Annotated in this window: 38 protein-coding genes; 18 read left to right on the top strand and 20 right to left on the bottom strand. The window is 70.6% G+C overall.

Going from position 1 to position 41,500, the window contains the following annotated elements:
• Positions 1-482: 482 nt before the first annotated feature.
• The 3 genes from D9R14_RS21610 to rpsA all read left to right on the top strand — a co-directional run bounded on the left by D9R14_RS21610 (position 483) and on the right by rpsA (position 4,899).
• Positions 483-1,259 carry a hypothetical protein gene (locus tag D9R14_RS21610; protein WP_147453082.1) on the top strand — a complete coding sequence of 259 codons (777 nt, stop codon included), beginning with the start codon at positions 483-485 and terminating at the stop codon, positions 1,257-1,259.
• Positions 1,260-1,414: 155 nt separating this feature from the next.
• Positions 1,415-2,845: a M48 family metalloprotease gene (locus D9R14_RS21605; RefSeq protein WP_342634803.1), complete on the top strand. Its 1,431-nt coding sequence runs from the start codon at positions 1,415-1,417 to the stop codon at positions 2,843-2,845.
• A 350-nt stretch (positions 2,846-3,195) separates the two neighbouring features.
• Positions 3,196-4,899 carry a 30S ribosomal protein S1 gene (gene rpsA, locus D9R14_RS21600; protein WP_121625543.1) on the top strand — a complete coding sequence of 568 codons (1,704 nt, stop codon included), beginning with the start codon at positions 3,196-3,198 and terminating at the stop codon, positions 4,897-4,899.
• Positions 4,900-4,964: 65 nt separating this feature from the next.
• Here the strand turns inward: rpsA and D9R14_RS21595 are convergent, their stop codons facing one another.
• From D9R14_RS21595 to D9R14_RS21580, 5 genes are all read right to left on the bottom strand, one after another.
• Positions 4,965-5,480 (bottom strand): YcgN family cysteine cluster protein, encoded by a 516-nt coding sequence (locus D9R14_RS21595; protein ID WP_121625541.1) that lies wholly within the window; start codon positions 5,478-5,480, stop codon positions 4,965-4,967.
• Positions 5,481-5,526: 46 nt separating this feature from the next.
• Entirely contained in the window at positions 5,527-5,736 is a 210-nt protein-coding gene (locus D9R14_RS22980) for a hypothetical protein (protein WP_147453081.1), read from the bottom strand.
• Between the two features lie 255 nt (positions 5,737-5,991).
• Complete coding sequence (locus D9R14_RS21590) at positions 5,992-7,197, bottom strand: GGDEF domain-containing protein (RefSeq protein WP_121625539.1); 1,206 nt, start codon at positions 7,195-7,197, stop codon at positions 5,992-5,994.
• Between the two features lie 148 nt (positions 7,198-7,345).
• Positions 7,346-7,666 (bottom strand): hypothetical protein, encoded by a 321-nt coding sequence (locus tag D9R14_RS21585; protein WP_121625537.1) that lies wholly within the window; start codon positions 7,664-7,666, stop codon positions 7,346-7,348.
• A gap of 81 nt (positions 7,667-7,747) precedes the next feature.
• Entirely contained in the window at positions 7,748-8,146 is a 399-nt protein-coding gene (locus D9R14_RS21580; RefSeq protein WP_121625535.1) for a hypothetical protein, read from the bottom strand.
• 123 nt (positions 8,147-8,269) lie between these two features.
• Here D9R14_RS21580 and D9R14_RS21575 point away from each other — a divergent pair, with 123 nt between their 5' ends.
• The gene (locus D9R14_RS21575; protein ID WP_121625533.1) at positions 8,270-9,229 is read left to right on the top strand and encodes a diacylglycerol/lipid kinase family protein; all 960 of its coding nucleotides are present in this window, start codon (positions 8,270-8,272) and stop codon (positions 9,227-9,229) included.
• Between the two features lie 8 nt (positions 9,230-9,237).
• On the opposite strand, the gene D9R14_RS21570 is transcribed toward D9R14_RS21575, so the two are convergent.
• Positions 9,238-10,938, bottom strand: coding sequence for an NAD+ synthase (locus D9R14_RS21570; protein WP_121625531.1), 1,701 nt, complete (start codon positions 10,936-10,938; stop codon positions 9,238-9,240).
• A 225-nt stretch (positions 10,939-11,163) separates the two neighbouring features.
• Between D9R14_RS21570 and D9R14_RS21565 the strand changes: the two genes are divergently transcribed.
• A complete protein-coding gene (locus D9R14_RS21565) occupies positions 11,164-11,433 on the top strand; it encodes a hypothetical protein (RefSeq protein ID WP_121625529.1) in 270 nt (89 codons plus the stop codon).
• Positions 11,434-11,496: 63 nt separating this feature from the next.
• Here the strand turns inward: D9R14_RS21565 and hemW are convergent, their stop codons facing one another.
• From hemW to rph, 3 genes are all read right to left on the bottom strand, one after another.
• The gene (gene hemW / locus D9R14_RS21560; RefSeq protein ID WP_121625527.1) at positions 11,497-12,687 is read right to left on the bottom strand and encodes a radical SAM family heme chaperone HemW; all 1,191 of its coding nucleotides are present in this window, start codon (positions 12,685-12,687) and stop codon (positions 11,497-11,499) included.
• 214 nt (positions 12,688-12,901) lie between these two features.
• Complete coding sequence (rdgB, locus tag D9R14_RS21555; protein ID WP_121625525.1) at positions 12,902-13,534, bottom strand: RdgB/HAM1 family non-canonical purine NTP pyrophosphatase; 633 nt, start codon at positions 13,532-13,534, stop codon at positions 12,902-12,904.
• Positions 13,534-14,247: a ribonuclease PH gene (rph, locus tag D9R14_RS21550; RefSeq protein ID WP_121625523.1), complete on the bottom strand. Its 714-nt coding sequence runs from the start codon at positions 14,245-14,247 to the stop codon at positions 13,534-13,536. The genes rdgB and rph overlap by 1 nt, the downstream gene beginning before the upstream one ends.
• A 176-nt stretch (positions 14,248-14,423) precedes the next feature.
• Between rph and hrcA the strand changes: the two genes are divergently transcribed.
• Both hrcA and grpE read left to right on the top strand, forming a co-directional pair.
• Positions 14,424-15,524 (top strand): heat-inducible transcriptional repressor HrcA, encoded by a 1,101-nt coding sequence (gene hrcA / locus D9R14_RS21545; protein ID WP_245420929.1) that lies wholly within the window; start codon positions 14,424-14,426, stop codon positions 15,522-15,524.
• A 109-nt stretch (positions 15,525-15,633) separates the two neighbouring features.
• A complete protein-coding gene (grpE, locus tag D9R14_RS21540; protein WP_394011045.1) occupies positions 15,634-16,326 on the top strand; it encodes a nucleotide exchange factor GrpE in 693 nt (230 codons plus the stop codon).
• A gap of 86 nt (positions 16,327-16,412) precedes the next feature.
• On the opposite strand, the gene D9R14_RS21535 is transcribed toward grpE, so the two are convergent.
• Complete coding sequence (locus D9R14_RS21535; protein ID WP_121625516.1) at positions 16,413-16,835, bottom strand: response regulator; 423 nt, start codon at positions 16,833-16,835, stop codon at positions 16,413-16,415.
• A gap of 336 nt (positions 16,836-17,171) precedes the next feature.
• Positions 17,172-17,741, bottom strand: a complete 570-nt coding sequence (gene efp / locus D9R14_RS21530; RefSeq protein ID WP_210210899.1) for an elongation factor P — start codon at positions 17,739-17,741, stop codon at positions 17,172-17,174.
• Positions 17,742-17,873: 132 nt separating this feature from the next.
• On the opposite strand from efp, the gene epmA reads away from it, so the two are divergent.
• Positions 17,874-18,956: an EF-P lysine aminoacylase EpmA gene (gene epmA, locus D9R14_RS21525; RefSeq protein ID WP_121625512.1), complete on the top strand. Its 1,083-nt coding sequence runs from the start codon at positions 17,874-17,876 to the stop codon at positions 18,954-18,956.
• A 50-nt stretch (positions 18,957-19,006) separates the two neighbouring features.
• Here the strand turns inward: epmA and D9R14_RS21520 are convergent, their stop codons facing one another.
• The 5 genes from D9R14_RS21520 to rimM form a co-directional block, all read right to left on the bottom strand.
• Complete coding sequence (locus D9R14_RS21520; RefSeq protein WP_245420928.1) at positions 19,007-19,318, bottom strand: STAS domain-containing protein; 312 nt, start codon at positions 19,316-19,318, stop codon at positions 19,007-19,009.
• A gap of 60 nt (positions 19,319-19,378) precedes the next feature.
• Positions 19,379-21,028, bottom strand: a complete 1,650-nt coding sequence (locus D9R14_RS21515) for a Na/Pi symporter (protein ID WP_121625510.1) — start codon at positions 21,026-21,028, stop codon at positions 19,379-19,381.
• An 837-nt stretch (positions 21,029-21,865) separates the two neighbouring features.
• A complete protein-coding gene (gene rplS, locus D9R14_RS21510; RefSeq protein WP_121625508.1) occupies positions 21,866-22,276 on the bottom strand; it encodes a 50S ribosomal protein L19 in 411 nt (136 codons plus the stop codon).
• A 97-nt stretch (positions 22,277-22,373) separates the two neighbouring features.
• Positions 22,374-23,099, bottom strand: coding sequence for a tRNA (guanosine(37)-N1)-methyltransferase TrmD (trmD, locus tag D9R14_RS21505; protein WP_121625506.1), 726 nt, complete (start codon positions 23,097-23,099; stop codon positions 22,374-22,376).
• Between the two features lie 43 nt (positions 23,100-23,142).
• Positions 23,143-23,685 (bottom strand): ribosome maturation factor RimM, encoded by a 543-nt coding sequence (gene rimM / locus D9R14_RS21500; RefSeq protein WP_121625504.1) that lies wholly within the window; start codon positions 23,683-23,685, stop codon positions 23,143-23,145.
• A gap of 155 nt (positions 23,686-23,840) precedes the next feature.
• Between rimM and D9R14_RS21495 the strand changes: the two genes are divergently transcribed.
• Positions 23,841-25,292, top strand: a complete 1,452-nt coding sequence (locus D9R14_RS21495; protein ID WP_121625502.1) for an FAD-binding oxidoreductase — start codon at positions 23,841-23,843, stop codon at positions 25,290-25,292.
• A gap of 6 nt (positions 25,293-25,298) precedes the next feature.
• Here the strand turns inward: D9R14_RS21495 and D9R14_RS21490 are convergent, their stop codons facing one another.
• The 4 genes from D9R14_RS21490 to D9R14_RS21475 form a co-directional block, all read right to left on the bottom strand.
• Positions 25,299-26,567, bottom strand: a complete 1,269-nt coding sequence (locus tag D9R14_RS21490) for an MFS transporter (RefSeq protein ID WP_170168703.1) — start codon at positions 26,565-26,567, stop codon at positions 25,299-25,301.
• Positions 26,568-26,718: 151 nt separating this feature from the next.
• On the bottom strand, positions 26,719-28,770 hold the full coding sequence (locus D9R14_RS21485) for a SpoIIE family protein phosphatase (RefSeq protein WP_121625497.1): 2,052 nt from the start codon (positions 28,768-28,770) through the stop codon (positions 26,719-26,721).
• Positions 28,770-29,597, bottom strand: a complete 828-nt coding sequence (locus tag D9R14_RS21480) for a hypothetical protein (RefSeq protein ID WP_121625495.1) — start codon at positions 29,595-29,597, stop codon at positions 28,770-28,772. Before D9R14_RS21480 ends, D9R14_RS21485 begins: the two co-directional genes overlap by 1 nt.
• On the bottom strand, positions 29,587-30,333 hold the full coding sequence (locus tag D9R14_RS21475; RefSeq protein WP_121625493.1) for a hypothetical protein: 747 nt from the start codon (positions 30,331-30,333) through the stop codon (positions 29,587-29,589). Before D9R14_RS21475 ends, D9R14_RS21480 begins: the two co-directional genes overlap by 11 nt.
• 168 nt (positions 30,334-30,501) lie before the next feature.
• Here D9R14_RS21475 and D9R14_RS21470 point away from each other — a divergent pair, with 168 nt between their 5' ends.
• The 9 genes from D9R14_RS21470 (at position 30,502) to D9R14_RS21430 (ending at position 41,327) form a co-directional block, all read left to right on the top strand.
• Positions 30,502-31,170 carry a hypothetical protein gene (locus tag D9R14_RS21470; RefSeq protein WP_147453080.1) on the top strand — a complete coding sequence of 223 codons (669 nt, stop codon included), beginning with the start codon at positions 30,502-30,504 and terminating at the stop codon, positions 31,168-31,170.
• Positions 31,167-33,140, top strand: a complete 1,974-nt coding sequence (locus D9R14_RS21465; RefSeq protein WP_121625489.1) for an MFS transporter — start codon at positions 31,167-31,169, stop codon at positions 33,138-33,140. Before D9R14_RS21470 ends, D9R14_RS21465 begins: the two co-directional genes overlap by 4 nt.
• 143 nt (positions 33,141-33,283) lie before the next feature.
• Positions 33,284-33,646 carry an STAS domain-containing protein gene (locus tag D9R14_RS21460; protein WP_121625487.1) on the top strand — a complete coding sequence of 121 codons (363 nt, stop codon included), beginning with the start codon at positions 33,284-33,286 and terminating at the stop codon, positions 33,644-33,646.
• A gap of 9 nt (positions 33,647-33,655) precedes the next feature.
• Complete coding sequence (locus D9R14_RS21455) at positions 33,656-34,105, top strand: ATP-binding protein (RefSeq protein WP_121625485.1); 450 nt, start codon at positions 33,656-33,658, stop codon at positions 34,103-34,105.
• A 555-nt stretch (positions 34,106-34,660) separates the two neighbouring features.
• Positions 34,661-35,779, top strand: coding sequence for an alpha-hydroxy acid oxidase (locus tag D9R14_RS21450; protein ID WP_121625483.1), 1,119 nt, complete (start codon positions 34,661-34,663; stop codon positions 35,777-35,779).
• A gap of 59 nt (positions 35,780-35,838) precedes the next feature.
• Entirely contained in the window at positions 35,839-37,614 is a 1,776-nt protein-coding gene (locus D9R14_RS21445; protein WP_121625481.1) for a thiamine pyrophosphate-binding protein, read from the top strand.
• Between the two features lie 62 nt (positions 37,615-37,676).
• Positions 37,677-39,122 (top strand): aldehyde dehydrogenase family protein, encoded by a 1,446-nt coding sequence (locus D9R14_RS21440; protein ID WP_121625479.1) that lies wholly within the window; start codon positions 37,677-37,679, stop codon positions 39,120-39,122.
• A gap of 237 nt (positions 39,123-39,359) precedes the next feature.
• Positions 39,360-39,809: a tripartite tricarboxylate transporter TctB family protein gene (locus tag D9R14_RS21435; RefSeq protein WP_170168702.1), complete on the top strand. Its 450-nt coding sequence runs from the start codon at positions 39,360-39,362 to the stop codon at positions 39,807-39,809.
• Positions 39,810-39,827: 18 nt separating this feature from the next.
• Positions 39,828-41,327 carry a tripartite tricarboxylate transporter permease gene (locus tag D9R14_RS21430; protein WP_121625475.1) on the top strand — a complete coding sequence of 500 codons (1,500 nt, stop codon included), beginning with the start codon at positions 39,828-39,830 and terminating at the stop codon, positions 41,325-41,327.
• Positions 41,328-41,500: the final 173 nt, after the last annotated feature.

The following is a 41,500-nucleotide window of genomic DNA, read 5'->3' as shown; positions in this document are numbered from 1 at the left end:
CCTTGGCCACGTCGATGCCGATGTTGAGAGCGTCCATCCGATCCCATCCTTGCGCAAGCGGGCTTCGCTTCGAGCGGCCCAAGCGACTGTTCGGGTTCGATGGAACGGCGGACGAGGACCCTTGCTCACCCACGGGCTTGGGGTCCCTCAGGGGTACCGGTCTCCCGTCCGCCACCGCAACCGGGACTATACCCGATCCGGCAGAACCAAAGTTACAAGGGGTTCGTCCGCGGGTCTGTGTGGCGGGCCGGTGCGTGGGCCTGCCTGGCGGGGGGCACCCGTCGCGCGCGTGCAATGTCGCGTCAGGAAAGGTGAAGGCTGCGGGCGGGAGCGGCTCTTCTGCGCCGGGCGGGGTCGCCTTATTCTCGGACGCCACGAGGCAATGCGACCGGATGGGAGACATGCGACGCCGCCTTTGGCTGCTGCCCCTGCTCTCAGCCGCGCTCGCGTCCGGCGCGGCGGCGCAGGCATGCGAGCACGGCATGGCCCCCGCGCCGCCGCCGGGCCCATTCGCGCCTGCGGCCGCGCTCGCGGCGGGCTGGGGCGCCGACGGCGCGCTCGCGCTCTCCGACGGCCGCAGCCTTGTGCTCCTCGGGCTCGCGCTGCCCACGGCGCTCGATCCGCAGCCCGGCCTCCTCGCGCGCTCCCGCGCGGCGGCCGAGATGGTGCTCGACGGGCGCCTGCTCGTGCCCGCGGTCCGGTCCGCCGACCGGCATGGCCGGCTCGCGGGGGATGCGGTCCTCCTGCCCGAACCGGGCAGCCCGGCGGATGGTGGCAGCCCTTCCCTTGCCTTGGCCCTGCTTGCTGCCGGCGCAGGCTATGCCGACCCTGGCGCCGCGCCGGCCTGCGCCGCGGCGCTTCTCGCCGCGGAAGCGCAAGCCCGGCAGAAGCGCCGCGGCATCTTCTCGGACCCCGACACCGTCGCGCCGGCGCACGACCACGACCGGCTCGGCCGGCGCGCCGGCCTCTTCACCCTGGTCGAGGGGCGCGTGCGCGCGGCCGGCGCGACGCGGGAGAAGGTGTTCCTCAACTTCGGGTCACGCTGGCGCGAGGACTTCACCATCGTCCTGCCGGCCGGCGATTTTGCCACAATCTTGGGGGATGGCCTCGTTGCCGCCATGTTGCGCGGCACCCTGGTGTCGGTGCGCGGCGTGGTGCGGATGGACGGCGGACCTGCCATATTCGTGCGCAGCAGGCATGAGATATTGATCCTGGAAGGCCCGGCCACGGCCGAGTCGAAGGAGGACACGGCAAGGTGAAGAGCCTGGCGGCGGGGCGCAGGACGATGGCGGACCGGCACGCGGCACGTGGTGCGCGCGCGTTCGATCGCGCATGCCTGACGCCCGATGTGCCCGGCCGGCTGTCCCGTCGCCTCCCGCGGAACGGCGGGCTGGCCGCAGCCTTCGCATTCGCCTTGGCCCTGTCCGGCTGCGCCGGCATCGACCTCGACCAGGCGGGCCTCTCCGTCAGCCCCGGCACGGGCGATGCGTCGACCCGCTCCGAGTTTGCGGAGATGTCGCCCTCCCAGCGCGGCGAGCACGAGCGGCTCATCGCGTCCTATGGGGGCGCCTATGCCGATCCCCAGCTCAAGGCGCTGATCCAGCAGACCGTGGAGCGCCTCGTGGCGGCCTCGGAACGGCCGGACCTGAAATACCGCGTCACGGTGCTCAATTCGCCCGCCATCAACGCCTTCGCGCTCTCCAACGGCTCGCTCTACGTGACGCGCGGCCTGCTCGCGCTCGCCAACGACACCTCTGAACTCTCCTCGGTCCTCGCCCACGAGATGGCGCATGTGATCGCCCGCCACGCGGTGATCCGCGAGGACCAGATGGAGCGCACCGTGCTGGTGAGCCGGGTGGTCTCCGACGTGCTGAACGATCCCGCGGTAGGGGCGCTCACGCTGGAGAAGAGCCGCAGCACGCTCGCCACCTTCTCCCGCGGCCAGGAGCTGGAGGCGGACGCCATCGGCGTCGGCATCGCCGCGCGCGCGGGCTTCGACCCCTACGGCGCCTCGCGCTTCCTCACCGACATGGGCCGCTATGCGGAGCTGCGCGCCGGCGCCCTCGCGGCCAAGCCGGGCGCGTCGGCGGAGGTGGACTTCCTGTCGTCCCACCCGGCGACGCCCGAGCGCATCTCCATCGCCATCGCCAATGCGCGCCAATATGCCCAGCCGGGCGCGGGCGAGCGCGACCGCTCGGTCTATCTTGCCGCCATCGATGGCATGATCTACGGCGACGACCCGAAGGAGGGCTTCGTCCGCGGCCGCACCTTCTTCCACCCTAAGCTCGGCTTCACGTTCTCGGCGCCGGAGGGCTTCTCGCTGGAGAACACCTCCCAGGCGGTGCTCGGCGCCACCCAGGCGGGGCGCGAGGCGCTCAGGCTCGACGCGGTGCGGGTGACGGCCAACCAGTCGCTGGCGGAATACCTCTCCTCCGGCTGGATCGAGGGGGTGGAGATCAACACGGTGGAGACGCTGACCATCAACGGCTTCTCCGCCGCCACTGCGATCGCCCGCGGCGACCAGTGGTCGTTCCGCATGTTCGCCATCCGCTTCGGCTCGGACGTCTACCGGTTGATCTTCGCCGCGCGCGAGCTGACGCCGGAGGTGGACCGGCAGTTCCGCGCCGCCGCCAATTCCTTCCGTCGCGTCACGTCGGGCGAGGCGGACGCGGTGAAGCCGCTGCGCGTGCGCGTGGTCGGCGTCGGCCTCGGCGACGGGCCGCAGACGTTTGCCGCCCGCATGCAGGTGCCGGACCGGCCGATGGAGCGCTTCCTGATCCTCAACGGACTCGATGCCGGCGCCAAGCTGAAATACGGCGAGAAGGTCAAGATCATCGCGGAGTGAGGCATTCGCCTGCCGCTGCCGCCCCGATCCGGCTACAACCCTTGCGTTCGTGCCGCTTTTCCCCTATGTGAGCGGCGTCCGAGGTCGCGCTCCCCAAAGGTGGAGGCCGCCCGGGCGGGCCTGGGGACGCGGGATACGCGACCCAGTTCGTCGGAGGCAGCCCGCCCTGGCTTTCGCTGAGCAGAACCCGGCCAGCCCATCACATCCCGTGCCGCTCGGCGTTTTGCGCCGGCCTGCCGACCTCCGTCGGCGGCCGTCCAGTCCGTTTTCCGAACAGGAAGCGCCTGGACAACCGAGCAGCCCAGGGTCTTGCAACACCAGACGCCGGCGCAGCGAATTTCGGAGTTTGAATGACCGCCGTAGAAACCACCCGTGAAGATTTCGCCGCGCTCCTCGACGAGAGCTTCGGCAGCGCCGACACCCAGGAAGGGTCGGTCGTCAAGGGCATCGTGGTCGCCATCGAGAAGGATCTGGCGATCATCGACATCGGTCTGAAGACCGAAGGCCGCGTCGCGCTGCGCGAGTTCGCCGGCCCCGGCCGCGAGAACACCATCCAGGTGGGCGACGAGGTCGAGGTCTATCTCGAGCGCGTCGAGAACGCCATGGGCGAGGCCGTCCTCTCGCGCGACAAGGCGCGCCGCGAGGAGAGCTGGATCAAGCTCGAAAAGGCCTTCACGGCCAACGAGAAGGTCTTCGGCGTGATCTTCAACCAGGTGAAGGGCGGCTTCACCGTCGACCTCGACGGCGCCGTGGCGTTCCTGCCGCGCTCGCAGGTGGACATCCGCCCGATCCGCGACGTCGGCCCGCTGATGCACAACCAGCAGCCGTTCCAGATCCTCAAGATGGATCGCCGCCGCGGCAACATCGTCGTCTCCCGCCGCACCGTGCTGGAAGAGACCCGCGCCGAGCAGCGCCACGAGCTGGTGCAGAACCTCGAAGAGGGTCAGGCCATCGAGGGCGTGGTCAAGAACATCACCGACTACGGCGCGTTCGTTGACCTCGGCGGCATCGACGGCCTGCTGCACGTCACCGACATCGCGTGGCGCCGCGTGAACCACCCGACCGAGGTGCTCAACATCGGCCAGACGGTGAAGGTCAAGATCATCAAGATCAACCACGAGACCCACCGCATCTCGCTCGGCATGAAGCAGCTGCTGGGCGATCCGTGGGAGGGCATCGAGGCCAAGTACCCGGTCAACGCCCGCTTCAAGGGCCGCGTGACCAACATCACCGACTACGGCGCGTTCGTGGAGCTGGAGCCCGGCATCGAAGGCCTCATCCACGTCTCCGAGATGAGCTGGACCAAGAAGAACGTCCATCCCGGCAAGATCGTCTCCACCTCCCAGGAGGTCGAGGTGCAGGTGCTGGAAGTGGACAGCGCCAAGCGCCGCATCTCGCTCGGCCTCAAGCAGACCCTCCAGAACCCGTGGGAGGCCTTCGCCGAGAAGTATGCCCCCGGCGCGGTGGTGGAAGGCGAGGTCAAGAACAAGACCGAGTTCGGCCTGTTCCTCGGCCTCGACGGCGACGTGGACGGCATGGTCCACCTCTCCGACCTCGACTGGAACCGTCCGGGCGAGCAGGTGATCGACGAATACCGCAAGGGCGACATGGTGAAGGCCGTGGTGCTCGACGTGGACGTCGAGAAGGAGCGCATCTCCCTCGGCATCAAGCAGCTGGCCGGCGATCCCTTCGCCGACGCGGGCGAGGTGAAGAAGGGCGCGGTCGTGACCTGCGAGGTCTCGGACGTGAAGGACGGCGGCATCGAGGTGAAGCTCACCGGCACCGACCTTTCCGCCTTCATCAAGCGCTCCGAGCTCGCCCGCGACCGCAACGACCAGCGCCCCGAGCGCTTCTCGGTCGGCGACAAGCTGGACGCCCGCGTCACCTTGTTCGACCGCAAGGCGCGCAAGGTGCAGGTCTCCATCAAGGCAATGGAAATCGCCGAGGAGAAGGAGGCCGTGGCGCAGTACGGCTCGCAGGATTCGGGCGCTTCGCTCGGCGACATCCTGGGTGCCGCGCTCAAGCAGCGCGCCGGCGCCGAGAAGGAAGACTGAGCCTGTCTTAGGCTTTCAGTTCCAAGGCTTCGAGACGAAGGGCCGGCGTTCGCGCCGGCCCTTTTTCATTCCGCGCACCGGGCCTTGGGTGCGCGCGCTCGCCCCTTGGCAGCGCCTTTTGCTCCCTTGGGCCAGCGCACCGGCCAGGCGACGATGTGGTCGACCAGCTCGAACAGGCCGAAGGCCTCCTCGCTGCCCGCCACGCGCCCCGCCACCGAGATGCCCGCCGCCGCCACGGTTCCGCGGTCGCCCGAGACCAGGGGATGCCAGAACGGCAGGTCCTTGCCTTCCGACACCAGGCGATAGCCGCAGGTGGGCGGCAGCCAGGCCAGGCTCGCCACGGCGTCCGGCGTGAGGCGCACGCAATCGGGCACCTGCGCCGAGCGGTTCTCATAGTCGGCGCAGCGGCAGGTTCCGGCATCGAACAGGCGGCAGGCGACGTCGGTATAGGCGATCTGGCCGGTATCCTCGTCCTCGAGCTTCACAAGGCAGCAGCGCCCGCACCCGTCGCACAGGCTCTCCCACTCCGCGGCGCTCATGGCGGCAAGCGGCTTGACGCGCCAGAAAGGCTCCTCGGCCATCCTCACTCCCGGTTCGGCCCCGGCCTATTCCTAACTCAGCGACACCTCAGAGGCCACGGGCCTGGCCGCCCGCATTGCGGCGCGCACCGATGCCGCCGGTCTGCCGGCCGGGCGCGGGCTTGCTCTGGCTCCAGGTGTTGGCTTGGCTCGCGCCGTCGGCAGGCGGATCACGTCGAGAAGACGGCACCGGCCGATGGCGGCGGCGCAGGCCGAGCGGCGCGATCGGCGGTGAAACAGCCGTGGCGTGCGCCTTCAACGTGGATGTTCCGCACGGCCATAGCTCGGAACACGGATGGCGTGCGACGGCCTGTCCCGCGGGAGCGGATATGGTGTCCGGGAATCTAGCGCTTCGGCGTCGCGTAGTAGTCCGCCCAGGCGAGCACGACGGCGAAGCCGCCAAACGCGGCGACAACGGCGGCGATCACGGCGAATGTCTGTGACGGCACGGCTACCTCCCCCAATTTTGGGGGCGAGCCTAGCCAGCGCGGCGGCGCGGCCGCCTTGATCTCGATCAATCGGCGCCAGCCGCGCGAATCTCATCGGCGGCCACGCGGTTGCGGCCCGCGCGCTTCGCCACATAGACCATGCGGTCGGCACGGTACATGGCCTCGGTCAGTTCCTCGTCCGGCCGCCATTCGGCGATGCCGAAGCTGGCGGTGACCGTCGCGCCCGGCGGCAATCCGGGAAAGTTCGTCAGCTCGGTCTCGGCCCGCAGCCGCTCGGCAAGACCCGCGGCGCCGGCGCGATTGGCGCGCATCAGCAGCATCACGAACTCCTCGCCGCCGAAGCGCGCCACCACGTCGTCGCCGCGCACCTCCTGCTCCACCAGCCGTGCGAACTTCTGGAGCACCCGGTCGCCCACGGGGTGGCCGTACGTGTCGTTGATCGCCTTGAACCGGTCGATGTCGCAATAGACCACGCTGATCGGCGCGAACGGCCCGGTGGGCCTGATGCTCCGCGCCCGGCGATGAAACCCGCGCCGGTTGGCGAGCCCCGTAAGCGCGTCGATGCCCCCCTCCCGGCTGATGTCCTCGATCACGTCCATCGCCACCGCGGCGAGCAGCGTCATGGCCATCAGGAAGGCGCTGATGAGCAGCGAGAAGTTGAGCACCTGCCAGAACGGCGAGGTGCGGAACTTCATGCTCAACCCCTGCATATCGCCCTCGGGCCAGTTCCGAACGTAGTCCCGGATGGCGTCGGAAGCCCCCATCGTGAGGAGCGTACGCGGGAAGAAGTGGAGCCCGAACAGCAGAAGTATAACAAGGATGACCCGGTCCATGATCTTGCGATTGGACAGGCGCACGAGCCGGAGCGACGCGTAGACAACCATCAATCCATATCCGAAATTCCCGATATAGATGCGCGTCACCAAGTCCCTGTCGACATAGTAGAAATAATAGAGCAGGACGATGATCCCACCGGCGAGGCCGACGAGCACCACATCCACCCCTTGGACACCCCGGCGCAGCATCACCCCCTCCACCAGGCAGAGGATGGCGAAGGTGTAGAGGATGGATGAGATCATCGTGTTGCTCCCGTAGTCGCGCGGGATGAGCAACATCTGGGAGAGCGAGCCGAGGGCGAAGGCGAGGAAGGCCAAGGCGAACAGCAGCACGTAGCCGCGCTGGCGTTGGTAGAGCCAAGCGCCGAAGAAGGTCGCCGCGACGATCAGGGCGAACGCCGGCCCCGTGTAAAGATAGATGCCGCCTTCCGACATCACCCCTCCGCCGGCGAACGGCCGGTGTACTGAACTGGGTTCGGCGGCCCCCGAGCCGGCGGCGCAAGCCGCCGCCCTTTCGGTGCCGAACCGGAGGAATGCACTGGAATGGCATACCTCGTCCGCGGTCAAGCCCGGCTCTGAACTTTCAGCCCGGCGGCACACCTGGCGGCGGTGAGAGCGGGGGACGAGGGGTACGATGGTGCAGAAACGTCATGGTGGCATACGCGCCCAGCCAGGAACCTACGGCTGCGAACACCACGTACACCCAATTGGCGGTGTAGCTGATGACGGCGAACGAAGAGAGCATGTACCAGATGCTGCTCCAGTTCGCGGCCTGGAGCCGGCGCTTGCCGGCCACCGAGGCGGTGAACATCACATAGGCCGCGTCGGTCAGGGTGGTGGCGAGCACGACGCCCGCCGCCACCAGCGGGTCAAGGGAGGAAAAGGCGGCGATAATGTCCGGCATGGCGGGCTCCCGGCGGCGGCACGCCGCGCCGACCATCCTCGCCGCCCGCGCTCCGCGCGCAAGCCGCCGCTCGCCCCAGGCCTATCGGCGATAGGCCCAGAGCCTGATCTCGTTCTTCAGCCGGCGGAAATCGTAGAAGGTGAACGCCATGAGGGCGATCGCCAGCAGAGCGAGGCCGAGGCTCACCGCGCCGGGCCAATCGAGGGCCGAGCGCGAGAAATCGTAGACCAGGTAGCCCAGAAAGGCCGTCACCGCCGCGCAGATGGCGAAATAGACCTTCGGCCCGAGCCGGGCGAGGGCCATGCCCGCCGCCACCCAGATGGCAAGCGCCACCAGGATCGACCAGCCGAGCCCCAGCCCCAGCTGCCGCGCCAGGAAGTGCCCCCCTGCCCCGCACAGCACCACCGACGCCACCAGCAGCAGCAGGCCAGCGCGCAGCCGCAGGATGGTGGCGGTCTTGCCTCGCGTACCGTCCGTCATGGTCTGCCCTGCCCCTTCCCTTTCGTGATTTCCGCCCCGGAACCGAAGCGTCGCATTATTGTTCTACGCCATCTGGAGATTGCTTTCTCCTGTCGAGTGCACCGGGCGCCGGAGGCCCACACAATGCGGCGGATGCTGGTGGTTCTCAATGCCCAGGCGGGAACGATGCGCGATCTCGGCGCCGAGCAGGTGCGCGACGAGGTGGACAAGGCGCTCACCCGCGCCGACATGGACGTGGAGGTCATGGTCGCCTCCGGCGAGGAAATGGTCCGGGCCATCGATGCGGCGCCCCATGGCGGCTACGACACGCTGGTGGTGGGCGCGGGCGACGGCACCGTCTCCTATGCCGCGTCGGTGCTCGCCGGCACCGACATCGCCCTCGGCGTGCTGCCGCTCGGCACCATGAACCTGCTCGCCCACGACATCGGCCTGCCGCGCGACCTGCCTGGCGCGCTCGCAGCGCTCAGCAAGGCCGAGCCCATGCGGGTGGACCTCGGGACCGTCAACGGGCGTCCGTTCCACGGCGTCTCGGGTCTCGGCTTCTTCAGTCAGATGGCGCTGGCGCGCGAGCAACTGCGCAAGAAGCGCGGGCGTATGCTCGGCTGGCTCATCGCGCTCGTGCGGGCGCTGGTGCGCTCGGGCCGGATCTCGCTGGAGATCGAGATCGCGGGCCAGCGCGAGCCGATCGAGGCCTATGCCGCATTGGTGACGGTGAACGCCTTCGACGCCCAGGGCCTGCACCGCTCCCGCCTCGACGGCGGCCACCTGGAGGTGCTGGTGGCGGAGGACCGCGGCGCCCTCGCCAAGATCAAGGCCAGCGCCGACGTGCTGGTGGGCTCGTGGCGCGACAACCCCGGCATCCACACCTTCACCGCCGAGCGGCTCACCATCCACGCCCGGCGCCGGCGCACCTGGGTCGCGACCGACGGCGAGGTGACGCGCGAGAACCTGCCCCTGCGCTATGCCATCTCCCCCAAGGCGCTCATGCTGCTGGTCCCGCCGGAAGGGCTGCGGGTGCGCGCGGACATCGGTGCGCCGGACGCCGAGACCCTTCACGAGCCGCCGCGCGCCGGCCTCGGCTGAGCGCGTGCTCAGCCCTGGTCGCGGAAGCGGTTGGTGATGGGATAGCGGCGGTCGCGGCCGAAATTGCGGGCCGTGACCTTCACCCCCGGCGCCGCCTGGCGGCGCTTGTATTCGGCGATGTTGAGCAGGCGCTCCACCCGCTTCACCACCTCGGGCTCGAAGCCCTCCGCGATCAGCTCCGCCACCGAGGCCTCGCCCTCCACCAGCCGCCCCAGGATGGCGTCGAGCACGGCATAAGCGGGCAGCGAATCCTCGTCCTTCTGGTTCTCGCGCAATTCGGCGGTGGGCGGCTTGTCGATCAGGCGGTCGGGGATCACCTCGCCCGCCGGCCCCTTGGCGAACACAGGCTTCCAGAGGTTCCTCAGGCGCGAGAGGCGGAACACCTCGGTCTTGTAGAGATCCTTGATCGGGTTGTAGCCGCCGTTCATGTCGCCATAGAGCGTGGCGTAGCCGGTGGACATCTCCGACTTGTTGCCCGTGGTCACCACCATGGCGCCGAACTTGTTCGACACCGACATGAGCACCGTGCCGCGCACCCGCGACTGGAGGTTCTCCTCGGTCACGTCCTTTGCGCGGCCGGCGAACAGGGGGGCGAGCGCCGCCTCAATGCCCTCCACCCCGCCGGCGATCGGCACCGTGTCGTAGCGCACGCCGAGGCGCCGGGCGACGGCGGCGGCATCGGACAGGCTCTCGTCCGAGGTGTAGCGATAGGGCAGCATGATGCAGTGGACCCGCTCGGGTCCGAGCGCATCCACCGCCATCGCCGCGCACAGCGCGCTGTCGATGCCGCCGGACAGGCCGAGCACCACACCGGGAAAGCGGTTCTTCTCCACATAATCTTTGAGGCCGAGCACGCAGGCGGCATAGTCCGCCTGGTCGCCCTCGGTGCGGTCGGCGAGCGGCGCCTCGGTCATCTTCCAGCCGTTGGCGAGGCGCTCCCACTTGGTGACGCGCACGCGCTCCTGGAAGCTCGGCAGTTGCATGGCGAGCGAGCGGTCGGCGTTGAGCGCGAACGAGGCGCCGTCGAACACCAGTTCGTCCTGGCCGCCCACCTGGTTGACGTAGAGCAGCGGCAGGCCGCTCTCCACCACGCGGGCCACCGCCGCGTTCTCGCGCTCCTCATAGACCGAGCGGCGATAGGGCGAGCCGTTGGGGACGATGAGCATCTCCGCCCCGGTCTCGGCGAGGCACTCCACCACGTCCGGCCCCCAGATGTCCTCGCACACCGGCACGCCGAGGCGGATGCCGCGGAACGGGATCGGGCCGGGCATCGGGCCGGGCGTGAACACACGCTTCTCGTCGAACACGCCGTAATTGGGCAGATCCACCTTGTGACGCACCGCGGCCACCCGCCCGCCGTCCAGCAGCAGCACCGAATTGTGGAGCTTGCCCGCCTCCATCCACGGCGCGCCCACCAGCAACGCCGGACCGTCCACTGTCTCGGCCGCCAGTTCCTCCACCGCCCTGCGGCAGGCCGCCTGGAAGGCCGGCTTAAGCACCAGATCCTCGGGCGGATAGCCGGAGATGGACAGCTCCGAGAACACCAGAAGGTCGGCGCCTTCGAGCCGCGCCGTGTCGCGCGCCTTGCGGGCGAGCGCGAGGTTGCCCCCCACGTCGCCGACGGTGGGATTGATCTGCGCCACCGCGATCAGGAGTTCGTCGGGCGGGGCGCTGGCGGTGATGGAAGGCTGGGTGTCGGTGCTGCTCATGGCTTTCGGATGTAGCCCCCGTGCGGCCCGGCGAAAAGGGGGAGATCGCGATCAGCGGTCATCCGCGCGCGCACGCCCCGTCAAGAGACCCGGGACCGGCTCGAACCGGCGTCACCTGCGCAAAAAAGGCGACGGGTGCACCCAATTGGGTGAAGCGGGTCGGACCGCAATGGCGGAGCGTGCCGGACGATCCGCGACACGCGGGCAAACCCCGGAGAAACGACGATGATTCGCATGCTGATGATCGCGGCGCTTGCGCTGCTGGCCCAGATCGCCTCCGCCAGTGCCTGTGTCACCACGGGCAAGGACCCCGGCCGCTATCCCTATTTCTACAATGGCTGCCGCGGCGCGGTCATCGTCAAGTTCTTCCAGAATGGCGGGTATGCCGCCATGACCGGACGCATTCCCGTCGGCGGCAGATATTCCGTGGACAGCATCGTCGGCCGCTATTCGTGGTGCGACGTGGGCGACAAGCACTATTGGACCTGCTCCTGAGGATTGACCGGCACAGACTGAAGGGGCTTGTCCACGCGAGCGCCGGGCCCCCGAGCCCGGCGCTCAGCCGGCCAGTGCCGCGATCACCGCATTGAGCACCGGGAAGCCGTCCGGCGTCGCCCGCAGCCGCTCGCCGCTGCGCGCCACCAGGCCGTCCGCCTCCAGCGCGGCGATGCGGGCGCCATCGAGCGGGCGGCCGCCGAGACGCGCATGGCGGGCGAGATCGACGCCCTCCTTGAGGCGCAGGCCCATGAGCAGCATCTCGTCCGCCTGCTCGGCGTCGGCGAGCGCGGTGTCCTCGATGAGGCCGTGTCCCGCCGCCTCCACGCGGGAAAGCCAGCCCTCCGGCGCGCGCTCGGTGAAGGTCGCGCGGCGCACGCCGTCCACCATGAGCCGGCCGTGGGCGCCGGGGCCGATGCCGGCATAGGTGCCGTAGCGCCAGTAGACGAGGTTATGCCGCGCCTCGGCGCCCGGCCGCGCATGGTTGGAAATCTCGTAGGCCGGCAGCCCGGCGGCGGCGGTGACGTCCTGCGTCACGTCCCACAAGGCACGGGAGGCCTCGTCGTCGGGCAGGATCAGCTTGCCGGCGCCGTAGAGCCGCGCGAACGGCGTCTCCGGCTCGATGGTGAGCTGGTAGAGCGAGAGGTGCTCGCAGCCCTCGGCGAGCGCGCGCTTCAGCTCGGCGGCCCAGGCCTGCGGCGTCTGGCCCGGCCGGGCATAGATGAGGTCGAACGAGACGCGATCGAACGCCGCGCGCGCCACCGCCACGGCGGCGAGCGCCTCGGCCACCGAATGCATGCGGCCGAGGCCCTTCAGGTCGCCGTCGTCCAGCGCCTGGACGCCGAGCGAGACCCGGTTGACGCCGGCGGCGCGGTAGCCGGCAAAGCGCGTCGCCTCCACCGAGGTGGGGTTGGCCTCCAGCGTCACCTCGGCATCGCCGGCGAGCGGCCAGGCGTCGTTGATGGCGTCGAGGATGCCGCCCACGGTCCGCGGCGCCATCAGCGAGGGCGTGCCGCCGCCGAAGAACACGCTCTGCGCCCGCTGCGGCCCGGACAGCGCGCGCATGTAAGCGATCTCGCGCCGGAAAGCGTGGAGGAACCGCTCCTGGTCCGGCGGGGCATGCCGCACATGGCTGTTGAAGTCGCAATAGGGGCATTTGGCGAGGCAGAACGGCCAATGCACATAGACCCCGAAGCCGCCTTCTGGGGCGGCGGCGGCCACGGGGCCGGAAAGTGCGTCGCTTGCGATGTTCATGCCTTCACAATCCGACGTCCGCGCTCCGCGCCCGCGTCCCGGCCGACTGCAACGCAGCGCAGCGCAGTGGAAGGAGAGCCGGGACCCCGCGCAAAAGTCCGCCGAAGGCGCTTCCTGATCCGACCATCACGCACATGGCCTGCTGCGCAGGAGTCTGGCGATGGGTCCCGGCTCGCATTCCGCTGGCGCTCCATGCGTCCGGGAGACAAGGCGCTCACCCCTCCAAACACGCCCGCGACAGCTTCAGGAACGCCCGCGCGCGGTGCGAGAGGCCGAAGCCCTTGGGCGGCATGGCATGCTTCTCGTCAGCGGTCATCTCGGCGAAGGTCTTGTCATGGTCCTCGGGCCGGAAGATGGGGTCGTAGCCGAACCCCTTCGCCCCGCGCGGCGGCCACACCAGGGTGCCCTCCACCGTGCCCTCGAATTCCTCCAGGTGCCCGTCCGGCCAGGCGAGGCAGAGCGCCGAGACGAAGCGCGCGGTGCGCCGCTCGGGCGCGCGGGCGCCGGCCTTGCGCAGTTCCTCCTCGACCTTCTCCATGGCCATCTCGAAGTCGCGCTCCGGCCCCGCCCAGCGCGCGGAGTGGATGCCGGGCGCGCCGCCCAGCGCATCGATCACCAGCCCGGAATCGTCCGCGAAGGCCGGAAAGCCCGAGGCCTTTGCCGCCGCCACCGCCTTGAGGCGGGCATTGCCGGCGAAGGTCGTCTCGGTCTCCTCGGGCTCGGCGAGGCCGAGTTCGGCGGCGGACACCGCCTCCACGCCGTGCGGGGCCAGCAGCATGCGCATCTCGGTGAGCTTGCCGGGATTGTGCGTCGCCACCACGAGGCGGCCGGACAGGCGCCGGCCCATCAGGCCACGGCCGCCTTCTGCAGCGCCACCAGGCGCTCCACGCCGCCGCGCGCGAGGGCGAGCAGGGCGAGCAGCTCGTCCTGCGAGAACGGGGTCTTCTCGGCGGTGCCCTGGATCTCGACGATGCCGCCATCGCCCGTCATGACGAAGTTGGCGTCGGTCTCGGCGACGGAATCCTCGGCATAGTCGAGGTCCAGCACCGGCGTGCCGTTATAGATGCCGCAGGAGACCGCGGCCACGTGGGTCTTGAGCGGGATTTCCTTCACCATGGAGCGCGCGCGCATCCAGGCGAGGCAGTCATAGAGCGCGATCCAGGCGCCGGTGATGGCGGCGGTGCGGGTGCCGCCGTCCGCCTGCAGCACGTCGCAGTCGATGGTGATCTGCTTCTCGCCCAGGCCGACGAGATCGGTCACGGAGCGCAGGGAGCGGCCGATCAGGCGCTGGATCTCCTGGGTGCGGCCGGAAGGCCGGCCGGTCGTGCTCTCGCGCCGTGTGCGGTCGTGGGTGGCGCGCGGCAGCATGGAATATTCCGCCGTCACCCAGCCGCGCCCCTGGCCCTTCAGCCACGGCGGCAGGCGCTCCTCCAGCGTCGCCGCCACCAGCACGTGGGTGTCGCCGAACTTGACGAGGCAGGAGCCTTCCGCATGGCGCATGACGCCCCGCTCGAAGGAGACGGCGCGCAGCTCGTCGGGGGCGCGTTTGCTGGGACGCATGGGGAACTGTTCCTTTGGGGTGTTCTCGATCCGGGGCGCCTTTGTAGGGGTGGGCGGTGACGCCAGCAAGGGGCGTGCCGCCGGGCCGCTTGAACCCAGCGCGGTCCATGGACACATTAGAGGCTCGCGGCCGCCTTCCGGCGTACCCGAACCGCGTTTGGCATGCGAGGCACACCGTGGCGCTCGACCCGCTTCTGTCTTTGTCCACCGGCGCGCTGGCGCAGATCGACGAGCGTGCGCGCGAAATCTTCCGCCAGATCGTCGAAAGCTATCTCGCCACCGGCGAGCCGGTCGGCTCGCGCAACATCTCGCGCCTGATCCCCATGACGCTGTCGCCGGCCTCGGTGCGCAACGTGATGGCGGACCTGGAGGCGGCGGGCCTCATCTTCGCACCCCACACCAGCGCTGGGCGCCTGCCGACCGAGCGGGGCCTGCGCTTCTTCGTCGACGCCATGCTGGAGATCGGCGACGTCAACGAGCGCGACCGCACCAATATCGAGACCCAGGTGATGGCCGCCGCCAAGGGCACGACCGTTGAGGGCGTGCTGCAGGAAGCCTCGGCGCTGCTCTCCGGCCTCTCGCGCGGCGCCGGCGTCGTCACCGCGCTGAAGACCGACCCGCGCCTGAAGCATGTGGAGTTCGTGCCGCTCGATCCCGTCCGGGCGCTGGTGATCCTCGTCTCCGAGGACGGGCAGGTGGAGAACCGCGTGCTGCCGCTGCCCGCCGGCCTGCCCGCCTCCGCCCTCACCGAGGCGACCAATTTCCTGAGCGCCCGCATCCGCGGCCGCACGCTCGCCGAGGCGCGCACCGAGATGGAGAACCTGCTCTCGGAACTGCGGCGCGACCTCGACGGCCTCACCGCCCGCGTGGTGGAGGCGGGGCTCGCCACCTGGTCCGGCGACGCGCCCTCCGAGCGGCGCCTGATCGTGCGCGGGCAGGCCAAGCTCCTGGAGGACCTGCGCGCGCTGGAGGACCTGGAGCGCATCCGCCTGCTGTTCGACGACCTGGAGCAGAAGCGCGACGTGGTGGACCTGCTCGGCCGCGCCGAGGAGGCGCAGGCGCTGCGCATCTTCATCGGCTCCGAGAACCGCCTGTTCTCGCTCTCCGGCTCCTCCACCATCGTCGCCCCCTATCGCGACGGCCAGGGGCGGGTGCTGGGCGTGCTGGGCGTGATCGGCCCGACCCGCCTCAACTACGGGCGCATCATCCCCATGGTGGACTTCACCGCCCGCCTGGTGAGCCGCGTTCTGGGCGCGCCGGGTGCCGATGCCGCGTGAGGCCAATTGAGGCGGGGAATGCGGGGCCTTCCAGTCGCGAACTCTTGATTTTTCGGCCCCACCCTCCGATATGCGCGGGGACCATTCCGCCCTGCGCGGGCGAGACCGCTTGAGAAAAGAGGAAGACCGGATGAGCGAGCACATGCGCGCGCCCGAGACCGGCGAGGGCACGGCCGATCCCAAGTCCACCGCCCAGCAGGCCGAGGCCACTGCCGAAGCCGAGGCGCTTGCCGCCGCGGACGCCCAGATCGGCGCCGATGGCGCCGCCGAGCGGGCCCGGCTGGAAGCCGAGATCGCCAGCCTCAAGGACAAGTTCCTGCGCGCCTTCGCCGAGGCCGAGAACGTGCGCCGGCGCGCCGACAAGGAAGTGGCCGACGCCAAGACCTACGGCGTCGCCTCCTTCGCGCGCGACATCCTGACCGTCGCCGACGACCTCGCCCGCGCGCTCGCCGCCGTGGACGACAAGGTGAAGGCCGAGGCCGAAGGCTCCCTGAAGGCGTTGCTGGAAGGGCTTGAGCTGACCGAGCGTAGCTTCCACAAGGCGCTGGAGAAGCATGGGATCCGCAAGATCGAGCCGCGCGGGGAGCGCTTCGATCCCAATCTGCACCAGGCCATGTTCGAGGTGCCGGACCCGAGCGTGCATACCGGCACCGTGGTCCAGGTGGTCCAGGCCGGCTACACCATCGGCGATCGGGTGCTGCGCCCGGCCATGGTGGGTGTCGCCCGCGGCGGGCCGAAGCCCGAGGCCGCCAAGCCCGCGGCGCCCGACGCGGACAGCGACCAGGCGGAAAGCCGCGGCTGAACGCAAAAGGGGCGCCCGTGGCGCCCCATCATATCCCGCGCGCGACCTGCCCTCGCGCCATCTGCCGGCCAGCGCCGGCAGGGGCTTCAGAAGTGGCTGGGATTCTCGAACCCGCCCCGGGAGCCGCCCTGGCCCTCGTCATTGTCGCCCGTGCCCATGAGATCGGCGAGCGTGGCGGCGATGGCCTTGCTGGTATAAGGCTTCGGCACGCGGGGAGTGTCGGCGAACTTCTCCGGCAGCCGGCCCGAACCCGAATATCCCGAGCAGAACATGAACGGAATGCCGCGGTCCACAAGGATGGCAGCAGCCGGGAAGACGTATTCGCCGGCGAGATTGACGTCGAGGATGGCCGCATCGACGGTCTCATGCGCCGCGGCCGCCATCGCGGCCGAGAGGCTCGCCACGGGTCCGACGACGGTGCAGCCGAGCGCCCTGAGATTATCCTCCAGGCCCAGAGCCACCAGGAACTCATCCTCGACGATGAGCACCCGCTTGCCAGAAAACTTCATCTTTACATACGCCTTGGTTGGTCTTTGCAGTTTCGCGACCAACGGCGGGTAAGGCGGAAAGTTCCGCGCTCCCCGGCCCATGCGGCGTCCCGCCATCCCTGCGACCGCACCCCGTGCCTGGGCTGACAAGCGCGCAGGCCGTCAGGACTAAGGCATTATGGTTTAAGATGAATTAAGTTCCGGGGATCGGCGGGCAATCCCGGCCGAACCGCTCGCGCGGAGGTGATCTCACCCGTCCCCTGCGATCCGGTCGGGGCAGCCATGACGCAAGTCGCATCCCAGCGGCCGCCCCAAGCCGCCCCGTCCGCCGCGGCGGACGGGCTAACCGGCGCCGGATCAGTCCTTGGCGCGCTCCACATAGGAGGCATCGGCGGTCATGATGACCACGCGGGTGCCGGCGGAGACGTGCGGCGGCACCATGGTGCGCACGCCGTTCGACAGCATGGCGGGCTTGTAGGACGAGGAGGCGGTCTGCCCCTTCACGGTCGGCTCGGTGTCGACGATCTCCAGCGTCACGCGGGCCGGCAGATCGATGGCGATCGGCACCCCGTTATGGGTGGAGAGCATGCATTCCATGCCTTCCTGGAGGTAGACCGACTGGTCGCCCATGACGTCCTTCGTCACCGTCACCTGGTCGAAGGTCTCGGGATTCATGAAGGTGTAGCCGTCCGAATCCTCGTAGAGGAAGGTGTGCGGACGGTCCTCGACGAAGGCGCGCTCCACCTGCTCGGTGGTGCGGTAGCGCTCGGAGATCTTCACGCCGTCGGAAATCCGGCGCATGTCGAGCTGCGTGACCGGGGTGCCCTTGCCGGGATGGATGTTCTCGGCGGTGAGCACCACATAGAGCTTGTCGTCGATGTCGACCACATTGCCCTTGCGCAGGGAGCTGGCGATGACCTTGACCACGTATCGTCTTCCTCGAACTGTGCGGCGGCGCCGCATCTGAGCGTTGTCGCGCACCTAGCCCATATTGGCGCCGAGCGCCAGCCTCCGGCGGCATTTCGCGCCCGGAGCCCCCTCCCAGGACACTTGCGCGCCATGGCATCGCCCCCCTCCCCCGGTCCGCAACCGAGCCCCTGGTGGGACCGGCGCGCTTATGAGGACCGCCGGCCCTTCCTCCTCGCCCGTGCCCGGCTGATGGCGCGGATGCGCCAGGCATTCGCGGACTGGGGCTTCCTGGAGGTGGAGACGCCCATCCTCCAGCGCTCGCCGGGCAACGAGACGCATCTGCACGCCTTCGCCACCGACCTCGTCACACCGGACGGGGCGCGCGAGCGGCTCTATCTGCGCACCTCGCCGGAATTCAGCGCCAAGAAGCTCTTGGCGGCGGGCGAGGAGCGGATCGTCGAGTTCGCCCGCGTGTTCCGCAACCGCGAGCGCGGCCGGGCGCATTCGCCCGAATTCACCATGGTCGAGTGGTATCGGGCCGAGGCGCCCTACACCGTCCTGATGGCCGATTGCGCCCGCCTTCTGGCGCTGGCGGCGGAGGTTGGGGGGGTGAGCGCCTTCGCCTATCGCGGCAATGCCTGCGACCCGTTCGCCGAGCCGGAGCGGCTCACCTTGGTGGAAGCCTTTGCCCGGCATGCGGAAATCGACCTCGAAGCGGTGCTGCCGCCACCCGGCGCGGCGCCCGACGCGACGGTCTTCGCCGCGGCGGCGCGGCGCGCCGGTGTTCGCACGGCGCCCGACGATGGCTGGAGTGACATCTTCTCCCGGGTGCTGGTGGAGAAGGTGGAGCCGAGGCTCGGCATCGGCCGGGCGACGATCCTGTGCGAGTATCCGGTGAGCGAGGCGGCGCTCGCCCGCGCCAAGCCATCCGACCCGCGCTTTGCCGAGCGGTTCGAGCTTTATGCCTGCGGCCTGGAGCTCGCCAATGCGTTCGGCGAGCTGACCGATCCGACCGAGCAGCACCAACGGTTTTCACGGGACATGGACGAGAAGGAGCGGCTCTATGGCGAGCGCTACCCCATCGACGGGGAGCTGATCGCCGCGCTCGCGCTCATGCCGCAGGCCTCGGGCTGCGCGCTCGGCTTCGACCGGCTCGCCATGCTGGCGACCGGCGCGCGGCGCATCGAGGACGTCCTGTTCGTCCCCGTGTCGGGGGCGCAAATGCTGCCCTGATCCCCGCTGGTCCCGCTGGTCCCGCGAAATCCGGTCCGGACCGGTCCCGCTCAGGTGATTTCGAACAAAGACGAGAAGCCGGAAATGTCGAATACCTCGCGGATCTGCGGCTGCAGCGAGGTGAGCGCCAGCTTGCGCTTGCCCGTGCGCATGGCCTTGCCGGCCACCAGCAGCGCGCGCAGCCCCGAGGAGGAGACATAGTCGACCCCCGAGAGGTTGACGATGATGCCGCCCGCGGTCTGCGCCACCACCTCCATGAGGCTCGCCTCGAACGGCTTCGCGTTCGGGGTGTCGAGACGCCCCACCACCTTGAGGAGCACGTCGCCCCCCCACTGCTCGCGGTCAATGTGCATGGATGTCATGAGTGCTCCGCACCGTCGGGGCCGGACCCGGCACGCGGCCGGCGGGCGTCCGCCGGAAGGTCAGGCCACGCCTTCCGGGGTCTCCTGCCGCGCGGGATCACCCTCTGGTGCTCTATCCTCAATCGCCGGGGGGCGCAACGCCACAGCGACGCGCCGCACCAGCCAGACGGCGCGCTCGAACAGGCTGGTGGCGTGCATGAGGCGGCGCGAATCCTCCTCCGCGCCGGGAGCGGAGGCGGCGAGCGCGCGGCGGATGCGGTCGAGCATCTCGGAGCGGTCGGCGGTCAGCGCGATCAGGAGGTCGAAATCGTCGGCGGCGCCGCCGTCGGTGGCGTCGGCCAGCGACAGCACGATGGTGCGCAGCGATTCGGAGAGGTTGAAGGCGAGCGGCGGCACTCTGCGGAATTCGGCCACCACGCCGGAGAAGTCGTGCAGCGTGTCCACCAGCGCGCGGATGGTCTCCAGCCGCGCCTGCTGCTGGAGCGCGATGTCGAGGCTCTCGCGCGTAGCGCCGGCGCGGATCACGTCCACCAGGAAATGATCCACCGCCAAGGCGATGGCGGTGGAGCCCTTCCAGAACGCGGTGCGATCCTGGCGGCTGTAGTCGGCGCCGCCGCGGTCGAGGTCGGGCAGGAGGTTGGGCAGCAGCTTGATGAGCCGCGCGCTCTCGCGCTCGGAGAGGTCGAGCGCGGTCGCCGCCTCCTCCGCCGCGCGGCGGTGGATGTAGCGCGGGCGCGAGGCGTCGTCCTCCACCGAGGGCGGGCTGAAGTACCGCGCGATCCGTTCGGTGAGGCGGCGCCCCAGCGAGACCGGCACCGCCCCGGCCAGCTGGAGCACCAGGAACAGCATGGAGACCGCCGCCCGCGCGCTGTCGGCGCCGCCGGACGCCGCCAGCGCCGCCTCCGGATCGCCGCCGGCCAAGGTCACCGCGATCCAGGCGGCGAGCAGCACCGCGCAGCCGATCGCCTTCACCAGGATGTGGACGTAGCAGAGCTGCCGCCCGGTGCCTTCCAGCTCGCCCGACGAGATCAGCGTCGCCAGCCCGGAGCCGAGATTGGCGCCGAGCACGATGAAGAAGGCGTCCTCGAACCCGAGCAGCTTGGCCTGCATCAGCGCCAGCACCAGGATGGTCGGGGTGGAGGAGGACTGGCACAGCGCCGCCGCCGCCATGCCGATGGCGAAGCCTATCCAGGGCGACAGCCCGTCATCCAGGGCCCTGGCGATCAGCGCCACGTCGAGGTCGCGCGGCCCCTGCTTGATGAAGTCGAGGCCGAGCAGCGCCAGGGTCAGGCCGAGCGCGACCCAGATCCATTCCTTCCAGGCTGGCCGGCGATCGAGCTTGAAGTGGAAGCCGAAGCCCACCAGCGCCAGGAGATAGAACACGACCAGGCGGAAATCGAAGGCGGCGACGAACACCAGAGCCGCGGTGCCCACATTGCCGCCGGCCACCACGGGGATGGCGTCGCGGGTGGTGAACACGCCGCCGCGCACCAGGTTGCCGCAGATCAGGGCCACCGCGTTCGAGGACTGGGTCGCGGCGCCGGCGACCATGCCGCACACGAGGCCCACCAGCGGCGAGCGGGTCGCCGCGCGCAGCAGCGCGCGGACCCTCCGGCCGGTGGCGTTCTGGAGGTGGCCGGACATGGTCTTCAGCCCAAAGAACAGGAGGCCGAGCCCGCCCAGGATCTCCGCCAGAACCACCACCATCATGCAGACTTCCTCTCAGGAGGCGCCCAGCCCGCCGCGCCGGGCCGACCGCCGCGCACGGCGCGCGGCCGCGCAGCATGGAACCATGGCGCGGGGCGCGCAGTATGTGAAAATTTCGTGTCGATACAACTACAGTGCAACACTATGATTTTTCTTGATGTTTTCTCCCGCGCGATCCAGCGCGCCGGCCCGGACGCCCGGCGCCATCCCTCCTCCCCGTCGCCGCGTCCGCTCCCCCGTCGCCTTTCTTCCTGCCGCCGCCCCGTCTCCCCGCCGTCACCCTCCGGCTTGACCGGAGGGCCCATCCGGCGGCCATACGCGACGCCGCGCGGTGGGCGTGGATGCTCCAAGTCGGAGCATGACGGCGGTTAGGGGGCCGCCGTGCGGCTCTCTTGTTCAGCGGCGTGCCCGTCTTGCACCACCGTCATGCCCCGGCTTGTCCGGGGCATCCACCGGGCCGCGCCGGGCCGTGCGAAGGACCGGGCGCCCGCGCGGCCGCCGAGTGGATCCCCCGCACAAGGCGGGGGATGACGGTGGCTTTTGGGGATGCGGCAGAGCGTGCTGCCGCCGAGGGCTGCCCTTGCACCGCCCTCGCCCCGTCTTCCCGCCGTCGCCCTCCGGCTTGACCGGAGGGCCCATCCGGCCGCCGGGCGCGACGCCGCGCGGCGGCGTGGATGCTCCGATCAAGTCGGAGCATGATGGCTGTGTGGCGTGACGTGCGGCCCCGGAGACCTGCTCCGGATAAGCTGGATCCATCGTCGGGCGGGCACAAAAAAGCCGCCGGCGGGGCCGGCGGCTGGTGTCTGCGCCCGAACGGGGGCGGGAGGCGCGGCGCGCCGGTCACTCGGCGGCGGCGGGCGCCTTGGCCTTCTTGCCCTTGGCGTCGGCGCGGGTGTCCTGGCGCTCGGCGATGCGGGCCGACTTGCCGCGACGGTCGCGCAGGTAATACAGCTTGGCGCGGCGCACCTTGCCCCGGCGGACCACCTTGATGCTGTCGATCAGCGGCGAGTAGACCGGGAACACGCGCTCCACGCCCTCGCCATAGGAAATCTTGCGGACCGTGAAGCTCTCGTTGAGCCCGCCGCCCGAGCGCGCGATCACCACGCCCTCATAGGCCTGCACGCGGCTGCGGTCACCTTCGACCACCTTCACGTTCACGATCACGGTGTCGCCCGGCTGGAATTCCGGAATGGCACGCTTTTCGGCGAGTTTCGTCGCCTGCTCGGCTTCGAGCGTCTGGATGATGTTCATGTCGCCAACCTCTTAGCGGCGCGGGGCAGGCCCCAGCGCCACGTCGTGTCGTTTTAAGTTAAGGGACGCGGCTACATATCGGAGAAATGGCAGCCTGTCATTCCCTTTCCGTCGCCTTCTTGTCACAGGCGGGGGCAAGAAGGTCCGGACGCCGGGCCCGCGTGGCCGCCTCCGCCTCGGCGCGGCGCCAGCGGGCGATGCGGGCATGGTCGCCGCAGGTCAGCACCTCGGGGATGGTCAGGCCCTCGAACAGCTGCGGCCGGGTGTATTGCGGATATTCCAGCAGCCCGTGGGAAAAGCTTTCGTCGGCCCCGCTCTCGGCCTTGCCCATGACGCCGGGAATGAGCCGCACGCAGGCGTCGAGCACGAGCAGCGCCGCCGCCTCGCCGCCGGAGAGCACCACGTCGCCGACGCACACCTCTTCCAGAGCGCGCGCGGCGACGATGCGCTCGTCCACACCCTCGAAGCGCCCGCACAGGATCACCGCCCCCGGCCCGGCGGCGATCTCGCGCACCCGCGCTTGCGTGAGCGGACGCCCGCGCGGCGTCATGAGCAGGCGCGGGCGCGGATCGCCCTCAGGCGCGACGGCGTCGATGGCGCGGGCCAGAACGTCGGCGCGCATCACCATGCCGGGGCCGCCGCCGGCGGGGGTGTCGTCCACCGAGCGGTGGCGGTCGAGGGCGAAGTCGCGGATCTGCACCGCCTCCAACCCCCACAGCCCGGCGCCGAGCGCGCGCCCCGCCAGCGCATGGCCGAGCGGCCCGGGAAACATCTCGGGGTAGAGCGTCAGCACGCTGGCGCGGAAGAGCGGGGCCGGGGTCATGGCGTGGTGATGGGCGCGGACGGCGGCGGCGTCAAACGGAACCTCAGGCCTCCGCCTCGGGCGCGCCGTCCTCGGCGGTGCCGGCCGGCACGAAGGCGGGATCGACCACCACCCGCCGGCCCGCCACGTCCACCACCGGCACCGCCGCCTTGGTGAAGGGCACCATCAGCGTCTTGCCGCCCGCGGCGGGGGCGAATTCCAGGATGTCGCCGGCGCCGAAATCGTGCAGCGCCACCACGGTGCCGAGCGGGGCGCCGTCCGGGTCCGTGATCGGCAGGCCGATCAGGTCGGCGTGGTAGAAGGTGTCCTCGTCCTCCGCCGGCGGCAGGCGGTCGCGCGCGACGTAAAGCTCGGTCTGGGTCAGGGCCTCGGCGGCGGTGCGGTCGTCGATGCCGGCGAGGCGGGCGACGAAATGGTCCTTGCCGGGCCGAAGCGAGACGATGCGGAAGCTGCGCCGGCCCGCTTTGTCGGTCAGCGGCTGATAGTCCAGCACCGCCATGGGGTCCTGGGTGAAGGGGAAGAGGCGCACCTCGCCCTTCACCCCGTGGGGGGCGCCGATGCGGGCGACGAGGATGCGGTCGGTCATGGCGGGCTCGGTCGATGGCGGGCGGTCCCGCTTCGGGCCGCCCTCATAGACCCGGCGGGCGCGGAAGGGAAGGCGGGGCAGATGCGCGGGGACAGGCCGGACCGGGGCGCAGCCGGCGCTTGCCGGGCGCGAGGCGCTGAGGCAGTGTCCCGGCCATGTCGACCCAATCTCCCGCACCCCTCCTCCTTGATCCGCAGGTGGTCGAGGGCGTCCTCGCCCGCATCGCCGGGCGCATCGGCGCGCGCCACGTGCTGCGCGCCGGCGACGACGTCGCCTCCTATCTGATGGAAGAACGCGGCCTGTTCCACGGCACGACGCCCGCCGTGCTGCGGCCCGGCAGTGCCGAGGAGGTGGCCTTCGTCGTCGGCGAATGCGCGGCGGCGGGCCTGCCCTTCGTGCCGCAGGGCGGCAATACCGGCCTGGTCGGCGGGCAGATGCCGTTCGGCTCGCTGCTGATCTCGCTCTCGCGTCTCGACCGCATCCGCGATCTCGACGCGACCGACCTCACCGTGACCGTCGAGACCGGCGTGACGCTGGCCCGCGTGCAGGAGGCGGCGCGCGCCCAGGGCTGCCTGTTCCCGCTCTCGATCGCGGCGGAAGGCTCCTGCCAGATCGGCGGCAACCTCTCCACCAATGCCGGCGGCACCGCCGTGCTGCGCTACGGCAACACGCGCGAGCTGACGCTGGGGCTGGAAGTGGTTCTGCCCGACGGGCGGCTGTGGAACGGCCTGTCGCGCCTGCGCAAGGACAATACGGGCTACGATCTCAAGGACCTGTTCATCGGCGCCGAGGGCACGCTCGGCATCATCACCGCGGCCGTGCTGCGCCTGTTCCCCGAGCCGCGCCAGCGCGCCACCGCGCTGGTGGGCGTGGAGAGCCCCCACGCCGCCTTGGCGCTGTTCCGCCGGCTGCGCTCGGTCGCCGGGGATGCGCTCACCGGCTTCGAGTTCCTGCCGCACTTCGGCATGGAGATGGTGCTCAGGCACATGCCGGGCACGATGCGCCCGCTCCAGGGCGACCACGCTTATTACGCGCTCGCCGAACTCACCTCCACGCGCCAGGACGACGACCTGTCCGCCATGGTGCTCGCCGTGCTCTCCGACGCCTTCGAGGCGGCGGAGGTGGAGGACGCGGTGATCGCCGCCAGCGAGGCGCAGGCGGCGGCGCTGTGGCGCCTGCGCGAAAACCTTTCCGATGCCCAGAAGTACGAGGGCGGCTCCATCAAGCACGACGTCTCGGTGCCGGTGTCGAAGGTGGCGGACTTCGTGGTCGAGGCGGCGCGCCGGTGCGAAGCCCATATGAGCGGCGTGCGCGTGTGCGCATTCGGCCACATGGGCGACGGCAACGTGCACTTCAACCTGAGCCAGCCCGTGGACATGGACAAGGCGGCGTTCATCGCCACCTGGGAGGACTTCAACCGCATCGTCCACGATCTGGTGGCCTCGCTCGGCGGCTCGTTCTCCGCCGAGCACGGCATCGGCCTCCTGAAGAAGGAGGAACTGGCCCACTACAAGGACAAGGTGGCGCTGGACCTGATGGCGGCGGTGAAGCGGGCGTTCGACCCCAAGGGCCTCGCCAATCCCGGCAAGGTGCTGATGGGGCGGTGAGGCCCCTCAGCGCTCCGGCGCCTCGATGGTCAGCGGGTCCGGCTCGGCCGGGCGCGGCAGCGGGACGGCGTCGGGCCGCCGGCGCACCGCGAAGGCGGTAAGCACGGCGACGGCGAGCGCCAGCGCGCCGATGGTCAGCACCAGCGAGGGCTGGTGGTGGTCGAGCGCGAGGCCGAAGAAGATCGGCGCCACCAGCGCGCCGATGTCGTAGCCGGAATACACCACGCCGAACACCTTGCCGGTGGCCCCGGCCGGGGCGGCGCTGCGCACCAGGACGTCGCGCGAGGGCGTGGTGAGGCCGAGGCACACGCCGACCACGGCGATCAGCGCCACCGTCACCGCCGGCGCGGCGGTGAGCCCGGCGGCGATGAGCCCGAACACCGCGCCGACCGCGAGCCCGCTCATGGCGATCACGTGGTGCGCGCTGGTGCGGTCGGCCACCATGCCGCCCACCGCGACGCCCGCCGCATTGCCGAGCTGGTAGAGCGAGGCGGCGAGCGTCGCCAGCGCCAGGGTTGCGCCATAGCCCTGCTGGAGCGCGGGGATGGAGAAGCTCTGGAACGCCGAGAGCGACACCGCCGTGAGCACGAAATAGAGGAACGCCATCAGCACCACGGGCATGGCGAGCACCTGGAGGAAGCTCGGCGCCCGCAGGGCGGCGGCATCCCCGCCGGCGGGGTGGGCCTGCGGCTCCACCTTCAGCGCCGCGCGCCGCGTGACGAGACCGAGGCCGAGCACGACGACGAGGCCGCCCATGGCGAGCAGCGCGGTGCGCCAGCCATAGGTGGTGCCGATGGCGGCGGAGGCGATCGGCGAGGCGGCGAAGCCGAGGTTTCCGGCGATCACATGGGCGGCGAAGGCGCGCCCCAGCCGCGCATGGGCGATCCGGTGGCTGAGGATCGACAGGTCGGCGGGGTGGTAGACGGAATTGCCGAGGCCGGCGAGCGCCGCGAGCGGCAGCAGCGCCTCGTAGCGCGGCGCAAGGCCCATGGCGGCGGTGGCGGCGCCCTGGAGCAGCATGCCGCACAACAGCAGCCGGCCGGCGCCGAAGCGGTCGACCAGGATGCCCGAGACCACCTGCCCGACGCCGGAGAACAGGTAGAACACCGACAGGACCAGACCCAGCTCGGTGAAGGACACGCCGAGGTCGTCGCGCATCAGGATGAAGAGCGGCGCCACGGCCAGCTGGAGGAAATGGCTGCAGAAATGGGCGACGCCCACCGCGCCGATGGTGGACGTCTCGCTCGCCGGCCATCCGGCCGCGCGCGTTTCCATGGACACTGGTCTTCCTCCCGTCCGGTGGCCGGCTTGACGCCGGGGCCGGTGCGGCGCGATGCCACCCGGCCGGATATTCCCCTCTTCCGGTCCTGCCCGTCGGGCGAGGTTGGTCCCTCGCCTCGATCGGTCCTTCAATCGCATCGGCCGCTCACCGCGCCCGTCTCGGCCCCTGACCGCCCGAATAGCGCAGGGTGAGGCAGGTGATGTCGTCCGCCTGGGGCGCGCCGCGCTCGAACACATGCACGGAGGCCAGAACGCGCTCCGACAGATCGTGCACCGACCAGTCGCTCGCCCCGCTCTTCAATAGCGTCTCCAGCCGCTCCTCGCCATAGGGCTGCTCGTCGATGTCGAACGCCTCGGTGACGCCGTCGGTGTAGAGGAACAGCGTGTCGCCGGGGGCAAGCTGCAATTCGCCTTCGGCGAAGACGAAGCCCTCCAGCACCGCCACCGCCATGCCGCGGGTGCTGGGCACCTCCGTCACCTCGCCCGACCGGGTGATGTGATAGGGCAGGTTGTGACCGGCATTGACGTAGCTCAGGCGCCCGGTGTTGAGATCGAGCACGCCGTAGAACAACGTCACGAACAGCATCTGCTCGTTCTCGGCGGCGAGCAGGTCGTTGAGGCGGCGGATGCTGGAGGCCGGCGAGCGCTCGAACAGCGCCGTGGAGCGCAGCAGCGTGCGCGAGATCGCCATGAACAGCGCCGCCGGCACGCCCTTGCCGGAGACGTCGGCCACCACGAGGCCGAGCGTCGTTTCGTCGATCATGAAATAGTCGAAGAAGTCGCCGCCCACCTCGCGCGCCGGCGTCATCTGGCCATGGACCGCGACCCGCGCGTCGGGCGGGAACTCCTTGGGCAGGATGGCGAGCTGCACCTGGCGGGCGATCTCCAGCTCCTGCTGAAGGCCGGCGAGCTTGGTCTTGGTGACGAGGGCCTCGCGCAGTTCCACCACCATCGAGGACAGGCGCGTGTGCTGCTCGACGATGCGGCGCGAGAGGTCGTGCAGCACCCGGGCGACGCGCTTGAGCTCGTCCTCCTCCGCCACCTCGGCGCCGCGGGCGAGCAGCGCCAGCACCTGCTCGCGGTCGGTGGGGTCGATGGCGTCGGCGAGCGCCTTCAGCTCGGAGGAGATGAGCGTCTCCTGGCGGCGACGCACCCGGTCGCGCTGGCGCCGCGCCTCAGCCAGCGCCTGCACGTTGCCGCGCAGCGCCACCACCGCCGAGGCGATGCGGCCGATTTCGTCGCGGCCGGCATGGTCGACGGTCACCGAGGTGTCGCCGCGCGCCAGCGCCTGGAGCACGTCGATGGCCGATTCCAGCGGTCGGAAGGAATACCAGAGGAACACATTGAGCCCGATCACACCCAGCAGGACGAGGCCGATCGCGCCCGCGATGGCGGCGCTGCGGATCAGGCTCGTGGCCTCCAGGGTCGCGGTGGCGTCGACGAAGCTCACCAGCGCGCCGAGCGCCGAGCCGGACAGATCCTGGATCGGGATGCCCGTGACGGCATAGGTCTTCTCGCCCACCCGGACCTGCTCGGCGAACGCGCGGCGCGGCGTGAAGCTGAGGTCGGCGCGCTCCCAGAGGGCGGGATCGGTGCTCGCCGCCACCCGGCCGCGCAGGGTGACGAGCGTGGTCTCCGCATTGATGCCGCGGGCGAAGCGCTCCATGCCGAGGCCGGCATTGCGGCCGAGCACCAGCACGGCGCGACCTCTGCCTGCGAGCGTGACGGTGCGGGTGGCGAGCACCACGATCTGGCGCGCCGACACCTGGCGCATGCCGCCCAGCGCCTCGCCGCCCAGGGCCCGGTCGAGGCTGCCGGCGTCCAGCACCGAGCGGGTGCCCGCGCCGCTGCCGCTGTAGATCACCTCCCGGTCGGTGCCCACGACCTCGAAATAGGTGTCGTCGTCGTCCACGTCGACACCGGCCTCCTTGAGGGCGGTGCCGACGCCGGCGCGGTCGGCGAAGCCGAGCGTGAGGCGGAAGGAGGGCGAGGCGTCCACCCGGTCGAGCACGCGACCGAGGCTCGCCACCTGGAAGGCGATGATCTCGCGCCAGAGCACGCTCTGGCCGGCGATGGCAAGCTCGCCTTCGCGCGCCTGGCCGACGCGATCGCGCAGCACCGAGGCGCTCCACATGGCAAGCATCAGCGCCACGAAGCCGGCGGCGACGATGAGCGTGATGCGGGTGCGCAGCAGCATCAGGAACTCCGTGCCTTGTCAGCCACCGGCCGTGTCACGACCTCCCGCCTGATCCGCTCCACGTCGGGCCGGAGCGCGCCGTCGAAGTCCACGGCCAGCAGTTCCTCGGCATAGGCTTCGAGTGCCGCGCGACGCTCCGCCACCCGGCGGTTGCCCTGGATCAGCGCGCTGAGCGCGCGGCCCACGCCGCCGCGTCCCAGGCTGCCGGACCGCCGCTGATCCAGCGCCGTCGGCTCGAAATCCTCCTGCGCGGTACGGGCGAGGCCGGAGGCAACGCGCGCCTGATCGGCGTCGAGGTGGGAGCCGGCGAGGATCGCGGCGAGGACCGCGAACGCCACTGCGGTGGCGAGCACCGCCAGCAGGGAGCGCATGCGGAACCGCTCGGAGGAGGAGATCAGCGCCGACGGATTGGTGCTGACCTCCACTGCCGCCACCTGAAGGCCGTCCACCGTCACCGGCGCGCTGGTCTGGTCGATGCCCGGCTCGTCGCCCACGGCGCTGCGGATCTCGCGCCCGTCCGGCCCGCGCAGGACGATCTGGGCGATGCCGGGCGTGCCGGCGAGCGTGTCGGCGAGATAGGCGTCGACGCCGGGGATCAGCTTCAGTGGCACGTTGAAGCGGGCCGCGCGCTCGAACTGCTGGGCGAGGGTCCGGGCGACCGAGGTGCCGATCACCAGCGCGTCACGCCGGGCACTGTCCTCGACCCGGTCGCGGAAGCCGTTGGTCAGCAGCAGGCTGGCGCCGCCGCCCACCACAAGCGTGATGAAGAAGACGAACAGAGCGGTCCACAGGCGCGCCCGTCCCGCGCGCAGGGGCTCAGCCGGCATCGTCGAGCGCTCCCAGCTGCTGCAGGCCGCGATCGATGCGTGCCTCGGCGGCGGTCCAGCCGGCGCGCGCCTGGCCGGCGAGCTGCGCGAGGTCGCCGTCGTCGGCCCCGGCGACCTCGTGACCCCCGAGGATGCGCGCCACGCGGTCGAACGGGCGGGTGATGAGATAGGAGAAGGCCAGCGCCGCCCCGGCCGCCAGCAGCGCGACGATCAGCGCCAGCGGCGCCGCGCGCAGGATCAGGTCGACGGCGAGCCGGTCCATGCGGTTGAGATGCGATTCGTCCGAGACCGTGACGGCGATGCCGCCGGCGACGCCGAGGTCGTTCTCGAAATGACTGCCGAACACCGTCTCGCCGCGCTCCGTGGTGCGCCAGGTGCCGGCGCCGGAGAGCTGGCGCACCCAGTCGGCGGGCACGCTTTCCCCAGCGACACTGACATCGGTGGAATAGACCGCGCGGCCGGAGGGATTGAACACTTCGATGGCGAGAATCGAGGGGTCGCCCGCTTTCTCGCGCTCGATTCGGTTCTGCAAGGTGGCGATCTGGTCGAGCGCGAGGCCGATGGACAGGCTTGCTTCCGCATTCTGCTTGATGGCGGCGAGCAGGTTGGCGACGCGGGCGCGCTCGATTTCCTGGCTCACGCGATCGCTCGCCCCGAAGGCGATAACGGCCGTGGCGACAATGGCAGTCACCACCGAGGCCGCCAGCAGCAGCGCGAGTCGGCTAACGAAAGTCATGGGCGAAGCTTCGACAATGGGTCGGGGCCGGACGTTACCCGCGCCGCTTCGCTCAAACCAGACCAAATCCGCGTATGCGGCAAAAATCAGCCTTTTCCGCAAGCGCGCTTTTCACGGCGCGGATTGCCTGACATTGTGGCGCCACTTCCCGCTCCAACGGTCGACACCATGACGCGGACCACATTGTGGCTCATCGCTTTGTTCGCCCTGATCGCCGCCGCGTGCGTCGCCTTCGGTGCCTATTTCTCCTACGTCACCCTGCTGAACGCCCACCGCAACGCCATCGAGGCGCGCTTCGCGATCACCGCCGAGCGCCTCGCCGGAACGGCGGAGCGGGCGAGTTCGCTCGGCATCGCCTTGCCGGCGCAGACCACCTTCGAAGGCCTGCTGCGCCGCGAGGCGGAGCTGGAGCCCTCGATCTCCGCCATCGACGTGGTGGACGAGCGCGGCGTTGTGCTGTTCAGTAGCGAGCCGGCACGGGTGGGGCGCGCCGATCCCAAGGTGCGCAACGCGGTGTCGAAGCGAATCACCAGTGATCTCGGCACCACCATCGGCCTCGTGGAGCTGCGCTACGATCCGGAAGCCCTCGCCGCCGGCGCCGCCGCGCTCGCCGACGACCTGACGGTGATCGCCATTCCCACGCTCGCCGTGGCGTGCCTCGCCACCATCCTCGTCGGCCTGCTCCTGGCGCTGGGCCTGCGCCGCTCGGCGCGGCGCGCGGCCGAGCCCGCCTCCTGGCCGCCGGCGGCGCGCACCGCATTCGAGACGGTGGCGAAGGTGCACCTTCGCGCCGCCCCGGGCGCCCCCTCGTCCCTCGCGCCGGAGCCGCGCACATGATCGGTTTCCGCGCCGGCATCTCCATCGCCATCGCGCTGGTGCTCTGCGTCGCGCTCGCCGTGGTCGGCTGGGGCGCGCGAACCGCGGCCCAGCGCACTATCGAGCCGGAGATGCTCGCCAAGGCCCAATCGGTGGGCCGCTCCGCCGCCAGCCTGGTCGAGGTGGCCTACGGATCCGGCATTCCCATCGACAAGATGGTGGGGGTGCGCAGCTATTTCGCCGATCTGCGCAAGGCCAACCGGGAGTTCGCGCTGATCCGCATGACCACGCCGGACGGGCGCGAGCTCGCCCGCTCGGGCGACGGCACCGGCATGGCGGGGGCGCCGGTGGTGCACACCGCCGTGACCAGCCGCTCCGGCGTGCCGATCGCCGACATCGCCGTGACGGTCGATCCGGGCGTCATCTCGGAAGAGGTGGGCGGGGTGCTGATCGACGTGGCCTTCATCGGCATCGTCTCGCTGCTGATCGCGCTGGAGCTGGTGGCGCTCGTCATCGGCACCAGCGGCATCGCCGCTTTGGCGGCGCTAGAGGATCGGCTGCGGGCGCTGGCCAAGGGGCGGCTCGCGCTACACGAGAGCGGGGCGCAGACGCGGGCGCGCGACCTCGTCGCGCCGATCGACCAGCAGGTGAGCCTGCTCGCCGCGCGCCACGCGGAAGCCCGCGCCGCCGCCGCGCGCGCCGGGGACGCGGAGGCGCTCGCCCAGCTCGACCTCGTCGCCCGCCGCACCGGGCTCGGCGCGGTGTCGACGTCGGAGAACCAGGCCGCGGTGGCGGTGCGCCCAGCTCTGTTCCTGTTCATGCTGGCGGAGGAGCTCACCCGGCCGTTCCTGCCGCGCTTCGCCCAGGGGCTCGCCGCCGCCGACGAGGCCATCGGCCCGGACCTCGCGGCGAGCCTGCCCATCGTCGCCTTCATGGCGGTCATGGCGCTGTGCCAGCTGCCGTTCGCGGCGCTGTCCGAGCGCATGGGCCGCCGGCCCGGCTTCCTGATCGGCGCGCTGCTGGCCGCCGCGGGTTACGCGCTCTCCGCCTCCACCGGCGACTACATGCTGTTCCTCGCCGCCCGCGTCACCACCGCCGTGGGCTATGCCCTGGTCTTCGTCTCGGCGCAGGGGCACGTGGTGGACCATGCGGCGGGCAGCGCGCGCACCACCGCGCTCGCCGTGTTCGTGCGCGCCATCATGGTGGCGAGCCTGTGCGGCCCGCCGATCGGCGGCGTGGTGGCCGACCGCCTCGGCCCGCAGGCGGCCTTCATGCTGGCCGCCGGCCTCGCCGTCCTGTCGCTCGGCGTCGCCGTCCTCACCTTGCCGGCGGCCCGGCACGCGGCGAGGGGCGCCGGTCTCGCCTGGAGCGACCTGAAGGACGCCGCGCGGGCGCCGCGCCTGATGGCGCTGCTGGTGGGCTGTGCCTTCCCGGCCAAGCTGCTGCTGGCGGCCCTGTGCTTCCTGCTGGTGCCGCTCCAGCTCCAGGCGATGGGCTATTCCTCCGCCGCCATCGGCCGGTTCCAGATGATCTACCCGATCCTGATGGTGATGCTGGTGCCGGTGTTCGCGGCCATGGCGGACCGCCTCTCGGCACGGGCAGGCTTCGTGGTGCTGGGCGGGCTTGTGGCCGGGGCCGGGGCGCTGGCGCTGCCGCTCTACCCCGGCGTGCCGACGATCGCGCTGGCGCTGGTGCTGCTCGGCGTCGGCCAGTCCATGTCCATCGCCTCGCAGTCGGCGTTGGTGGCCGACAGCGCCACCGGCGGCCGCTCGGCCGGCGTGCTCGGCCTGTTCCGGCTGGTGGAGCGCTCGGGCAATGCCGCCGGCCCGGCGGCGGCGGGCGCGCTGCTCGCGGGCCTCGGCTTTGCGCTCTCGGGCGCGCTTCTGGGCGCGGTGGTGGTGGCGGGCGCGGCGCTCTATGCCGTCGCCGGGCGCGGCACCCTGCGGGGCGAGGCGACCCACGCCGCCGTGGCCAGCGAGGGCGAGGTGTGAACGGCGAACGGACGGTGGGATCGCGCCAAACGGTGGTTCCATCCGGCCGGATCGCGCACTAGAGTGACGCCGGTTCCGGCCGGGGCGCCCATGCGCGCCGCGGCCACAACGCCTCAGCCCCTTCCCGGGAGATCGATGCGGTTATGAAGATCGAGACGACCGAGCTCGGCAACCAGGTGACGCTCGCGGCGCTTGCCGGACGCCTGGACATTGCCGGCGCAGGGGCCGTGGAGGCCCAGTTCGCGGCGGCGGCGCGCGAGGCCAGCGTGGTGGTGGTGGACCTGAGCGGCGTGACGTTCCTCGCCTCCATCGGCATCCGCCTGCTGCTCGCCAACGCCAAGGCGCTGACCCGCCGCAGCGGGCACATGATCCTTTACGGCTGCGATCCGCAGGTGGAGAAGGTGCTGCGCTCGACCGGCGTCGACCAGCTCATCGCCATCGTGGCGACGCGGGAGGAAGCGGTGGGCCGGGCGGGAACCCTCGTTCCCGGCGGTGGGCCGGCCTAAGCGCCCCACATGATCCCCCCTTCCGCAGCCGGGTCCCTGCTTTCTGAGCTGCGGATCGGCGCGCGCATCGACGAGATCGCGGTGGCGACCTCCTGGCTCGGCGACCTCGCCGATGCGGGCGACTGGCCGCAATCGACGCGCTTCGGACTGGAACTCAGCCTGGAGGAGGCGCTCACCAACGTCATCTCCTACGGCTTCGCCGGGCTCGCCCACGACCCGGACATCCGCATCGAATGCTGGCGCACGCCGCAGGACCGGATCGTCGTGCGCATCCGCGACAACGGCGTCGCCTTCGATCCCACCACCATCGCCGCGCCCGACGTCCCCGCCTCCATCGAGGAAGCGAAGATCGGCGGCCACGGCGTGCAGCTCATGCGCAACTTCCTGGAGAGCCTCTCCTACGAGCGCGCGGACGGCGAGAACCGCCTGACCCTGGTGGGCAAGCCGGACCAGGACTGACCGTTCGTCATGCTCCGGCTGGACCGGAGCATCCATGGCCCATTCCCATCGTATGCCCGGCCGCCGGATGGGCCCTCCGATCAAGTCGGAGGGCGACGGTGGTGCGGGGAGGGCAACGGCGGGGTGGAGGGCGATGGAGCAATCGAGAGCCGCCGGCCGTACCCCCAACCGCCGTCATGCCCCGGCTCGTCCGGGGCATCCACTGCGCCGCCTGCGGGCGTCCGAAAGTGAAGCGTCGGACCGGCCGCCGCGTGGATCCCCCGGACGAGCCGGGGGATGACGGGGGTGAAAGATTGAGCCGACGCTGGAAGCCCCTCACCGCCGTCATGCTCCGGCTTGACCGGAGCATCCATGCCGCCGCCCCGCGGCGCGCGGCGAAGGTGGTGCGCGGGGGGCGGCGCTGGGTGGGGCACGCGGCCTATGCCGCCGGCAGCGGCTCGCCCAAAAATTGGGCGTGGATGCCGTTGACAGGTTTGTCTGACAATCTTAACGTAAATATATTCAAACTGTAGCCTCTTTGAAGGCTCCGGCTCTCATTTCTCGCTCAAGGCTCCCATGGCAACGCCGGACAGCCCCCGCACCATCGCCGAGCTGTTCCAGCGCGCCAGCGCCTCGCTCGATGCGCCGGTCTGGGACTATCTCACCGGCGGCGCCGAATCGGAAACCAGCCTCTGCCGCAACCGCCTCGCGCTCGATAGCCTTGCCTTCGTGCCGCGGGTGCTGCGCGACGTCTCCCGCATCGATCTCGGCGCCGATTTCCTCGGCACGCCGATCGCGCTGCCGCTGTTTCTCGCCCCGGTGGGCTCGCTGCGCCTGTTCGACGAACAGGCTGCGGCAGCCTGCGCCCGCGCCGCCGAGGCGGCGGGCGTGCCCATGTTCATGAGCATCATGGCCCAGCCGACGCTGGAGCAGGTGCGCGCGAGCGCCCCCGGCGCCGTCCTGGTGCTCCAGCTCTACATGCGCGGCGGGCGCGACTGGCTCGACGACATCGTGGCGCGCGCCGAGGCCGCAGGCTGTGCCGCGCTCTGCCTCACGGTGGATGCCGCGGTCTATGGCCGCCGCGAGCGCGATCTCGTCAACCGCTATTCCTCCGCCCAGGCGGTGGACCGCGCCAATCTCGGCGACCGCAAGGACGTGCAGATCGCCGACGAGCAGGCGCAGCTCTCCTTCGACACCATCGCCTGGCTCAAGGCGCGCACCCGCCTGCCGCTCATCGTCAAGGGCGTGCTCGATGCCGAGGATGCGCGGCTGTGCGTCGAGCACGGGGTCGACGTGGTCTATGCCTCCAATCACGGCGGGCGGCAGCTCGACCATGCGGTGGCCGCCCTCGACCAGCTCGGGGAGATCTGCGGCGCCGTCGCCGGCCGCGCCCGGATTTTCGTCGACGGCGGCATGCTGCGCGGCACCGACATCGCCAAGGCGCGGGCGCTGGGCGCCGACCTCGTCGGCCTCGGCAAGGCCCAGGGCGCGGCTCTCGCCGCAGACGGCGAAGCCGGCGTCGTGCGTCTGATCGAGATTCTCGGCGCGGAACTGCGCACCACGCTCGCGCTGCTCGGCTGCCCGTCCCTCGCCGGTCTCGGGCCGCACCTGCTGCGCAAAGCGGCGCCGGTCGGCCCATCCACCGCCTTGTCCACCCTGCGCCTGCCGGCCCCCGCCGGCCTGCCGCCCCGATAGCCCGCGCTCAGAGGCCTGGCCCGTCCATAGCACCCCTTCCAGTCGAGAAAGACGAGCGAATGAAGAACATCGAACGCCCGAAGGTCACGCCCTCCAACGCCGCCGAATGGGGCAGCGACGTCGCCGCCCGCATGCTGCGCGAGCTGGACATTCCCTATATCTCGCTCAATCCCGGCGCGAGCTACCGCGGGTTCCACGACAGCCTGGTCAACCATCTCGGCAACGAGGCGCCGCAGATGCTGCTGTGCCTCAACGAGGACCACGTGGTCTCGATCGCCCACGGCTACGCCAAGGTCACCGAGAAGGCGATGGCCTGCGTGCTGCACTCGAACGTGGGCCTGCTGCACGGCTCCATGGGCATCTTCAACGCCTGGTGCGACCGCGCGCCGATGATCGTGGTGGGCGCCACCGGCCCCGTCGCCCCCGAGAAGCGCCGTCCCTGGATCGACTGGATCCACACCGCCAAGGACCAGGGCGCGCTGCTGCGCGACTACATCAAGTGGGACGACGAGCCGCGCTCGCCGCACGGCATCGTCGAGGCGTTCCTGCGCGGCAACCAGCTGACCAATTCCCAGCCCACCGCGCCGGTCTATATCTGCCTCGACGCCGGGCTCCAGGAGCAGAAGCTCGACGAGCCGCTGGCGATCCCCACCACCGCGCGCTACCAGCCCGCCGCCACGCCGCGCGCCAATCCGGCCGATGTCGAGGCGGTGGCCGAGATGCTTGCCAAGGCCGAGAACCCGCTGATCCTGTTCGGCCGCGCCGGCCGCGATCAGGCCGCCTGGGACCGCCGCGTGCGCCTCGCCGAGCTGTCGGGCGCCTCGGTCATGACCTCGATCCGCGAGCGCGCGGTGTTCCCCACCGACCACGGCCTCCACGTGGTGCCGCCCTTCTACTGGCTGAGCCCCACCGCCAAGGAGATCGTGCGCAAGGCGGACGTGATCGTCTCGTTCGACTGGGTGGACCTCAACGGCTTCCTGCTGCAGATGACCCGCGCCACGGAAAGCTACCCGGCCAAGATCGCCCATGTGACGCTCGACGCGTCGCTGCACCGGGGCTGGAGCATGGACTATTTCGCGCTGCCTCCGGTGGACGTGCCGATCGCCGCCGGCGCCGACACGGTGGTGGAAGACGTTCTGGCGCTGGTGGAGCGCAAGCTCGCCGGCAAGGCGAAGTGGGACGGCACGAGCCGCAACACCTATCCGGTGCCGGCCTACAGCGCCGGCGCCGCCACCGAGCTTGCCCCGCGCGACATCGAGATCGCGCTGGCCAAGGCCCGCGGGGAGCAGACCTTCACCCTCGCCCACGTCACCATCGGCTGGGCGGGCGACGCCTACCACTTCCGCGATCCCTACGACTTCATGGGGCATGACGGCGGCGCGGGCCTCGCGGCCGGCCCCGGCCTCACGGTCGGCGTCGCGCTGGCGCTCAAGGACGCGGCGCGTCCGGTGGTGTCGGTGCTGGGCGACGGCGACTTCCTCCAGGGCGTCACCGCGCTCTGGACCGCCGCGCACTACGGCATTCCGGCGCTGTTCATCGTCTCCAACAACCGCTCCAACTTCAACGACGAGATCCACCAGGAAGCGGTCGCCAAGGCGCGCAGCCGCCCGCCGGAGAACCGCTGGATCGGCCAGCGCATGGACGAGCCGGTGGTCGACCTCGCCGGAATGGCGCGGTGCCAGGGCGTGGAGGCCGAAGGGCCGATCCGGACCGTCGCCGAGCTTGAGGAGGCGCTGAAGCGCGGCCTCGAAGCGGTACGGGCCGGAAAGCCGTATCTGCTCGATGTCCATGTGACGCCGGGCTATGCCAATCCGCCGCTGTCCCGCGGCGCCTGATTCCAAGATCCAAGTCCCCGGCCCAAGGGCCGGGGGCTCGAACGGCGAGGAGCCTCAGCGCGATGAGCAACACCACCAAGTTCTACATCAACGGCGAATGGGTCGACCCGGTCGCGCCGAAGCTGTTCGACGTCATCAACCCGGCCACCGAGGAGCCCGCCGGCCAGATCAGCATGGGCGGCGCCGAGGACGTGGACCGGGCGGTGAAGGCCGCCCGCGCCGCGTTCACGACCTTCTCGAAGACCACCAAGGAGGAGCGCCTCGCCCTCCTCCACCGCATCATCGCGGTGTTCGAGAGCCGCATGGACGACCTCGCCCGCGCCATCACCGCTGAGATGGGCTCGCCGCTCTGGTTCGCCATGCAGGTGCAGACCAACACCACGCTGGAGCACTTCAAGGAGGCCGCCAAGGTCCTGAAGGACTACGATTTCGGCCACATGCTCGGCGGCACCACGCGCATCGTGCGCGAGCCGATCGGCGTGTGCGGCTTCATCACCCCGTGGAACTGGCCGATCAACCAGGTCGCCTCGAAGTTCGCGCCCTCGCTCGCGGCCGGCTGCACCTGCGTGGTGAAGCCGTCCGAGATGGCGCCGCTCTCCACCATCATCCTCACCGAGATCCTCCATGAGGCGGGGGTGCCGAAGGGCGTGTTCAACCTCGTCAACGGCGACGGGCCGACGGTGGGCGAGGCGATCTCGCGCCATCCCGACATCGACATGGTGTCGTTCACCGGCTCGACGCGCGCCGGCATCCTGGTGGCGAAGGCGGCCGCGGACACGGTGAAGCGCGTGCACCAGGAGCTGGGAGGCAAGTCGGCCAACATCATCCTGCCGGGCGCGGACCTGGAGGCGGCGGTCTCGGCCGGAACGCTGCGTGCCTTCACCAATACCGGGCAGTCCTGCCAGGCGCCCACCCGCATGCTGATCCACCAGGACCAGCTCGCCGAAGCCACCGCCATTGCCCGGCGCACCGCCGAGGCCGTGGTGGTGGGCGATCCGCTCGCCGAGGGCACCCGCCTCGGCCCGCTGGTGAGCGAGGCGCAGTTCGACCGGGTGCAGCACCTGATCCGCATCGGCATCGAGGAAGGCGCGACGCTCGCCGCCGGCGGCCTCGGCCGGCCCGCCGGGCTCAACCGCGGCTATTACGTGAAGCCCACCGTGTTCTCCGACGTGACGCCGGCGATGACCATCGCCCAGCAGGAGATCTTCGGCCCGGTGCTGTCCATGCTGCCCTACAAGGACAAGGACGACGCCGTGGCGATCGCCAACGGCACCATCTACGGCCTCGCCGGCTATGTGTGGGCGGGCTCGCTGGAGGAGGCGCGCGAGGTCGGCATGGAGCTGCGCGCCGGCCGCATCTATCTCAACGGCGCGCCGCACGGGAAGCTGCAGGACGTGGAGGCGCCCTTCGGCGGCTACAAGCAGTCCGGCAACGGCCGCGAGGCCGGCATCTACGGCCTTGAGGACTTCCTCGAGATCAAGGCGATCCTCGGCTACGAGATGGCCTGACGACGGGGCCTGACGACGACTGCCGCCCGCCGTTCCGCGGCGGGCGGACACCAGCGCGGACCGGCCGAAGAGCCGGCCGCGGCCCGACCGATCCAGAGACATGCACAGGGCACCGCCGCGAGGCAACGCGGCGGCACCCGCAGGGCCGCTCCCGAATTTCGCTTCTGCGCCGATCGGCCGCCCGTGCCGCCCCGGCGCGGCGCATCGTGGGGCTTCCGCGCGCAGATGAGGGGAACCATGCGTATCGCATCCACCAAGGACTTCCTCGCCGGGATCCTGTTCGCCGGCCTCGGCGCCGCCTTCGCGGCGGTGGCCGCCACGAGCTACGCCCAGGGCACGCCGGCGCGCATGGGGGCCGGCTTCTTTCCCCTGGTGCTGGGCGTGCTCCTGGCCGGGGTCGGGCTCGCGGTGATGGTGCGCAGCCTTGTCGTTCCCGGCGACGGCTTGCCGCGCGTGCAGTTGCGCCCGCTGCTGTCGCTGCTCGCGGCCATGGTGCTGTTCGGGCTCATGCTGCGGCCGCTCGGCCTCCTGATCTCGGCCGCCGCCTTGGTGCTGGTGGGCGGCCTGTCGAGCCCCGAATTCCGGTTCAAGGAAGCCGTTCTGCTCGCCGCGGGCCTGTCGGTCGGCGCGGTGCTGCTGTTCGTCACGATCCTCGGGCTCCCGCTGCCCGTGTGGCCCTCCTACTAGCGCCCGGGGAGGCCTGACGTGGAAACCATTGCCAATCTGGAACTCGGCTTCTCGGTCGCGCTGACCTTCGCCAACATCGCCTACTGCTTCATCGGCGTGCTGCTGGGCACGCTGGTGGGCGTGCTGCCCGGGCTCGGTCCGGTGGCGAGCGTGGCGATGCTCTTGCCCATCACCTTCACCCTGCCGCCGGACTCGGCGCTCATCATGCTGGCGGGCATCTATTACGGCGCGCAGTATGGCGGCTCCACCACGGCGATCCTGGTCAACATTCCCGGCGAATCCTCCTCCGTGGTGACCGCCATCGACGGCTACCGCATGGCCCGCACCGGACGCGCGGGTCCGGCGCTGGGCATCGCCGCCATCGGCTCGTTCTTCGCCGGCTGCGTCTCCACCATCGCCATCGCCTACTTCGCGCCGGTCCTGTCCGATCTCGCGCTGGAGTTCGGGCCGGCGGAATACTTCTCGCTCATGGTGTTCGGCCTCATCGCCGCGGTGGTGCTGGCGCGCGGATCGCTCATCAAGGCCATCGGCATGGTGCTGCTGGGCCTTCTGCTCGGCCTCGTGGGCACCGACGTGAATTCCGGCACCGCGCGCTACGACCTCGGCTTCCCGGAACTGCGCGACGGCATCGGCTTCATCGCCTTGTCCATGGCGCTGTTCGGCATCGCCGAGGTGGCCTGCAACCTGGAGACTGAGCAGGATCGCTCCGTCACCGCCCAGCGCATCGGCCGGGTGCTGCCGAGCCTGCACGATCTGAAGATCTCGGCCCCCGCGATCCTGCGCGGCACCGGCCTCGGCGCCATTCTCGGCGTTCTGCCGGGCGGCGGGGCGCTGCTCGCCTCCTTCGCCTCCTACATGCTGGAGAAGAAGGTGGCGAAGCCGCCGCGCAATTTCGGCCATGGCGACATCCGCGGCGTGGCGGGGCCGGAATCGGCCAACAATGCCGGCGCGCAGACCTCGTTCATTCCCATGATCACGCTCGGCATCCCCTCGAACCCGACGATGGCGCTGATGATCGGCGCCATGATGATCCAGGGCATCGCCCCGGGGCCCACGGTGATGAGCGAGCGGCCGGGCCTGTTCTGGGGCCTGATCGCCTCCATGTGGGTGGGCAATCTGATGCTTCTGGTGCTGAACCTGCCGCTGGTGGGGCTTTGGATCCGGCTGCTGAAGGTGCCCTACCGGCTGCTGTTCCCGGCCATCCTGCTGTTCTGCGTCATCGGCGCCTATTCCAGCAGCAACAGCGTGTTCGACATCTATCTGATGGGCGCGCTGGCCGTGCTCGGCTACGTGTTCGTGAAGCTCGACTGCGAGCCGGCGCCGCTGATCCTCGGCTTCATCCTCGGCCCCATGATGGAGGAGAATCTGCGCCGGGCGATGCTGATCTCGCGCGGCAATTCCTCGATCTTCCTCACCCAGCCCATCAGCCTCGGCTTCCTGATCGCATCCGTGGCCCTGCTGGTGGTGCTGATCGTCCCCGCCATCCGCACCACGCGGGAGGAGGCGCTGCAGGAGTGAGGGGCGGGCGCCGCCAGCTTTTTCCGCGCCACCGCCGCCACCCCACCCGCCGTCATCCCCCGGCTTGTCTGTTTGAGATGTGTTGGAATGAGAGCGCCTGCGGAGCGCCCCTAACGCTCCGCAGGCGCGGGCGGGAGGCCGTTTACTCCGGCAGGCCGGGGGTCCGGCGAGGA

Origin of the sequence: Xanthobacter tagetidis (assembly GCF_003667445.1) — a bacterium.
Classification (GTDB): domain Bacteria; phylum Pseudomonadota; class Alphaproteobacteria; order Rhizobiales; family Xanthobacteraceae; genus Xanthobacter; species Xanthobacter tagetidis.
The sequence above is the reverse complement of the archived record's forward strand: the minus strand, read 5'-3'. Positions and strand labels throughout refer to the sequence as shown.

Excerpts from the sequence above, each read along its gene's own strand:
- D9R14_RS21435 (WP_170168702.1), top strand. The coding sequence starts at position 39,360 with ATGCGTATCGCATCCACCAAGGACTTCCTCGCCGGGATCCTGTTCGCC.
- D9R14_RS21495 (WP_121625502.1), top strand. The coding sequence starts at position 23,841 with ATGTCGACCCAATCTCCCGCACCCCTCCTCCTTGATCCGCAGGTGGTC.
- D9R14_RS21520 (WP_245420928.1), bottom strand. The coding sequence starts at position 19,318 with ATGACATCCATGCACATTGACCGCGAGCAGTGGGGGGGCGACGTGCTC.
- D9R14_RS21470 (WP_147453080.1), top strand. The coding sequence starts at position 30,502 with ATGACGCGGACCACATTGTGGCTCATCGCTTTGTTCGCCCTGATCGCC.
- D9R14_RS21460 (WP_121625487.1), top strand. The coding sequence starts at position 33,284 with ATGAAGATCGAGACGACCGAGCTCGGCAACCAGGTGACGCTCGCGGCG.
- D9R14_RS21465 (WP_121625489.1), top strand. The coding sequence starts at position 31,167 with ATGATCGGTTTCCGCGCCGGCATCTCCATCGCCATCGCGCTGGTGCTC.
- rph (WP_121625523.1), bottom strand. The coding sequence starts at position 14,247 with ATGCGTCCCAGCAAACGCGCCCCCGACGAGCTGCGCGCCGTCTCCTTC.
- D9R14_RS21570 (WP_121625531.1), bottom strand. The coding sequence starts at position 10,938 with ATGAGCAGCACCGACACCCAGCCTTCCATCACCGCCAGCGCCCCGCCC.
- D9R14_RS21595 (WP_121625541.1), bottom strand. The coding sequence starts at position 5,480 with ATGGCCGAGGAGCCTTTCTGGCGCGTCAAGCCGCTTGCCGCCATGAGC.
- D9R14_RS21480 (WP_121625495.1), bottom strand. The coding sequence starts at position 29,597 with ATGCCGGCTGAGCCCCTGCGCGCGGGACGGGCGCGCCTGTGGACCGCT.
- D9R14_RS21575 (WP_121625533.1), top strand. The coding sequence starts at position 8,270 with ATGCGGCGGATGCTGGTGGTTCTCAATGCCCAGGCGGGAACGATGCGC.
- D9R14_RS21515 (WP_121625510.1), bottom strand. The coding sequence starts at position 21,028 with ATGATGGTGGTGGTTCTGGCGGAGATCCTGGGCGGGCTCGGCCTCCTG.
- trmD (WP_121625506.1), bottom strand. The coding sequence starts at position 23,099 with ATGACCCCGGCCCCGCTCTTCCGCGCCAGCGTGCTGACGCTCTACCCC.
- D9R14_RS21455 (WP_121625485.1), top strand. The coding sequence starts at position 33,656 with ATGATCCCCCCTTCCGCAGCCGGGTCCCTGCTTTCTGAGCTGCGGATC.
- D9R14_RS21535 (WP_121625516.1), bottom strand. The coding sequence starts at position 16,835 with ATGAAGTTTTCTGGCAAGCGGGTGCTCATCGTCGAGGATGAGTTCCTG.
- epmA (WP_121625512.1), top strand. The coding sequence starts at position 17,874 with ATGGCATCGCCCCCCTCCCCCGGTCCGCAACCGAGCCCCTGGTGGGAC.
- D9R14_RS21440 (WP_121625479.1), top strand. The coding sequence starts at position 37,677 with ATGAGCAACACCACCAAGTTCTACATCAACGGCGAATGGGTCGACCCG.
- D9R14_RS21565 (WP_121625529.1), top strand. The coding sequence starts at position 11,164 with ATGATTCGCATGCTGATGATCGCGGCGCTTGCGCTGCTGGCCCAGATC.
- hemW (WP_121625527.1), bottom strand. The coding sequence starts at position 12,687 with ATGAACATCGCAAGCGACGCACTTTCCGGCCCCGTGGCCGCCGCCGCC.
- rpsA (WP_121625543.1), top strand. The coding sequence starts at position 3,196 with ATGACCGCCGTAGAAACCACCCGTGAAGATTTCGCCGCGCTCCTCGAC.
- D9R14_RS21590 (WP_121625539.1), bottom strand. The coding sequence starts at position 7,197 with ATGTCGGAAGGCGGCATCTATCTTTACACGGGGCCGGCGTTCGCCCTG.
- rimM (WP_121625504.1), bottom strand. The coding sequence starts at position 23,685 with ATGACCGACCGCATCCTCGTCGCCCGCATCGGCGCCCCCCACGGGGTG.
- D9R14_RS21475 (WP_121625493.1), bottom strand. The coding sequence starts at position 30,333 with ATGACTTTCGTTAGCCGACTCGCGCTGCTGCTGGCGGCCTCGGTGGTG.
- D9R14_RS21445 (WP_121625481.1), top strand. The coding sequence starts at position 35,839 with ATGAAGAACATCGAACGCCCGAAGGTCACGCCCTCCAACGCCGCCGAA.
- D9R14_RS21610 (WP_147453082.1), top strand. The coding sequence starts at position 483 with ATGGCCCCCGCGCCGCCGCCGGGCCCATTCGCGCCTGCGGCCGCGCTC.
- rplS (WP_121625508.1), bottom strand. The coding sequence starts at position 22,276 with ATGAACATCATCCAGACGCTCGAAGCCGAGCAGGCGACGAAACTCGCC.
- D9R14_RS21580 (WP_121625535.1), bottom strand. The coding sequence starts at position 8,146 with ATGACGGACGGTACGCGAGGCAAGACCGCCACCATCCTGCGGCTGCGC.
- D9R14_RS21585 (WP_121625537.1), bottom strand. The coding sequence starts at position 7,666 with ATGCCGGACATTATCGCCGCCTTTTCCTCCCTTGACCCGCTGGTGGCG.
- D9R14_RS21485 (WP_121625497.1), bottom strand. The coding sequence starts at position 28,770 with ATGCTGCTGCGCACCCGCATCACGCTCATCGTCGCCGCCGGCTTCGTG.
- D9R14_RS21490 (WP_170168703.1), bottom strand. The coding sequence starts at position 26,567 with ATGGAAACGCGCGCGGCCGGATGGCCGGCGAGCGAGACGTCCACCATC.
- rdgB (WP_121625525.1), bottom strand. The coding sequence starts at position 13,534 with ATGGGCCGGCGCCTGTCCGGCCGCCTCGTGGTGGCGACGCACAATCCC.
- D9R14_RS21450 (WP_121625483.1), top strand. The coding sequence starts at position 34,661 with ATGGCAACGCCGGACAGCCCCCGCACCATCGCCGAGCTGTTCCAGCGC.